The sequence below is a fragment of the Salinisphaera aquimarina genome (assembly GCF_042643355.1).
Taxonomy (GTDB): domain Bacteria; phylum Pseudomonadota; class Gammaproteobacteria; order Nevskiales; family Salinisphaeraceae; genus Salinisphaera; species Salinisphaera aquimarina.
The window spans coordinates 519,044-576,205 of record NZ_JBHRSS010000008.1; the positions used below are offsets into that span (position 1 = coordinate 519,044).

Here is a 57,162-nt window from a genome sequence, read left to right on the forward strand (position 1 = left end):
AAGCGGGCTTCGACGTCGGCACCTTCGGACAACGCGGTACGCGCGTCCTCGACCCGGTCGCGAGAGATATCCGATGCACGGATGTACCCGACCACGTCGTTGCCGAGATCGACGTTGGCGCCCCGGGCGTCGACGCTGGCGATCTTGCCGGTGACGATGCTGCCCTTCGGATGATCGGCGACGAAATTGCCCATCGGATCCTGCGCGAGCTGCTTGATGCCCAGCGAAATACGCTCGCGGTCGGCGTCGATCGACAGCACCACGGCCTCGACCTCGTCGCCCTTGGCGTAATTGCGCACGACGTCGTCGCCGGTCTCGTTCCAGGACAGATCGGACAGATGCACGAGGCCGTCGATGTTGCCCGGCAGGCCCACGAAGATACCGAAGTCGGTGATCGACTTGATCTGGCCGACGACCTGATCGTTGCGCTGATGCTGGGCAGCGAAGTCTTCCCAGGGATTGGACTTGCACTGCTTCATGCCCAGCGAGATACGACGGCGTTCCTCGTCGATCTCGAGCACCATGACCTCGACCTCGTCGCCGACATCGACGATCTGGTTCGGGTTGATGTTCTTGTTGGTCCAGTCCATTTCGGAGACGTGAACCAGACCCTCGACACCGGATTCGATCTCGACGAAGGCGCCGTAGTCGGTGATGTTGGTGACGTTGCCGAACAGACGGGTGTGCTCGGGATAACGACGCGCAATATCGACCCACGGATCGTCGCCCAGCTGCTTGAGGCCGAGCGAGACGCGGGTGCGCTCGCGATCGAACTTGAGCACCTTGACCTCGATCTCTTCACCGACGTTGACCACGTCGGTCGGATCCTTGATGCGCTTCCATGACATGTCGGTGATATGCAGCAGGCCGTCGATGCCGCCGAGGTCCACGAACGCGCCGTAATCCACGAGGTTTTTGACGATGCCCTTGAGCACGATGCCTTCCTGGAGCGTGTCGAGCAGCTGCTTGCGCTCTTCGCTGTACTCTTCCTTGAGCACGTCGCGACGCGAGACGACCACGTTGTTGCGCAGACGATCCAGCTTGATGACGCGGAACTCGAGCGGCTTGCCTTCGAGGTAGGTCGTGTCGCGCACGGGGCGCACGTCGACCAGCGAACCGGGAAGGAAGGCGCGAATATTGCCAACGTCGACGGTGTAACCGCCCTTGACCTTGCCGCTGATCTGACCAACCACGGATTCGCTGTTCTCGTAGGCTTCGGTGAGGAAGTCCCAGGTACGGATACGCTGAGCTTTTTCCTTGGACAGACGGGTCGCGCCGAAACCGTCTTCGACGGCCTCCAGGGCTACTTCAACCTTGTCGCCCGCAACAACGGAGATTTCACCGTTGTCGTCGTAGAATTCGTCGATCGGGATCACGCCTTCGGACTTGAGTCCGGCATCGACGATGACCACATCGGATTTGACTTCCAGGATCTCTGCGTTGATCAGGGATCCGGGCTGCATGGTACGACCCTGCAGACTTTGCTCGAATAGCTCAGCGAAACTTTCAGACATGGGTGGGGCTTGATCCTGCGGCGCAAAGCGAACGCGCCATCGGTGGTTGATTAGACAATCCGACGAAGGCATTGCGCCGCCGCCGGTCCAGTGGGTGTAGGCCGGACATGAGAGACTCAGATCCAGCCGTTTTCTCGTACCAGGCCGCGCACTCGCTCAAGCGACGCGGACACTGTCTCGCCGGTGGTGTCGATCACATGCGCGTCCACCGCCGGCTTCAAAGGGGCGACCACACGCGATGCATCGCGCGCGTCCCGCTCCAATATCTCTCGATATATCCGTTCAAGATTAGCATCAACACCGGAGCCCGACAACTGTGCATGTCGTCGCGACGCGCGCTCCTCCGCCGAGGCGGTGACATAGATCTTCAGATCGGCATCCGGAAACACGATCGTGCCCATATCGCGACCGTCTGCAATCAGTCCCGGCGGGGACGCGAAATCGCGCTGACGGGACAGCAGCGCCTGTCGAATCGCGGACTGCACGGCCCATTTCGACGCCGCATCCGAAATCGCATCGCTGCGGATGACCTCGGTCACGTCCTCGCCGGCCAGCAGCACCCGCTGGCCCTCGCCGGCATCCGGCTCGAACACCAGATCGAGGCCGCGCGCGGCCTCGGCCGCCTCGGCACAGTCGGCCGCATTGTCGGCATCCAGATCTTCACGCAGCGCGATCAGTCCGACGAGCCGGTACAGCGCGCCACTATCGAGCAGCCGCCAGCCCAGTTCGCAGGCGAGCGCGGACGCGAGCGTGCCCTTGCCTGCCCCGCCCGGCCCGTCGAGTGTGAGCACTGGCGCCTGTGCGCTCATGACATGCCGCGAGACTGGATATCGAGCCCCGCCGAACGCGCGAGTTCGACGAACCCCGGAAAAGACGTGTCCACGAAATCGCAATCGTCGATCGTGATCGGTGCACTGGCGCGCAGCCCCGCCATCGCGAAGGCCATGGCGATGCGGTGATCCTCGTGACTATGCACATGCCCGCCGCTGAAGCTGTATTCCTCGGGACGACCGATGATCGTGAGTCCGTCGTCGGCCACGCTGACATCGACGCCGAGCGTGGCCAGCCCGTCGGCCATCACCTGGATACGGTCGGATTCCTTGACCCGCAGCTCCGCGGCACCGGTCAGCCGGGTGGTGCCGCTGGCGCAGGCCGCGGCGATGAAGATGGCCGGAAATTCGTCGATAGCCAGCTCGACTTCATCGGCACCGATATCCACGCCGCGCAGTTCGCTGCTGCGAATCTCGATGTCGGCAACGGGCTCGCCTGCCTGCTCGCGCTCGTCGCGCAGGAGGAGGTCCGCGCCCATGCGCTGCAGAATCTCGATAATGCCGCGACGGGTCGGGTTCACGCCCACGCCGCGCAGCGTCAAGGCGCTGTCGCTGGCGATGCAGGCGCCGACCATGAAAAACGCCGCCGACGACAGATCCGCAGGCACCGCCACGTCGAAGGCGTGCAGTTCCTGGCCGCCGGCAAGCGCCAGCTGGCAGCCCTTGCGCTCGATGCCGACCCCGAACGCTCCCAGCATGCGCTCGGTGTGATCGCGGCTCACGCCCGGCTCGTTGACCCGGGTTACCCCGTCGGCGTAAAGCCCGGCCAACAGCACGCAGGACTTGATCTGGGCGCTCGCCACCGGCGGCGTGTAATCGATGCCGGCGAGGGCCCGGCCGCCGCGGATCTGCAGCGGCGCGCGCCCGCCTTCACTGCCCTGGATATCCGCATTCATCAGGGTCAGCGGCTCGATCACACGCGCCATGGGTCGACGCGACAGTCCGGCGTCGCCGCTGAGCACGCTGTCGAATGCCTGGCCGGCCATCAGCCCCGACAACAGCCGCATGGACGTGCCCGAGTTGCCCAGATCGAGCGCGCCGTCGGGCTTTTGCAGGCCATGACGACCGACGCCGTCGACGATCAGATCGCCCTGGTCCTCGCTGTGGCTCACGCCCATCGCCGCGAACGCACGCAGGGTCGCAAGACAGTCCGCGCTCTCCAGAAAGCCGCTGATCCGCGAGCGGCCGTCTGCAATCGCGGCAAACATGATCGCCCGGTGCGATATGGACTTGTCGCCCGGCACGCTCAGATGTCCGCTCAGACGACCGCCCGGCGCAATCTCGAATTGGCGCATGGTCAGCCCTGGTCCTGTATGTATTGACTGGCGAAGCGGTCGCGCGCCTGCTTGGCACGGCCGAAGGCACTGGTAAGCATGGCACCATCGCGCCCGGCGATCGCGCCGCGCAGGGCTTCGAGGTCGCCGATATAACGATCGAGCACGGGCAGCACCGCATCCCGGTTGGCGCTCACGATATCGCTCCACAGCGCCGGATCGCTGGAGGCGATACGGGTGAAATCCGCGAAACCGCCGGCCGCATATTCAAAGATCTCGGTGCGCTCGGCCATGCGCGCCAGCGTATCCACGAGCGCAAAGGCGAGCACATGCGGCAGGTGGCTGGTGGCGGCAAGCACTTCGTCGTGATGGGCCGCGTCCATTTCGGTGACGCGCGCGCCCAGCGCACGCCAGAGTGCTTCGACCGCCGCGAAGGCGTCGCGGTCGGTCTCCGGCGTTGGTGTGAGAATGACGCGGCGATCCTCGTACAGCGCGCCAAAACCCGCCTCCAGACCGCTGTGCTCGGTACCCGCGATCGGATGACCGGGCACGAAGCGGCCGATCCGGGCACCCAGTTGCTCCCGCGCCGCCGTGATCACAGCCATCTTCACGCTGCCGACATCCGTGATCACCGCAGCGGCCGGCATGGCCCGCGCCAGATCGGCGAACACATCGGCCATGGCGCCGACCGGCACCGCAACCACGACCAAGTCCGCCCCGGCGACCGCCTTGCCGAGGTCGGTGGTGGCCTCGTCGACAATGCCCAGTTCCACGGCGCGTTTCGCGTCCTCCGTCGTCGCCACGCAGCCGACGATGGACGCCGCACCACCGGCGACACGCAGGCCGCGTGCGATCGAACCGCCGATCAGACCCAGGCCGATGATCGCAACATGCTGTCCATAGCCGGTCTCGGGCGCCGCATTCATAGCGCGGCCAGCACCTTGTCCAGCGCTTCGAGAAAGCGCAGGTTTTCTTCGCGGGTTCCGACAGTTACGCGTAGATGTTCAGGCATTTCATAACTGGCCAGAGGACGCACGATCACGCCCTCGCGCAGCAACGCTTCGTATAGCGGGCCGGATTCGCGACCACAATCGAAGGTGATGAAATTCGCCTCCGACGGCAGGCAGTCCATGCCGCGCGCGGTGAGTTCGCGCCCCAGCGAACTGCGTTCCGCGTTATTGCTGGCGATCGAGCGCTCGATGAAATCGGTATCGTCCATCGCCGCCGCCGCGCAGTGCATGGCGACCATGTTCACGTTGAACGGCTGGCGAATACGATTGAGATAGTCCGCAACTTCGGCGCTCGACAACCCGTAACCGAACCGCAGCGCCGCCATGCCGAATATCTTGGAGAAAGTGCGGGTGACGATCAGGTTGGGAAACCGGTCCAGCCAGCTCCGGATATCCGGCTGCGCGGCCGTGGTCTGGTATTCGATATAGGCCTGATCGAGCAACACCACCGTCTGCGCCGGCACCTGCTCGAGAAAGGCTTCCAGCGCACTCGCGCTAAGCCAGGTGCCGGTCGGGTTGTTCGGACTGGCGATGAACACCACCCCGGTGTGGTCGTCGATGCGCGCCAGCATCCCGTCCAGGTCGTGCCCGAGCGGCATATCGGCGGCGGTGCCCAGCGCGGGGACGATGCGCACCTCGGCGTTGACCGCACGCGCCACGATCGGATACACGGCAAACGAATACTGCGACACGATCGCGTTCTTGCCCGGGCCGAGAAATACCCGCGCCGTGAGTTCGAGAATATCGTTGGACCCATTGCCCAGGGTGATCCGCGCCGCTTCGATAGCATGCCGGGCGGCGATCCTGGCCTTGAGATCGAAGCCGCTACCGTCCGGATAGCGATACAGATCGCCGTTGAAGCTCGCCAGCGCCGCGAGCGCGGCGGGTGACGTACCCAGCGGATTCTCGTTCGATGCCAGCTTGATGATCGACGACAGACCCAGCTCGCGCTTGAGGTCCTCGATCGGCTTGCCCGGCACGTAGGTGTGCAGGCTACGAATCCCGTCGTGCGCCTGATCGGTGAGCGTAATACTCATGACATCAATCACTTGAAAGAATTATTGAAAGTCCGTTCTCAGACTGGCTCGGGGCCTATGGCGCGCGGATACGATCCCAGTATCTTGAGCATGACGGCCTGGCTTTCGATAGCCGCGATCACGTCGCGCACGCGACTCTCGTCGGCATGGCCTTCGATATCGATGAAGAAATTATAGTCCCACGCCTGGCGCCGCGACGGGCGCGATTCGATACGCGTAAGGTCCACCCCGGCTTCAGCACCCGGTGTCAGCAGACGATGAAGCATGCCCGGCTGATTGCGGATGGCCACCAGAATCGAGGTCATGTCGTTGCCGGTCGCCGGCACATGCTGCTTGCCGAGGACCAGAAACCGCGTCGTGTTGTTGGGCTCGTCCTCGATGTTGGAGGCCAGCATCGCCAGCTCGTAGAACTCGGACGCGGCCCGTCCGGCGATCGCGGCGGCCTGGGTTTCGCCGGCCACCATGCGCGCCGCTTCGCCGTTGCTGGCGACCGCTTCGCGGACCACGCCCGGCAGGTGGCTGTCCAGCCATTTGCGACACTGCGCCAGCGACTGGGCATGAGCGACCACGCGTTTCACGCCGGCCAGATCCTCGGCCCGCGAGAGCAGATGATGATGCACCGCCAGCGCCACCTCGCCGCAGATCGACAACGAGCTGCCGACCAGCTGATCGAGGGTGTGGCTAACCACCCCTTCGGTGGAATTCTCCACCGGCACCACGCCGAAATCGGCATTGCCGGCCTCGACCTCCCGGAAGATCTCGTCGATCGCGGCCAGCGGTATAGCTTTCACCGAATGGCCGAAGTGCTTGTAGACGGCCGCCTGGGTGTAGGTCCCCTCGGGGCCGAGGTACGCCACCTTCAACGGCGATTCCAGCGCCAGGCACGCGGACATCACTTCCCGCATGATGCGCGTGATGGTGGCATCATCCAGCGGGCCGTCGTTGCGCTCGGCCACGCGTCGTAGCACGTCGGCCTCGCGCTCGGGCCGATAGAAATCGCTGCGACCCTGGGCCTGCTTGATACGGGCCACATCCAGGGCAACCCCCGCGCGCTCGGCGATCAGACGCTGGATCTGCTGATCCAGCGTATCGATACGCTCGCGCGCCTGGGACAGCGCCTGATCGTCGGATTGCGTACTCATCTACAAATCGCGCCCTATGCCGCTTCGCTGCCCACCGCGCCCAGATAGCGTACGCAGAGCACGCCTTCGATGGCCTTGAGCTCATCGAGCACCGCCTCGGGCGCCTCGGAATCCACGTCCACCAGGGTATAGGCGATTTCGCCTTTCGACTTGTTGAGCAGGTCCGCGATATTGAGCTCGTGCCGTGCCAGCGTCGAGGATATCTGGCCGACCATGTTGGGCACGTTGTGGTTGACCACCACGATCCGGTGCGCATTGGCGGTCGGCGGCATGATCGCTTCGGGGAAATTCACCGAGTTGCGGATATTGCCCACTTCCAGGTAATCGCGCAGCTGGTCGGCGATCATCATCGCGCTGTTGTCCTCGGCCTCGTCGGTGGAAGCGCCCAGATGCGGCAGCGTGATCACGCTGGGGTGCCCACGCAGCTTCTCGGACGGGAAATCGCACACGTAATAATGCAGGCGGCCGGATTCGAGCGCACCCAGCACCGCATCCTCGTCCACGATCTCGGCGCGCGAGAAATTGAGCAGCACGGCGTTCTTGCGCATCAGCTTGAGGCGCTTGGCGTCGATCAGGCCGCGGGTGTCGTCGACCAGCGGCACATGCAGGCTCACGAAATCCGAGCGCGACAGCAGTTCGTCCACCGACAGCGCCTGGGAGACGTTGGCGTGCAGGCGCCAGGCGTTGTTGACGGTGATGCCGGGATCGAAACCGAGCACGCTCATGCCCAGATCACGCGCGGCGTTGGCCACCTGCACGCCGATCGCGCCCAGACCGGCCACGCCCAGCGTACGGCCCGGCAGTTCCACGCCCTTGAACCGCTTCTTGCCGGCCTCGACCTCTTTCTTGAGCTCCTCGCCGGTCGAGGTCAGTTCCTCGACATAGCGCCAGGCGCTCATCAGATTGCGCGATGACAACAGCAGACCCGACAACACCAGTTCCTTGACCGCGTTGGCGTTGGCACCGGGCGCGTTGAACACGGCCACGCCGCGCTTGGTCATGTCGGGCACGGGGATGTTGTTCACCCCGGCGCCGGCGCGGCCGATCGCGCGCACGGTGTCCGGGATCGCCATGTCGTGCATGTTGTGCGAGCGCAGGATGATCGCGTCCGGCGTCGACAGCTCCGAGGCGATCTCGTACTTGTCGCGCGGCAGGCGATCGAGGCCCTTCGAAGAAATGCTGTTGAGGGTTTGTACCTTGAATGTCATAGGAAACTTATCCGCAAATTCAGTAAGCAGTTGATCCGCAGATGACGCAGATGACGCAGATTGTTAAAAGAAGATGCGGTCGCTTTCTTTTCTGAATCCGTGAAATCCGCGCAATCTGCGGATAAGTGTCTTTGTCTTAACCGTTGTCCTTCTCGAAGGCGCGCATGAAATCAACCAGTGCATCGACGCCTTCCTGCGGCATCGCGTTGTAGATCGAAGCGCGCATGCCGCCCACCGAGCGGTGGCCCTTGAGCGTGGACAGGCCCGCTTCCTCGGCCTTGGCCAGAAAGCTCTTGTTGAGGCTGTCGTCGGCGAGCAGGAACGGCACGTTCATGCGCGAACGCGCGCCCGGCGCCACCGGATTGCTGTAGAAGTCCGAACCGTCGATGGCGTCATAAAGCGTTTTCGCCTTCTTCGCGTTGCGCTCGGCCATGCCTTCCAGACCGCCATTGTTCAGGATCCACTCGAAGGTCAATCCGCACATGTACCAGGCGAAGCAGGACGGCGTATTGAGCATGGAATCGGCGTCGGCCTGCTGCTTGTAATCCAGCACCATCGGCACGCCCGACTGCGGCTTGCCCATGAGATCGTCGCGCACGATGACCATCGTCATGCCGGCCGGACCCGCATTCTTCTGCGCGCCAGCGTAGATGACGCCGTATCTGGAGACGTCGATCGGCTTGGACAGGAACGCCGACGACCAGTCCGCCACCAGCGGCACGCTGCCGGTATCGGGCACATCCGGATATTCGATGCCTTCGATGGTTTCGTTGGGCGTGTAATGGACATAGGCCGCATCGTCGCGAAGCTGCCAGTCGGCGCGCGGGGCGATATCGGTGAACTTGCCGTCGACGGCCGAACTGGCCGCGACCTGTGCGTCGCCGAATTTGCCGGCTTCCTTGACCGCTTTTTTGCCCCAACTGCCGGTGATGACGTAGTCGGCTTTCTGCGACTCGCCCATCAGATTCAGCGGTACGCCCGCGAACTGGCCGGCGGCGCCGCCCTGCAGGAACAGCACGCTGTAGCCGTCGGGTACGTTCAGCAGTGTGCGCAGGTCCTGGGTCGCTTTTTCGGCGATGGAGACGAATTCATCGCCGCGATGGCTCATCTCCATCACCGACATGCCGCAGCCCTGCCAGTCGAGAAGATCGGCCTGGGCTTTCTTGAGCACTTCCACCGGCAACGTCGCCGGACCTGCACTGAAGTTGTAAACGCGTGCCATATGCAGTCTGTCTCCGATTAATGTAGTAGCGCCGCGCGCTTATTCAGTGGTGTCGTCGGTGCCGCTATCGTCGTCGCCGTCGTCCGATGCCGCGTCGCGGTCATCGTCATCGGTCGAATCCGAATCCGCCGAATCGACGGCGAGATCGCCTTCGCTTTCGCCGTCGTCATCGGTCTCGTCCTCATCGACCGCGATACGATCGACACCCACCAGATGCTGGTCGGCGCCGACGCGGATGATACGCACACCCTGGGTGTTGCGCCCGAGCACCGAGATTTCCGCCACCGCGGTACGAATGAGCGTACCCAGGTTGGATATCAGCATTATTTCATCGTCTTCGAGCACCTGGGTCGCACCCACGACGGCGCCGGTCTTGTCCGACTGCTTGAGCGCGAGCACGCCCTGGCCGCCGCGACCGCGCAGCGGGTAGTCGTCGACCGGTGTGCGCTTGCCGTAGCCCTGTTCGGTGACGGTGAGAATCTCGCCCTCGCGGATGACGATCAACGCGATCACGGCCGCGTTCTTTTCGCCTTCCGGCAGACGGATACCGCGCACGCCGGCGGCGGTCCGGCCCATCGAGCGCACGTCGTTCTCGCCGAAGCGAATCACCTTGCCGCCGGAGGAGAACAGCATCACCTCGTCGTTCTTGCCGGCCGTGAGATCGACGCCTACCAGCGCGTCGTCCTCGCGCAGATCGATGGCGATGATGCCGTTGGCACGCGGACGCGAGAACTGCTCGAGCTCGGTCTTCTTGACCGTGCCGTTGCGGGTCGCGAAGAACACGTTTTCGCCGGTGTCGAAATCCTTGATCGGCAGAACCTGCGAGATGCGCTCGTCCGACTCCAGCGGCAGCAGATTGACGATCGGCTTGCCGCGCGCGCCGCGACCGGCGCTGGGCAGCTCGTAGACCTTGAGCCAGTACGCCTTGCCCGCCGACGAGAAGCACAGCAGCGTGTCGTGAGTGTGGGTCACCCACAGCTTGTCGATAAAATCGGCGTCCTTGGTGGCGGTCGCCGACTTGCCGCGCCCGCCGCGGCGCTGGGCGCGATAGGCATCCAGCGGCTGGCTCTTCACATAGCCTTCGTGAGTGAGCGTGACCACCACGTCTTCCGGCGTGATCAGATCGGCAGTGGTCAGATCCAGGTGGTTGTAGAGGATCTCGGTCTTGCGTTCGTCGCCGTAGTCGGCGCGTACCGATTCCAGCTCCTCACGAATGACTTCGAACAGACGCGCCATGCTCGAGAGAATCTCGATATAGTCGGCGATCGCGTCGAGCAGCTTTTCGAATTCCTCGACGATCTTGCTCTGCTCGAGGCCGGTCAGACGATGCAGACGCAGATCCAGGATCGCCTGGGCCTGGGTCTCGGTCAGGCGGTAGCCACCGCCTTCCTGCAAGCCATAGGCAGCGGCCAGGTCGGCCGGACGCGAGGCGGTGGCACCGGCGCGTTCGAGCATGTCCACGACCTGCCCCGGCGGCCATTCGCGGCTGATCAGCGCCTCACGGGCCTCGGAAGGCCCGGAGGACGCCTTGATCAGGGCGATCACCTCGTCGATGTTGGCCAGCGCGATGGTCAGGCCTTCCAGCACATGGGCACGGGCCCGCGCCTTGGCCAGTTCGAACTGGGTGCGGCGGGTGACCACTTCGCGCCGGTGGCGGATGAACGCCTCCAGCATCTGCTTCAGGTTGAGCGTGCGCGGCTGGCCGTCGTCGAGGGCGACCATGTTGATGCCGAACACGGTCTGCATCTGGCTGTGGCGATAGAGATTGTTGAGCACGACCTCGGGCGTCTCGCCCCGGCGCAGCTCTACCACCATGCGCATGCCGTCCTTGTCGGACTCGTCACGCAGCTCGGTGATGCCTTCGATGCGTTTTTCCTTGACCAGTTCGGCGATCTTTTCCAGCAAGCGCGCCTTGTTGACCTGGTACGGCAGCTCGGTGACCACGATCGACTGCTTGCCGCGCTCGTCGACTTCCTCGAAGTGCGCCCGTGCGCGCATGTAGATGCGCCCGCGCCCGGTCTCGTAGGCTTCGCGGATACCATCGGCGCCGTTGATCATGGCCGCGGTCGGGAAATCCGGGCCCGGCACGTATTCCATCAGCCCGAGAATATCGATCTCGGGGTTGTCCATCACCGCGAGCACGGCGTTGACGATCTCAACCAGGTTGTGCGGCGGGATATTGGTGGCCATACCCACGGCAATACCGGTGCCGCCGTTGACCAGCAGGTTTGGCAGCCGGGTCGGCAATACCGCCGGCTCGGATTCGGATTCGTCGTAGTTGGGGATGAAATCGACGGTATCCTTTTCGATATCCGCCATGATTTCGTGCGCAAGCTTGGACATGCGCACTTCGGTATAGCGCATGGCCGCCGGCGCGTCGCCGTCGACCGAGCCGAAGTTGCCCTGGCCGTCGACCAGCACATAGCGCATGGAGAAATCCTGCGCCATGCGTACGATCGTGTCGTAGACGGCGGAATCCCCGTGCGGGTGATACTTACCGATCACGTCACCGACCACACGGGCCGATTTCTTGTAGGGTTTGTTCCAGTCGTTGCCGAGTTCGCGCATGGCATGGAGCACACGCCGGTGCACGGGCTTGAGCCCGTCGCGCACATCGGGCAATGCGCGCCCCACGATGACGCTCATGGCGTAGTCGAGATACGACTTGCGCATCTCGTCTTCGAGGTTGATCGACAGGATCTCTTTTGCGACGTCGGCCATAGGCTTGTTCTGGTAGTGCGGTTGCGTACCCGGGCGCGTCATTCGGCGACCGGAAAACGACATCCCAAGGACTGGCATTCGGTGCACGAACCGGCAGGAGCTGAGCGCTCCGACACAGGGCCGCACACCGTCGCGTAAAGCCGGTCATGTTAGCACAGGCGGTATGCCAAAAGAGCCCGACTACGCTAGAGTGGCAGCCATTCAGGCCTCCCACCGACTGCCCCCGGCAACGCTGCGCCATGAGCAAAATCGATACCCTCATTTGTGCGCGCTGGATCGTGCCCGTCACCGGCACCCAGCGCCTGCTCGAAAATCACGCCGTGGCCGTGCATCGCGGCGCCATCGAGGCGGTGCTGCCGATCGCACAAGCGCGGGAAAGATATACCCCCAACGAGACCATCGAGCTCGAATCGCACGTGCTGCTGCCGGGGCTGATCAATACCCACACGCATGCAGCGATGAATCTGATGCGCGGCATCGCCAACGACATGCCGCTCATGCCGTGGCTGACCGAGCACATCTGGCCGATCGAGGGCGAGTTCATGTCGCCCGAGTTCGTCGCCGACGGCACCGATCTCGCGATGGCCGAGATGCTGCGCTGCGGCACCACGTGCTTCAACGACATGTATTTCTTTCCGGACGTCGTCGCCGACCGGGTCGACCGGACCGGCATGCGCGCCGCCGTGGGCATGATCGTGATCGACTTCCCCACCGTGTGGGCGGCCAACGCCGCCGAGTATCTGGAAAAAGGGCTGGCCCTGCGCGATGCCTGGCGCGGCCATTCCCGCATAACCACGGTGTTCGCGCCGCATGCGCCCTATACCGTCTCCGACGAACCGCTGGCCAAGATTCGCACCTACGCAGACGAGATGGATCTGCGCGTGCACATGCATGTCCACGAGACCGCCTTCGAAGTCGCGGATGCGCTGGAAAAGAACGGCGAACGCCCGCTGGCGCGGCTCAAACGAATGGGCCTGCTCACGCCGAACTTCCTGGCCGTGCACATGACCCAGCTCAACGACGACGAAATTGCTACCTGTGCGGCGAACGGCGTGCACGTGCTGCATTCGCCGGAGTCGAACCTCAAGCTCGCCAGCGGCCTGTGCCCGGTACAGAAACTCATCGACGCCGGCATCAACGTCACCCTGGGCACCGACGGCGCGGCCTCCAACAACGATCTCGACATGATCGGCGAGATGCGTACCGCCGCCTTCATCGGCAAGGTCGCCGCCAACGACGCGGCGGCCGTGAGCGCCGACACCATACTCGCCATGGCCACCATCAACGGCGCCAAGGCGCTGGGACTGGACGACATTACCGGATCGATCACCCCCGGCAAGGCCGCGGACCTGTGCGCGGTTGATCTCGATGCGATCGAAACGCGGCCCACCTTCGACCCGGTTGCGGCGGTCGTCTACAACGCCTCGCGCGAGCAGGTCAGCGATACCTGGGTCGCCGGCCGCCGACTGCTCGCCGACCGTAAACTGACCACGCTCGACGAAGCCGACATACTGGCGCGCGCCGCGCGCTGGCAGACCACACTCTCGGGCCACGCCCGCGACAGGAACAATTCATGAGCTCCGATCAAGACGCCGAACTCGCGAAGTTCGGCCGCATGGCCGAACGCTGGTGGGACCCGACCGGCGACATGCGCCCGCTGCACGACATCAACCCGCTGCGCACCGACTTCATCGATACGCGCGCGCCCCTGAAAGGCAAGCGCGTACTCGACGTCGGCTGCGGCGCCGGCCTGCTCGCGGAAGCGATGGCCCGGCGCGGCGCTACCGTCACCGGCCTCGACCTCGCGCCCGAGCTGATCGAGGCCGCCAGGGTCCATGCCCGGGACAGCGAACTGGACATCGACTATCGCTGCCAGTCCAGCCGCGACCTGGCGATCGAGATGCCGGGCGCCTTCGATATCGTGGTCTGCTATGAAATGCTCGAGCACGTCGATGAGCCCGACCATGTCGTCGACGATTGCGCCCTGTTGAGCAGAGCCGGTGGCCAGCTGTTCTTCTCCACCATCAATCGCAACACCAAATCCTGGCTGTTGGCGATCGGGGCCGCCGAATATCTGCTCAACCTGCTGCCGCGCGGCACCCATGACTACGACAAGCTGATTCGCCCCGGCGAACTCGCCCGCTGGTGCCGGCACGCCGGACTCGAGGTGGCCGAGGTGGCCGGCATGCACTACAACCCGCTGACCCGCAGCGCATCGCTAGCGCAATCGCCGGACGTGAACTACTTCCTGCACGCCAGGCGCCCGGAGGCCGGCCAGTGAAGCGGGCGGTTCTGTTCGATCTCGACGGCACCCTGCTCGATACCGCACCGGATCTGGCCGGCGCGATCAACGACATGCGCGTCGAGCGCGGTCTGGAACCGCTGCCGCTGGCCGAACTGGCGCCGCTGTGTTCGTTCGGTGGCCGCGGCATGCTCGGCAAGGGCCTGGATCTCACCCCCGAGCACGACAGCTACAGCGCCACCTACGACGCCTTCATCGAGGCCTATCGCAGCCGTATGACGCGTGACTCGCGGCCCTACCCCGGCATGCGCGAGCTGCTGCGTGACGTCGCCGTCGCCGACACGCTCTGGGGTGTGATCACCAACAAGACCGAAGCCCTCGCCCTGCCCCTGATGGCACACATGGCTTTCGATCCGGCCCCGGCCTGCGTGATCGGCGGCGATACCGCTGGTGTGGCCAAGCCCGATCCCGCGCCCATGTATCTGGCCTGCGAGCGTATTGGCGTTGAGCCGACGCGCTGTATCTATATCGGCGACTCGGACCGCGACATCGCCGCCGGACGGGCCGCCGGCATGGCCACCATCGGCGTGGCCTACGGCTATATTCCGCCGGGCGACGATATCCACGGCTGGCGCGCCGACTGCGTGGTCGAATCCGTGGCCGAACTCCCGGCTGCCATTCAGCAATTGCAACAAAGAATCTCATGACCCAGAGCAAACCCCTCGCCGAACGCGTCGTATTGATCACGGGCGCCGGTGGCGGCATCGGCGCGGTCGTGGCGCGCGGCGTGGCCGCCGCCGGCGCTGAATGCGTGCTGGTCGGCCGGCGCGAACGCACGCTCAGCCCGGTCTTCGATGCGATCGTCGCCGACGGCAGTCCGGAACCGGCGCTGTTTCCACTCGACGTGACCAAGGCGGGCGAGGACGACTACCAGCGACTGGTCGACGGCATCCGCGCCGACTGCGGCCGCCTCGACGGGCTGGTGCATCTGGCCGCGCGTTTCGACGGCCTGATGCCGCTGGCCACGCACCCGATCGACGGCTGGCAGCGCATCATGCACGTCAATCTGACCGCCGCGTTCACGCTCACCCAGCTGTGCCTGCCGCTGCTGCAGGACGCCGGCGATGCTTCGGTGGTCTTCACCCTCGATCAGGCCGCGGCCCAGCCCAAGGCCTTCTGGGGCGCCTATGCCGCCAGCAAGGCGGGCCTGGCCGCGCTCGTGCAGATGTTCGCCATCGAGCATGCCCAGAGCGACCACCTGCGCTTCAACGCGGTCGAACCCGGCCCGCGCAAGACCGAGTTACGCAAGAAAGCGTTTCCGGCGGCCACCCATCTGGGCGAGCCGGTCGACAGCCTCGTCGATACCTATGTGCATCTGCTGTCCGGTGCCGCGCGCGGCACCACGGGTCAGATCATCGATACACAGGGCGCGGCGGCGCCCGCCTAGCCACCGGTAGCGGCGTCCGGCGCCGCCTTCAGCGCGCAGGCGCAGCGCGACGCCAGCACGCATTGGCCACAGTCCGGCGCGCGCTTGTGGCAGCGCTGTTTGGCGTGCGCCACGATCAACGCGTGCAGTTCGTCGTAGAACGCGGCGTCGGCGGTGGGCCCGGCGTGCTCGACCTGTTGCCGCAGGCGCTCGTAATTGCGTCGCCCGCGCCACCAGCCGTAACGCTCGAGGATACGAAACGCATAGGCATCGGCCACGAATGCAGGCCGCTCGAAGGCATAGAGCAGAATCACGTCCGCGGTCTCGAAGCCGATGCCATGCAGGGCGAGCAGTTCGCGTCGCAGCGCCGCGCTAGGCCACGCGGCCAGCGTCTCGAAGCCGCCGTTGTCGACAAACCACTGGCACAGCGCGCGCAGCCGCCGCGCCTTGACGTTATGCGGGCCGGCGCGCCGGATCAGTACGGGTAGATCCGCGTGCGCGAGCAGCGCCTCGGCGGTGAGCGGGCCGGCCTCGCGCAGCGCGGCGATGGCGATATCCACATTGGTCCACGCGGTGTGCTGGGTCAGCACCGCCCCGACGAGAATCTCGAAGCGCGGATTGTCGGCGTCCTGGGTCGGCCACCAGCGCTGCGGGCCGTAGGCGGTGGACAGATCATCATGGAACGCGCGCAGCGCTTGCGGCGTGGGGTCGCCGGCCGCCATTACCGGTCAGCGTTTGAGATCGACCAGCGCGGCCAGTTCGCGGATCTGCTTGCGATCGAGTTCGCGCCAGCCGCCGGCCTTGACGCCGCCGGGCAGTGCCACCGTGCCGAAGCCGGTGCGCATCAGGCGGGATACGGTCACGCCCTGTGAATCCCACAGCCGGCGCACCACGCGGTTGCGACCCTGGCGCACGGTGACCTCGAACCAGCGATTGCCGCGATGGGCATCGTCGGCCACCCGGATGGTGTCGAACCGCGCCATGCCATCGTCGAGCTCGACGCCGGCCAGCAGTCGATCGAGCATGGCCTCGTCCACTACCCCATGCACCCGCACCGCGTAGCTGCGCACGACTTCGTGGCTGGGATGTTCGAGCCGGCGCTTGAGTTCGCCGTCGGTGGTCACCAGCAGCAGCCCGGAGGTGTTGACGTCGAGCCGACCCACGGCCAGCCACCGGCCCGCACGCAGCTTGGGCAAGCTCTGGAAGATGGTCGGGCGCCCGCCCGGGTCGTTGCGCGACACGATCTGGTCGACGTGCTTCTTGTAGGCCAGCACGCGGCAGCGGATATCCAGGCGTTCGCCCAGATTGAGCAGTTTGCCGTCCATACGGATCTTGTCGTAGGGCTCGGCCTTGTCGCCGAGCGTCGCGACTTTCTCGTTGATGCGGATCCGCCCCGCCTCGATGACATTTTCGAGCTGGCGGCGCGAGCCGTAACCGGCCCGGGCCAGCATTTTCTGAAGACGTTCGGTCATGCGGTTTTCCGGCGCGTTTGCGCTATTTGGCCACGAAGGCGCGTTCGATCACGTAGTCGCCCGGCGCGCCGATATGCGGCGAAACCTCGAAACCGCGGGCATCGAGCAGGGCCGACGTATCGTCGAGCATGGCGGGCGATCCGCAGATCATCGCACGATCCTGCTTCGGGTCGAGCGCCTCCAGCCCCAGATCCTCACACAGCCGACCATTATCGAGCAGTGTGGTGAGACGGCCTTCGTTGCGAAACGACTCACGGCTGACCACGGGATAGTAGAGCAGTTGCCGCTGCACCAGGTCACCGAATATCTCGTCGTTGGGCAGATGTTCTTCGAACAGTTGCCGATAGGCGAGATCGTTCGCGTAACGCACGCCGTGGACGACGATCACGCGCTGGAAACGCTCGTAGGTCTCGGGATCGCGCACGATCGACAGATACGGCGCCAGGCCGGTGCCGGTGGCCAGCAGGAACAGATTGCGGCCCGGATGCAGGTCGGTGATCAGCAGCGTGCCCGTGGGCTTGCGGCTGACCAGCACCTCGTCACCTGCCTGCAGATGCTGCAGACGCGAGGTCAGCGGCCCGTCCGGCACCTTGATGCTGAAAAACTCGAGGTGCTCTTCGTAGTTCGCGGAGACGACGCTGTAGGCGCGCAACAACGGCTTGCGCTCGCCGGCGAGGCCGATCATCACGAACTGACCGTTCTCGAAGCGCAGGCTCCGGTCGCGCGTGGTCGTGAAACTGAAAAGCGAATCGTTCCAGTGGCGCACACTCAGTACGGACTCGGTGTTCAAGGCTGCCATCCAATCCCCATCGTTCGCCGCGTCGTGCGCGGCCTGTCTTTGCACTCACATGATGGGTGTGGACCGTCAAAATCCAACCCCGGCCAGGCGATCAGTGCAGTGGTCGCTCGGGGTCAGGCGAGTCTTCATCGGCCGCGTCGTCTTCCGGCGGCGCGCCGCGTTCGTCGGGCGCCGCGGCCTGTGCCGGGTCGGCGGCATCCACGTCGTCCGACGAGTTCTGGTCATCGGCCGCGTCGGCAGCGCCGGTCTGGAACCGCGCCATGGCTGCCTCCAGCGCGTCCAGATCCTTGATCTCGGGCAGGCTCGGCAGATCGGCCAGCCGCTTGACGCCGAAATCGTCGAGAAACTTGGGGGTGGTGCCGAACAGCGCCGGCCGGCCGGGCACCTCGCGATAGCCGACGACCTTGATCCAGTCGAACTCCTGCAGTGTCTTGACGATATTCGAGGACACCGACACCCCGCGCACGGCCTCGATATCCGAACGCGCGATGGGCTGGCGATAGCAGATCAGGGCGAGTGTCTCGAGCATGGCGCGCGAGAGTTTCGGCGGGCGCTCTTCCCAGAGCCTGGAGACCAGACCGGCATAGTCGGCGCCGACCTGAAAACGCCAGCCGCCGGCCACTTCGACCACATCCACCGCGGCTTCGGCGTAGCGTGCGCACAGCGCGTCGAGGGCCAAGCGTACATCCGCGCGCTCGACCGCGTGGGTGGTATCGAGCAGCCGGATCAGCTGGTCGATCGACAGCGGTGCGTCCGCGGCCATGAGCAGCGCCTCGATACAGTGCACCACGGCCTCGGGGACGACCGCTTCGTCGGTATTGTTGGGCCCCGCGACGGCCGGCTGTTCATTCGTGCTGGATTCGGACATCGGCGTCATCCGGGGTCGTCGACGGGTGGACCGGCCAGGCGCAGGCCCAGCGGTGCATAGGGCGTGTCCTGCTCGATACGGATCAGGGCTTCGCGCGCCAGTTCTAGAATCGCGAGAAAAGACACCACCACGCCAAGCCGACCTTCGCCGACCTCGACCAGCGCCACGAACGCGATATTCGCACCGCTGGACAGCCGCTCGAGGATCCGGCTCATGTGCTCGCGCACGGACAGGGTCTCGCGCTCGATACGATGCTCGGTGAACAGTTCGGCGCGGGTGAGCACGTCGCGCAGGGCCAGCATGAGCGCGCGCAGATCGGTTTCCGGTTCGGGACGATGAATATCCAGGCGCTCCGGGGCGTGCTGTACGAGGGTGAGTTCGCGGCCGACGCGCGGCCAATCCTCCAGTTGTTCGGCGGCCTGCTTGAACTGCTCGTATTCCTGCAGCCGGCGTACCAGTTCGGCCCTGGGGTCGTCGCCCTCGTCTTCTTCCACGCTGGGCTTGGGCAATAGCATGCGCGACTTGATTTCGGCGAGCATGGCGGCCATCAGCAGATATTCGCCGGCCAGTTCGATCGCCAGCTCTTCCATGAGATCGATATAGGCCATGTACTGCTGGGTGATGGCGAACACCGGGATATCGAGAATATCCAGATTCTGCTTACGGATCAGATACAGCAGCAGATCGAGCGGGCCTTCGAAGGTTTCGAGAAACACCCGCAGCGCATCCGGCGGGATATACAGATCGTCTGGCAGGGCGTCGACCGGCTCGCCTGCCACCCGGATCGCGGCCATCGTCTCGGCGGCGTCGGCCACGGCGTCGGCGCTGGCCGCGCTCACCGGCGCGGACCGGCCGGTCGACAGCGCAGGTTGGGCCGGCGCGCTGGCATCAGAGCGCGGGCAGAAAGCCGGTGGCGGCCATCGCCCGGTCGAGCGTGGGCGCGGCGCGCTGACGCGCGGCGGCGGCGCCGTGGGCGAGGATCGCGTCCAAACCCGTCGTATCCTGTCGGAACTCTGCGTAGCGCTGCTGCAGCGGCTCGAGAAAAGCGACCACGGCATCGGCCAGATCACCCTTGAGCGCGCCGTAGCCCTGCCCTGCGTAACGCGCCTCGAGATCGGCGATCGATTCATCGGTGACCGCCGAGTAGATCGACAGCAGATTCGATACGCCCGGTTTTTCGGCCTCGTCGAAGCGCACCTCGCCGTCCGAGTCGGTCACCGAGCGCTTGATCTTCTTGACCACCTTCCTGGGCTCGTCGAGCAGCTTGATCACGTTGGCCTCGACGTCGTCGGACTTGGACATCTTGGCGGTCGGATCGCCCAGGCTCATGATGCGCGCGCCCACCTCGGGGATGAACGGTTCGGGCACCGTGAATATCGCTTCACCGGCGCGCGTGTTGAAGCGCTCGGCCAGATTTCGGGCCAGCTCCAGATGCTGTTTCTGGTCGTTGCCCACCGGCACGGCGTCGGCCTGATAGAGCAGGATATCGGCGGCCATGAGCACCGGATAGTCGAACAGCCCGGCGTTGATGTTCTCGGCGTTCTTGGACGACTTGTCCTTGAACTGGGTCATCCGGTTGAGCTCGCCCATCGCGGTATGACAGTTGAGCAGCCAGGCCAGCTGGGCGTGCGCCGGCACGTGCGACTGCACGAACAGCGTGGCGCGCTCGGGATCGACACCGGCAGCCAGATACAGGCACAGGAACTCATGGCAGCGCTCACGCAGCATGGCCGGGTCCTGACGCACGGTGATCGCGTGCATGTCGACCAGCGCGAACAGGCAATCGTGACTGTCCTGCAGCGCCACCCAATGCTTGAGCGCACCGATATAGTTGCCGAGCGTCAGCTCGCCGGACGGCTGGATGCCGGACAGGACGATGGGCTTGGCAATCTCGGAACTCACGGGCATTGGCCTGGCTGACACATGAACAAGCGCGACAGTATACGAAAGCTCGCCCGGTTATTGGGCGCGGGCGCTCGAATCCGCCAAGAATCAGGCGTCGACCGGTTCCAGCCCGAGTGCTTCGGCGCTGCCCTTGCCCATGCGCAGGATCTGCGGCACGTCGCCGGTGAGATCGACGACCGTGGTCGGCTCGACGCCGGTGGCGCCGGCGTCGACGATCAGATCGAGTTGCCGGTCGAAGGCCTCGCGCACGTCCATGGCCTCGGACAGCGGCAGTTCGTCGTCGGGCCGCTGCGCGGTGACCGACATGAACGGAGAATCCATGGCCTCGGCGATGGCGCGCGCCACCGGATGGCCGGACACGCGGATGCCGATGGTCTTGCGCTTCGGGTGCGCCAGCCAGTTCGGCACCACCTTCGAGGCCGGCAGCACGAACGTATAGGCGCCGGGCGTGGCAGCCTTGAGCAGGCGAAAACTCGCGTTCTCGACCTTGGCGTAGGTCGCGATCTCGGACAGATCGCGACAGACCAGGGTGAAGAAATGCTCGCGCCCGAAGCCGCGCATCTGGCGGATACGATCGATCGCGCTCTTCTCGCCCATGCCACAGGCCAGACCGTAGGAAGAATCCGTGGGATAGGCGATCACGCGGCCCGTGCGCAAGGCATCGGCCGCCTGCGCGATGCGGCGCGGCTGCGGGGTTTCGGCGTGTACGTGGATCAGATCGGCCATGCCCAATCATACCGCGTGCGGCGTATTTCGGCGCGCCTGTGTGCATTCTGCATGGCCGAGCGCCCCGCGGATACGGCACACTACAACCGTCATATCCGTCCTGACCGGGCGCTCGCGGCCGATGCCGCGCATGCCGACGGTTCAACGACCACAGGAACTGCACCATGGATTATTTCGCTATCGTGTCCTTCGACGTCGCCGAGAGCAGCGACGGCCGTGCCAAGGCGGGCAAGGAACATCGCGCGCGGCTCGAGCAACTCAGCGAAGAAGGCCGCCTGCTCACCGCCGGCCCGCTGCCGCGCGAGGACGCCTACGGCAAGGTCATCGATGGCTTCCAGGGCAGCATCATCGTCGCCCAGTTTGACAGCCTCGAGGATGCACGCGCCTGGGCCAAGGTCGACCCCTACAACGCCGAGGGCGTGTACATGGAAACCACGGTCTACCCCTACAAGAAGGTCTTCTGAGCTGCGCGTCCATCGAGCACAGACACACCACGACAGGAACACCAGATGAGCGACCGCATCATGCGTATCCGCGCAGCCCTGCAACAAGGGCTGGATACCGACGACATTGCCATTCGCGACGACAGCCATCTGCACGCCGGCCACGCGGGCGCGCAAACCGGACTCGGCCATTTCCACGTGACCATCCGCTCGCGCTACTTTAGTGGCAAGTCGCCGATCGACCGCCACCGGCTGGTCTACGATGCCCTGGGGCCCCTCATGGAAACCGATATCCATGCCGTATCGATGCGCGCGATGGCACCCGAAGAATGATAGTGACCTGACAATAACGGCCTGACGCCGGCATACTGGGGAGGGGGAACAGTGAAAACAGGGAGCACGAACCGACGGCTGGCTATGGCCGTTGCAGTACTGGCCTGCGGCGGCGCGCACGCCCAGAGTGATACGGACACAGCCGCCGATACGTCGCTCGGCGCGCTGGCACCGATCCGGGTCGAGAGCGTACGCCTGAACAGCGAAGTGCTCACCACCCCGGCTGCTGTGGACGTCACCGATGGCCAGGATATCAAGCAGGGCCGGCGCAAGGCGCAGCTGGATTCCGCGCTCAACCGCACCCCCGGCGTCTATGCCAACAACGGCAGCAACTTCGCCCAGAACCTGCGCGTGTCGATCCGTGGTTTCGGCGCCCGTTCGGCGTTTGGCGTGCGCGGCGTGCGCGTGCTCGTCGACGGCATCCCCGAGACCCTGCCCGACGGCCAGGCCCAGACCGACAGCATCGATCTGGGCGCCATCGAACGCCTGGAAGTGCTGCGCGGGCCGTTCTCCGCGCTGTACGGCAATGCCACCGGCGGCGTGATCGATATCACCACGACCTCGCCCGACGCCGGCCCGGTCGATCGCACCGAACTGACCGCCGGCAGTAACGGCTATCGCCGCGAGGAAGTTTCCTCGGCGCGCCGGCTGGACGGCTGGGGCTATGCCATCACCGCCTCGCAGCTGGATCTGGACGGTTATCGCGAACACGGCGAGGTCAAGAAACAACAGGTCACCGGCAAGCTCGAGAAGGATATCGGCGCCACCGGCACACTGCGCCTGGTCACCCGTATTCTCGACGCGCCCGACACGCTCGACCCCGGCGGTGTCGACCTGGCCACCGCACGCGCCAATCGGCGCGGCGCACGCGATGCCAATATCGATTACGACGCCCGCCAATCGGCGTCACAGCAGACCGTCGGCCTGGTCTACGAGGATCAGCTGTCAGAACAGCAGTCCTACCAGGCGAATCTGTTCTATACCAACCGCGATTTCATCCAGTATCTGCCGTTCGAGGACGGCGGCGTGGTCGCCTACGACCGCGATTTCTTCGGCGGCGGCCTTCAGACCACCCGCTTCGACAGCGTCTTCGGTCACGAGAACCAGCTGGTGGCCGGCGTCGACGTCCAGGTGCAACAGGACGACCGCGAACGCTTCGCCAACGATCTGGGCAGCAAGGGCGAGCGCGGCGTCAACGAAGACCAGACCGCGACCAGCGTCGGCGTGTTCGCCCAGAACGTATTCTCGATCACGCCGGATTTCGATCTGACCACCGGCCTGCGCTACGACTATCTGGATTTCGATATCGACGACAACTTCCCGGTCTCGGCCGGCGATCCGGACGACTCCGGCGGGCGCAGCTATCACGAGCTCTCCGCCAACGCGGGCTTGAGCTACGCCTGGATCGAAGGCCAGCGTGTATACGCCAACGTTGCCAACGCCTTCGAATCACCCACCTTCACCGAATTTGCCAATCCGAGCGGCAACGGCGGCTTCAACGACAGCCTGCAGCCCCAGAAAGCCACCCAGTATGAAATCGGCGCCAAGGGCGCGTTGTTCGATCGCGCCCGCTATCAGATCAGCGCCTTCTGGATCGACGTGCGCGACGAACTGGTGGTGTTCAACAACACCGGCGCGCGCGATTTCTACGAGAATTCCGGCAAATCGCGCCGCAAGGGCATCGAGGCGAAGGTGGACTACCGGTTCACCGACGATCTGTCGGCGACCGTCGCCTATACCCTCGCCGACTTCGAATACCGCGAGTTCGTGGACGTCAACGGCAACGACTACGCCGGTCGGGAGCTGCCCGGACTGCCCGAGGAAACACTATTCGGGGAACTGGCCTGGCGCCGCGACAACGTCGGCTACGCGGTGCTCGACATGCGCTATGCGAGCAGCTTCTATGCGGACAACGCCAATACCGCAAAGATCGACCACGCCTGGATCTTCAACGGCCGCGTCGGCAAGACGGTGCCCGGCAGCGACGACAAGCTGGATGTCTATCTCGGCGTCGACAATATCTTCGACGAAGTCTATTTCGACAATATCCGGATCAATGCCTTCGGCGGTCGCTACTACGAGCCCGCACCGGATCGCAGTTTCTATGCGGGGCTCGCGTACCAGCTGTGAACTCGGCTGGCGCGCCGGCCAGCTCGGTTGCGGGCCCCGGCCGGCGTGCTATGCGTCCTGAATGAAGGCCTCGAGCAGCGCCTGATTCAGCTCATCGAGACTGACGATCCGCGAGGATGGCTGCTCGGCGGCGCCGCGCGCCTTGTGGCGCAGCACCACCAGCGGCTGATAGGCATCGAATTCGGCCATGTAGAAGGCAACGGTCGGATCGCGGTCGAGTTCGCCCGGGCCGTGAATGCCGCAGCGCACGACCGACCACTCGGTGTCGTGCTCTTCGCGGTACTGCCAGTCGCCCTGCGCCGCCGCCTGCTCGAACACCGGCGCCGCCACGTCCCTGACCGCGGCGCGCGCGCGTTCGGCGATCGCCTCACGGCGGTCTGCCAGGCGCTTGTTCGCACCGAGTTTTGACTGCACTTCGTCGGTGGTGACTTCAAGCCAGCTTCGCGCCACGGGGTCGCACCTTCAGGGGAAACAAATCGGCGGCCAAGCGTAAGCGGTGGCGTCGCCCCGCACAAGCCGGATGGCGCCGCTTCAGCCGGCCTTGGGCTGGCGTGCGCGGCGCGTGCCGTCGGTATCGGGCACGTCGTAGCCGCAGCTGGCGCGCGCACGGCCGGCCGCATCGACCATGCGCGACAGCGCGGCCTGGCGCTGCTCGGCGGGCATGCCGCGATCGAGCTCCGACTGCGCGGCGTCCGCCGTGCGCTCAACCGCGTCGAGATCCCGAGCACACTGGCTGTCGTTTGCCTCCACGAGCAGACTGGCACAGCCGCCCAGGCTCAGGACCAGCAACGGCAGGGCCAGCGTAGCGATACGAACAGATGTCATCGGATGGTCAGTGTTGTTGTATTCATGCATCGCCGTGTTCGGCGAGCAAGGCCACGAAGGCCGCCTCGTCGAGCAGCGTGACGCCCAGTTTTTCTGCCTTGTCGCGCTTGCTGCCGGGGCCTTCGCCCACGACCACGTAGTCGGTTTTTTTCGACACGCTGGAGGTCACGCGCGCGCCCAGCGCCTCCAGCCGCGCGCCGGCTTCGTCGCGGGTCAGCGATTCCATGCTGCCGGTGAGCACGAATGTCTGGCCGGCCAGCGGCTGCGGCGACTGGTCGACGTCGACCGTCGGCCAGTGGACACCGGCCTCGACCAGCGCCGCGATCACATCGACGTTGCGCGGCTCGTCGAAGAAATCGGCAATACAGGCGGCGACCCGGCTGCCAACGCCCGGCACCGCCTGCAGACCTTCGGCGGTCATGATCCGTGCGCGCGCTGCGGCGTTGTCCGGCTCCTGTTCCTGCGCGCTCGCGAGGCGTTGCATATAGGCCTGTGCTTCGGCCCGCAGCGCATCCAGCGTGCCGAAATGACGAGCCAGATCGCGGGCCATGGTCTCGCCTACTTCGCGAATACCCAAGGCAAATATGAAACGTTCCAGCGTCGTCTGCTTGCTGGCCTCGATCGAGGCCAGCAGATTGGTCACGGATTTCTCGCCGTAGCCGTCGCGCTCGACCAGCGCCTCGCGGTGCGCCTTGAGCGAGAAGATATCGGCGGGCGACTCAAGCAGCTCCTCGTCGACGAACTGTTCGATCTGCCGATCGCCCAGGCCCTCGATATCCAGCGCTCGGCGCGAGGCGAAATGCTTGAGCGCTTCGCGGCGCTGGGCGGCACAGACCAGACCACCAGTACAACGCGCAACCGCCTCGCCTTCGACGCGTTCGACGTGCGAGCCGCAGACCGGGCACGCCGCGGGCAATTCGATCACCGTGGCCGACTCACCGCGCTCGGCGACCTCCTTGACCTCCGGAATCACGTCGCCGGCACGGCGCACGACCACCCGGTCGCCGATACGAATATCCTTGCGCGCGATCTCGTCCATGTTGTGCAGGGTGGCGTTGGATACCGTCACCCCGCCGACGAAGACCGGTTCCAGCTTGGCCACCGGGGTGAGCGCGCCGGTGCGCCCGACCTGAAACTCGACGCTGTTGAGCCGGGTCGTGGTCTCCTCGGCGGGAAACTTGCGCGCGATCGCCCAGCGCGGCGCGCGGGCAACGAAACCCAGCTCCGAGCGGGTAGCCGCATCGTCCACCTTGAACACGCAGCCGTCGATTTCGATATCCAGTTCGGCGCGGCGCTCGGCCATGGCGGCGTAATAGGCCGTGCAACCTTCAAGACCGTCGACGCGTTGTACGTAGGCGCTGATCGCAAAGCCCCAGTCAGCCAGCTGCGTGAGCTGATCGAGCAGGCTACCGGGCAGTTCCACGCCGTCGACACGGCCGATGCCATAGGCCATGAACGCCAGCGGCCGGGTGGCGGTGATCCGGGAGTCGAGCTGGCGCAGGCTGCCGGCGGCGGCGTTGCGCGGGTTCACGAACGGCTTCTGGCCGTCTTTTTCCAGGCGCGTATTGAGTTCGTTGAAGCGTGATCGCGCCAACACGACTTCGCCGCGGATCTCGATGAAATCGGGCGGCGTGTCGGTGGCCAGGCGCAGTGGCAGGTTGCGGATGGTGCGCGCGTTGGGGGTGATGTTCTCGCCGGTGACGCCGTCGCCGCGCGTGGTGGCCATGCGCAGCACGCCGCGCTCGAAGCGCAGATTGAGCGCGGTGCCGTCGAACTTGGGCTCGGCGCAGTAGGCCAGGGCCTTGCCGTCGACGGCGGCACGAGCGCGCCGATCGAACTCGGCCAGTTCGTCGTCGTCGAACGAGTTGCCCAGCGACAGCATGGGCGTGGCGTGATCGACCGCCTCGAAGCGCTCCGACGGCGGTGCGCCGACGCGCTGGGTCGGCGAATCCGGCGTCACCAGCTCCGGGTTTTCGGCCTCGATCTTCTGCAGTTCGCGCAGCAGGCCGTCGTATTCGGCGTCGCTGACGGTCGGATTGTCGTCGACGTAGTAGGCATGGTTATGTGCGGTGAGCGTTCGCGCCAGCTCTTCGGCGCGCGCGGCCGCCCTCTTCTCCTGTGCGGCCACTACCGCCGCTTCGCGATCTTCGCCCGTCGATCGAAATCGGCGATCTGATCGAGCATGTACTGCGCCGTCTGCGCCTTGAGCAGGGCGCGCTTGTCGTCGAGCACGTCGCCATCGAGCGCCTTGGCAATCACGTTGGCGGTTTCCATCATGTCGCGCATGGCCGGCGCGCCGTCGATGGGCCCCGGCAACACCAGGAAGAACGTCAGGCCCGGAGTGGCCAGATGATCCTGATCCACCGGATCGAGCGTGCCGGGCTTTAGCATGTTGGCAACCGCAAACACCGATTCCGGCAGGCCGTTGGTCTCGGTCACGCGGTGATAGATATCGTTGAGGCCGAACTTGAGTTCCTGGGCCTGCAGCACGGCGTGAATATCCGGGCCGTCGAAGAAACGGCCGTCGGGGCTGGCGACATGCAACAGGAACAACTGCTGGTCGCCGTCGGCCGGCGGGCGCTGCGGACGAATATTGTCGACACGCTCCACGCTGGGCTCGGCCGGCGCCGACCCGGGCGCTGAAGCCGTGGCCGGCGCGGGCGCCGGCTGGGCGGGTGCCGCGGACTCGGGCTGTGCGTAGGCGCCCTGCTTGTACGCACGCCACGAGGCCTCGGCCGCTTCGTCGGACAACTCGTGCTCCGGCGCGGACGCCGCGTCATCACCGCCCTGGGCGTCCGAACCGCTCGCGGGTGCGTCCGGTGACAACGTACGCACACCCACGACGTAGGAGTCGCCGCCCAGTGCTTCGCCGCGATCGAGGGCGGCGTCGTCAGCGGGATCTTCCTCCATGCCTTGCCAGGGATCGCCACCGGACTGCCGGCGCAGATACCAGTAGGCGCCGGCGACGACGGCGATCACGAGAAACAAAAGCAGCCATTGCACGATAGACATAGGCGATCGGTTGTGAGTGTGGATGTACGACCGGGTTCAACCGGCCATGTCGAGAGCCTGTTCGATATCGACACTGACCAGCCGCGAGACGCCAGGTTCCGCCATGGTCACGCCGTGCAGCTGTTCGGCCAGCGACATCGTCAACTTGTTATGCGTGATCACGATGAACTGAACCTGGGACGACATGCGCCGTACCAGCTCGCAGAAGCGTGACACGTTGGCATCGTCCAGCGGTGCATCGATTTCGTCCAGCATACAAAAAGGCGCGGGATTGAGTTCGAACAATGCGAATAATAACGCAACCGCGGTCAGTGCCTTCTCTCCACCCGAGAGCATCTGGATCGAGGCATTGCGCTTGCCCGGCGGGCGCGCCATCACGCGGATGCCGGTAGCCAGCCAGTCGTCTTCGGTGAGTTCGAGTGCCGCTTCGCCGCCGCCGAACAGCTCCGGGAACATTTCCGCGAAGCGCGCGTTGACCTGTTCGTAGGTGGCCTTGAAGCGACTGCGCGTCTCGCGGTCGATCTTGGCGATGGCCTCGTCGAGGGTCGCCAGCGCGTCCGACAGATCGGTGTGCTGGGTCTGCAGATACTGTTCGCGCTCGGCCTCGGCGTCGTATTCCTCGATCGCGGCGAGGTTGATCGCGCCCAAGCGTTGAATCCGGCGTTCGACGGCGTCGATATCCTCGCTCCAGCGCGCCACCTCGGCGTCTTCGGGCAGACGCTCGATCAACGCCTGCGGCGTCTCGCCGAGCTCTTCGAGCTGCTCGGCCACGCCGGCGCGGCGCACGCCGGCGGTCTCGACGTCGATTCGGGCCTGCTGCAGGGATTCACGCACGGCATCGACCTGTTGCTGGGCCTGCATCAGCGTCTGCGCATGGCGCTGCAGCGCGTCTTCGCTGGCTTTCAGGGCATCGCGCGCGGCGCGCAGTTCGCGTTCGGCCCGGTTCTGGGCTTCCACGGCCGCTTCGTGCTCGCCGGCATCCGGCGCCGCGCCGTCGCCCTCTTCCTGTGGCTCCGCGTCGAAGGCGGCCAGCCGTTGCGCCAGTTCGTCGCGGGTGCTCTGCGCGTCGCTCAGGCGCGTAGCAACGCTTTCACGGCGCCCGGCCAGCTGAGTGAGGCGGGCATCGATGTCGCGCAGGGCGCGCTCTGCCTGTTCGAAGCGGGCGCGCGTGCTGTCCCGCGTTTTACGCGCTTGCGCGAGATCGGCCTGGGCCTGCTGGCGGGCGCTGCTGAATTCGTCGGCGGCGACAACCAGGGACTGCACGGTGGCTTCCAGTGCCTCGTTGTCGGCGACGGTCGCCGCGATCTGTTTGTCCAGATCGGCCAGCTCGGTATCGATTTCCGCGCGCCGGCGCTCGACCTGCTGGGCGCGCATGCGTTCGCCCTGCTGGCGGGCACGCGCGGCCTCGAGCGTACGCCGCTGCTCGGCGATCTGCTGATCGAGCTGCTGGCGCTGCTCGCGTGTCTCGCTGCGCTGTTCGTTGCGCTGTTCGAGCGCTTTTTCATCGGCCTCGAAGCGGTCATTTTCCTGCGCGATACGCGCCGACAGATCCTTGATCCGGGCCTCGCGCTCGAGCACGCCTTTCTCGACCGCCTCACTGGCGGGGGTCACGAGCGTCGCGGCGCCCACGCAGCAGCCGTCGAGGGTAACCAGGCGCTGCGCCTCGCCCAGTTCGCCGCGCAGGGCCAGCGCCTGTGCCAGGTCGTCGACCACGAATACCCGCGCCGCCAGCGCACGAATCGCGGCCGGCGCCTCGATACCTTCCGCGAGATTGCGGGCGCCGGCCAGCGCCGGCAACGCCGTGTCGGGACTGGTCTCGTCGGCCGCCGCCTCGACCAGCGTGAGCGGCGTCTCCGGCCAGTCGTTGGCGGTCTGTGGCAGCGCCTCGACCACGAAGCCCCGCAACCAGGCGCCCAATGCGGCTTCAGCGGCCGTCTGCCAGGCGCTGTCGACGCGTACGCGGCGGGCCACACCGGTGGCCCCGCCCAGCCCCTGCGCTTCAAGCCAGCGCCCTACCGAGGCGTCGTCTTCGCGCAGCACGGCCTGCTGGAGTTTCTTCTCGGAGGCGAGGCGTGCGCGATTTTCAGCCAGTCCCGTGCGCAGCGTGGCCAAGGCGTTCTCGGCGTCGGCGATCTCCAGACGCAGGCGCTCGTCGCGCTCGGCGGTCTCCAGCGCGCTGTGTTCGTCGGCGGCCAGCTGCTCGGCGCGCTGGTGGATATCGTCGTCGGCGGCCGCGAGTGCTGCCGTGTCGACGTCGTCGAGCCCTTCGCGCTCGCTTTGACGTGTATCGCGGCGCCGGCTGAGCTGGGCGGCGCGCTCCTGGCCGTAGCGCACACGCGTGCGCTCGGCGTCCAGCTGCTGAACCGGATTGTGTTCGGCGCTGTTGTGCGTGTCCCAGGCCTGTTCGGCGTCGCGCGCGGCCTGGTCCGCGCCGTCGCGCGCCGTCTGTGCGTCCTTGAGCTCGGTTTCCGCCTGGGCACGCTGTGTCCGCGCATCCGCGATCTGCTGCCCGGCGTCCTCATCGGCGCGCCGATCTTCGGCGGCGCGTTGATCGAGCCGCTCGATACGGTCGGTGAGCTCGGCCCGTTCGCGCGCCCGCAGCGTCTGCAGTTCGCGCGCATGGGCCAGTTGCTGGGCGATACGGCCGGCGCGCGCCTGGGCGTCGTAGAACGCGCCCTGCTGGGACTGGACCTCGGCCATCGCGCTCTGCTGGGCGCGGGTGTGCTCGTCGCGCGCGCTCTCGGCAGTGCGCAGCGCGGATACGGCCTCGCGCAGGCTGTCTTCATGGCCGCGCAGCTGTTGTTCCGCGGCCTCGACCTGGCGATTCTGTGCGGCCCAGCGCAGGGCCAGCAGTTCGGCCCGCAGGCGCCGCTCCTCGGTCTTGAACTGCTTGTATTTCTCGGCGTTGGCGGCCTGGCGCTTGAGCACCCCCAGGCGCTGGCTGACTTCGCCGATGAGATCGTTGAGGCGATCCAGGTTCTCGCGCGTGTGACGAATCCGGTTCTCGGTTTCGCGCCGGCGTTCCTTGTATTTGGAAATACCGGCAGCTTCCTCGAGTACCTGACGCATATCCTCCGGCTTGGCCTCGATCAGCCGGTTGACCGCGCCCTGCTCGATCACCGCGTAATTGCTGCGCCCGCCCAGGCCGGTACCGAGGAACAGGTCGATGACATCGCGTCGGCGCGATTTCGTGCCGTTGATGAAATAGCGCGAGCCGCCGTCGCGCGACAATTCGCGCTTGATCGAGATTTCATTGAAGGCGCCGTACTGGCCGGCGAGCTTGCCTTCGCTGTTGTCGAACTTGAGTTCCACCGAGGCACGGCCCACCGGCTTGCGTGCCTTGGAACCGTTGAAGATGACATCTTCGAGGGCTTCGCCGCGCAGCTGACGCGCGCTCGATTCGCCGGTTACCCAGCGCACCGCGTCGATGACGTTGGACTTGCCGCAGCCGTTGGGGCCGACCACGCCGGTGAGGTTGGAAGCCAGCGACAGAACCGTAGGGTCGACGAACGACTTGAAGCCCGCCAGCCGGATCGTGGTCAGCCGCATGACGGGCGGGCTGCAACGATCGGCGCAGGCAAGGACAGCGCAGATGGGGACGACTGGCGTTGTTGACGAACCCGACGCACATCGGCCTCCGCTTTATCGGTCTTGAGTCGATCGGCCGTGACGTCCAGCACGTCACGGCAAGCTAAGCGGGCTAGTGTAACCTACCGCCTTTCAAAGCCTGCAGCCGACGAGGTCCGACTCATGTCGACCCAGCCAAACCGTGATCTCGATACCTTCCCGAACCCCGAACCGCAGCGCGATTACACCATCCGCATGCGCATTCCGGAGTTCACCTGCCTGTGCCCGAAAACCGGTCAGCCGGATTTCGCCACCATCCATCTCGAGTATGTGCCCGAGGCGGCGTGCGTGGAACTGAAATCGCTCAAGCTCTATATCTGGTCGTTTCGCGACGAAGGCGCTTTTCACGAGGCGGTGACCAATCGGATCCTCGCGGATCTGGTGGCGGCCACGAACCCGCGCTTCATGCGTGTGCGCGCGGACTTCTGGATGCGCGGCGGCATCGATACCAGCGTGATCGTCGAACATCGCGCCGACAACTGGCATCCCGGCACCGCGGTTGCGCTGCCCTGAGCCGAACAACAATCGAGCGACCCAGGGCAGCGGCGCAAGCGGCTACTTGATGAGCACGAGATTCTTGCCCTGTACCCGTACCCGCGTGCCGACGCTGACCGAGTCCGCGGTATCGACGTTGACGCTGCGCGAACCGCCGGCGTCCATCGCCACGTTGACCTGGTAGTAGGTTTGCTTGCGCACGCGTTTTTCGACCTCGTTGCCGGCAAAGGCACCGCCCAGGGTGCCGGCGATCTGGGCTATGGTCTTGCCGGTGCCGCTGCCGATCTGGCTACCTACCACCGCGCCAGCCACGCCCCCGGCGACCGCGCCGACGCCGCTGCCGCCCTTGCCGTTGACGGTAACCGGCGTGATCGAGCTGACCGTGCCGCAATCATTGCAGACCGGCTGGTCGTTGCTCTGGGCCTGTTCACGCGCATCGGCGCGCGCCTCGCGGGTGGCGGTGTCGGAGGCCTGCTTGGCCTGAGTCTGCTTCTGCTGTGCCTGCTGCTTCTGCGCGGAGGCGGCTTCGATCTTTTTCTCGGCGGCGAGTTTTTCCTTCTTGGCCTGGGCTTCGGCCTTGGCCTGCTCGGCCTGCTCCAGCTGCGCCTGCGCATCCTGCAGTTCGGCATTGGCCTGCTCGACCCGCGCCTGGGCATCTTCGGCATCGTTTTGCGAACAGCCGGCGAGCGCAAGCGCCAACACGCAGAGCATGACCGCAAGGCCGTGGGGGCGAAGAACTGGCATAACGAAACTCCGGTTTTGTCTTCTGGACTGGTATTGATTCATCGGGCTACATCGGCCATCAAGGCGTCGACTGATGTCTGCGAGCCTGAATTGTATTTTCTCTAACCGAACAGCACATGAACCCCATCACCGAATTCACCCTCGGCCCGACCTATCTGCTGCGTGGCTTCGGCCTGCTGCGAGAACGCTCGCTGCGTCGTTACGTGATCATTCCGATCCTGATCAATATCGCGCTGATCGTGGCGCTGGTGTCGTTGTTCGGCTGGCAGCTGGACAACTGGCTCGACGCCTGGCTATCCGGCCTGCCCGACTGGCTGCACTGGCTCGAAACCGTGCTGTGGTGGATCGCGCTGCTGCTGTCCACGCTCGCGTTCTGCTATGTGTTCACGCTGCTGGCGAATCTCATCGCCAGCCCGTTCAACGGCCTGCTCTCCGCGCAGGTGGAAAAACTGGTCACCGGCACCGCGCCGGAATCGGGCATGAGTCTGGCCGGGGAAATGGCCGACGGCGTACTCGGCGAGCTGCGCCGGCTGCGCTGGTACGGCGGCCGCGCATTGTTGCTCGGCATCCTGAGCCTCGCTCTGCTGTTCATTCCGCTGGCGAACCTGGCGATCGCGCCACTGTGGTTCATATTCGGCGCGTTCATGCTGTCGTTCGAGTATCTGGATCAGCCAATGGCCAATCGTGGCCTCACATTCCAGGCCAAGCTCGTGCGCCTGCGCTCAAGACGCTGGCGGCATCTGGGTTTCGGCAGCCTGGTCACGCTGGCGACGGCGATCCCGCTGGCCAATCTCGTGGTCATGCCGGCCGCCGTGGTGGGCGCCACGCTGCTGTATCTGGATACCGAGCCCGGCGTCATCGTGCGCAGATAGCCGGCGCACGGTTCAACGCCGCTCAACCCATCGCATTGAGGCGGCGCAGCACGTCCAGATCGACGTAGTCGAAGTCGAAGCCGGGCGACTGCAGGATGGTGACCGGCGCGCCGGGCTCGCCCAGCGAATCCACCACCGCGCGCGCCGCTTCGAAGGGGTGGTCACGGGTATCGGCGTTGATCGTCACCAGTGCGGGCACACCGGCTGCGTGCGCCGCGGTCGCGCCGGCGTTTGAATCCTCGATCGCGATACAGTCGGCGGGCGCGATGCTCATGCGCTCGCAGGCCGTGCGATACAGATCCGGGGCCGGCTTCTTGTGGGCCACCTCGTCGCTACAGATCGTGCGTTCTATATACGGCAGCAACTCGTCGCCGATCGCATACGCCAGAAACGGCTCCAGGGTCGCGCGGCTTGCGTTGGTCACGATCGCGATTCGCAGGCCGGCGTCCCCGGCTTCGCGGATCAACCGGGCCACGCCCGGCCGCAGCGGCACCTGACCTTTCTGCAGACGATCACGAAAATGCCGGGTCTTGCTCCGGTGGATCTCGTCGATCCAGCCCTGCCGGTCGCTGCGCACGCTGTCATCGTTGGCTTCGCCGAGCGCCGGGTCGTAGGCATCGAGATAATGGTCGATGCGCTCGCGCCCGCCCGAGATCAGCAGCAGCTTCCGATACAGCGACCGGGTCCAGCGCCAGTCCAGCCCGTGATCGCGAAACGCCTTGTTGTAGGCAGGCAAATGACCTTCGGGCTCCGTGTCGGCGAGAGTGCCATCGACATCGAAAAGCAGAACACCAAGAGGCATGGGCAGGCGGCGTGATCGCCGGGTGGAGTGAAGACGGCGAGAGTCTGCCAGAAGCCTGCGTCGCGCGCATCCCGTGAACCGGGATCGACTCGCTCCGCTGCCCAAGGGTAATTACCAGGGTGCCAAGGTAGCCAACCTAGCCGCCTGGTAGCAGCGCGTCGCGACACATCGGGCGGGCCGCGCCGGAGGGTGCCGGACGCGCCGCTGCGATACCACAAGGACTGCAACGCTGGCGACGCGGGCGTTGCCGCCCCGTCCCTTGGCCGTACGTCACGGTACCGCAGTCGGCTGTTTCGAACGCCCGCACCGGCGGCGCGAGGCGCCCGCGTCCGGCATCGACGCTCGGGGCAGGAACATGCCCATCATTGCGCCGGGCGCATTTATTTGCTAAACGTACGCGCTGTTTTCCGACACGAGGCCCCCATGGCTGCCACATCAAAAGCATCAAAACTTGATGCGCCTCAGCAGTTTACGCCCTATACCCCGAAAGAGGGTGAGGAGTACATGAATGAAGCGCAGCGTGCTCACTTCCGCAACATCCTCATGAACTGGAAGCGAGAGCTCATGGAAGAAGTGGATCGGACCATGCTTCACATGAAAGATGAGGCCGCGAATTTTCCGGACCCGACCGACCGTGCCAGTCAAGAGTCGGAATTCAGTCTCGAACTGCGCACCCGTGATCGCGAGCGCAAGCTGATTAGAAAAATAGACCAAGGGGTTGGGCGCGTCGATCGCGACGAATACGGATTTTGCGACACCTGCGGCACCGAAATCGGAATTCGTCGGCTGGAAGCGCGTCCCACCGCCACGCTGTGCGTCGATTGCAAGAGCCTGGACGAGATCCGGGAGCGCCAGCTCGGACGCTGACCCAGGCGCCGAAAGCCGGTTACAGAAAACGCCCGCATTCTCGCGGGCGTTTTTTATTAACGAAAACACGTACTCGCATACCGCAAACTACGCGCCAATCTGGCACAATCCCGTTATACCGCAATGCAACAAGCGGCGGATTACAACGACGGGGCAGCGAGGATGAGTCAAGAAAAACGGATCATCAAGAAGTATCCGAACAGGCGTTTGTACGACACCGAGGTGAGTCGCTACATCACGCTCGAGAATATTCGCCAGCTGGTAATACGCGGCGAAGACTTTCAGGTCATCGACAAACGCAGCGGTGACGACATCACCCGCACGATTCTGCTCCAGGTCATCAGCGAGCAGGAGGAAGGCGGCGATCCCATCTTCCGCACCGAAGTGCTACGCAACATCATTCGTTTCTACGGTGACTCCATGCAGAGCACCGTGAGTTCATATCTGGAGCTGTCGCTGGAGTTCTTTGGCGAGCAGCAGCAGCAGTTCAAGGATCGAATGCGCCGCCTGATCGGCGCCAACAACCCGCTGGTGACGCTGCGTGAGCTGTCCCAGTACCAGGTGCCGATCTGGCGCACCGTGCGGCGCGAGTTCCTGGCAAACCTGAAACGACGCGAAAAAGCGGAAGACGACGCTACAGAGTCCGCGCAAGCGGTCGATAACAACAACAGTAGCGATAAAACCGATCATAAGAATAGCCAATCGTGACGATGAAAATGATGTTTCATTTTTTTTCAACGGATCATTGACTAAAGTCGTAGACGCTCTTATACTGCAACGCAACATCAGCACAAACGCTGATGCCCGAATCTCCTCCGAAAGGCCTAACGGCCTTTCTCGCACTTAGCCCCCTTACCCTAGGGGGCTTTTTTTGTCTGTAATAAGCGCGCAGGTATTGATAGCGCTTGGTTCCGGGCGGCCTTGATGTTTCTCCACCGCTATCCTGATCAGCCTGACATGGTGCCCAGATCCACGCTTGGCGACGTCTCATGTGGCGACGGGCCGACACAGCCGGCGCCGGCGTTCTCCGTAAAAACCGGGGCCATCCCCCGACAGCTGCGAGACAGTGCCCGTACCGGCGCGACCAATTCGCCGTATCCTGCGCCCGCCATCGTGAGCAGCCCTGACCGGACATAAAAAAAGGCGCCCCAAAAGGCGCCTTTTCCATCATGCCGGTCGTTCAGCCCGGCTGCTCATGCATTCTCATGGCAACCGGCGCATTCGTCCTCAGCCTTCGGCCTGTTCGGACGTCTCGGCCATTTCCTTCATGGACAGACGGACACGGCCCTGGCGATCCACCTCCAGCACCTTGACCTTGACGGTCTGGCCTTCCGACAGCTCGTCGGTGACCTTTTCCACGCGGTGATCGGCGATCTGGGAGATATGCACGAGGCCATCGCGGCCCGGCACGAGATTCACGAAGGCGCCGAAGTCGACGATACGCACGACCTTGCCCTCGTAGACCTGACCCGCTTCGATGTCACGGGTGATGTCTTCGATACGCTTGATCGCCATATCGGCGGCCGACTTGTCGACGGCGGCGACATGGATCGTGCCGTCGTCTTCGATATCGATGCTCGCACCGGTCTCTTCGGTGATGCTGCGAATCGTGGCGCCGCCCTTGCCGATGACGTCGCGAATCTTGTCGGAGTCGATCTTGATCGTGAAGATACGCGGCGCCCATTCGGACACCTCGTCACGCGGCGAGGCGATGGCCTTGCCCATCACATCCAGGATGTGCAGGCGCCCTTCCCGGGCCTGCTCGAGCGCGGCTTCCATGATCTCCCGGGTGATACCGGCGATCTTGATATCCATCTGCAGCGCGGTGATGCCGTCGTTGGAGCCGGCCACCTTGAAGTCCATGTCACCCAGGTGATCCTCGTCGCCGAGAATGTCGGTGAGTACGGCGAACTTGTCGCCTTCCTTGATCAGACCCATGGCCACGCCGGCCACCGGTGCCTTGATCGGCACGCCTGCGTCCATCAGCGCCAGGCTGGTGCCGCAGACCGAGGCCATCGAAGACGAACCATTGGACTCGGTGACTTCCGAGACCACGCGCATCACGTAGGGGAATTCCTTCTCGAGGTCCGGCAGCACGCCCATGATGGCGCGCTTGGCCAGCTTGCCGTGGCCGATCTCGCGACGCTTAGGGCTGCCCATGAAGCCGGTCTCGCCGACGCTGTAGGGGGGGAAGTTGTAGTGCAGCATGAACGGGTCTTCATACTTGCCTTCAACCGCGTCGATCCGCTGTGCGTCACGCGAGGTGCCCAGCGTGGTGACCACCAGCGCCTGGGTCTCGCCGCGGGTGAACAGGGCCGAGCCATGGGTACGCGGCAGCACGCCGGTACGAATGGTCAGACCGCGCACGGTGCGGGTGTCGCGACCGTCGATACGCGGCTCGCCGTCGAGAATACGCGAACGCACGGTCTTCTTCTCGAGTGCGCCGAGCGCGCCCTTGACGTCGTCGCGCGTCCAGCCTTCCTCGCCTTCGGCGGCGGCCAGTTCGGCCACCACGGCTTCCTTGATCTCGGACAGGCGCGTGCCGCGTTCCTGCTTGTCGGCGATCTGGTAGGCGGCGGTGACGTCGTCCTTGGCGACCCGCGCCACGGCCTCGGCCAGCGATTCGTCGGTCGGCGCCGGCTGCCAGTTCCAGGACGGCTTGCCCACTTCGCTGGCCATTTTCTCGATCGCCTGGATCGCGACCTGCAGCTGCTCGTGGCCGAACAGTACCGCGCCCAGCATGATCTCTTCCGACAGCTGCTTGGCTTCGGATTCCACCATCAGCACCGCATCGGCGGTACCGGCGACGACCAGGTTCAGATCGCCTTCCTTGAGCTGTGTCGCACTCGGGTTGAGGATATATTCGCCGTTGGCATAGCCCACGCGCGCACCGCCGATCGGGCCGGCAAACGGCATGCCGGAGATGGCGAGCGCCGCCGAGGCGCCGATCATGGCGGGGATATCGGAATCGATCTCGGGATCGACCGACATCACCGTGGCCACGATCTGGACTTCGTTATAGAAACCCTTCGGGAACAGCGGGCGGATGGGTCGGTCGATCAGACGACAGGTCAGCGTCTCTTTCTCGCCGGGGCGCCCTTCACGCTTGAAGAAGCCGCCCGGGATCTTGCCGCCGGCGTAGGTGCGTTCCTGATAATTGACGGTCAGCGGGAAGAACGCTGCGTTGGGCGCGGCCTCCTTCTTGCCTACCGCGGTCACGAACACCGTGGTATCCCCCATGCTCACCTTGACGGCGCCATCGGCCTGGCGGGCGATCTCGCCCGTCTCGAGGGTCACGGCATGCTCGCCGAACTGAAATGTCTGCGTGCTGGTTACGGTAACGTTGCTCACGTGTATGTCCTATGTATTCTTTTCAAACAAAAAAGCGCCCGGCTCGGCATACCGAGGGGCGCTTTCGCAATGGGCGCTCGAACCGTCGCGCTTAGCGGCGCAGGCCCAGGTCGCTGATCAAGGCCTTGTACCGCGAGGCATCGTGGCGCTTGATGTAGTCAAGCAGCTTGCGGCGCTGATTGACCATCTTGAGCAGACCACGGCGCGAATGGTGATCGGCCTTGTGCGCATCAAAATGGGCACCGAGCTGACTGATACGAGTCGTCAGCAGGGCAACCTGCACTTCCGGGGAACCGGTATCACCGGTGCCACGACTATGCTTGGTAATAACTTCGGATTTTTCTTCGGTCGACAGGGCCATATTTACTCCTGACTGGAAAGACAACCACTGCAACCCCCGGACCTGCGAAAAGCAAGCCGGCTTTTTCCAAATCGCGGGGCTGGGAAGCACGATACGTATCGTGCGTTTCCCTGCGGCGCGTTTTGGAAAAAGCCCGTGCGCTCTCGGCGTCGGTGGGCGGCCGCAGTGCTCAACAAGGCGCGTATTCTAGCGGCTCACGCGCCTCAAGTACAACAATATTCAACGTCCGGGCACCACCGGCGCCAAAGCGGCAACCATAATGCCCTGCCCTCATCGCTGCGGGCGCGCAAACAGCCGCTTGGGCGCCAGCAATCCGTGGTCGTCCACGCAGCCCAGACCCAGCAACCGTTCCTGTTCATCGACGATACACAGCAACTCGTCCGGCGCCGATGCCGGCACCGCGCAGCGAACCTGCTGGCCGTAACTGATGGCGCGCGCGCCGTTGGCATCCAACTGCACGCTCGGCCAGTCGCCGATGATCGTGGACAGCGGCAACAACAGCTGCGCCAGCGCGTCGTCGTCGCCGCGGCGGGCTTCGATGTCGTCGAGCGCGGTCATGGGGTGCTGGGTACCGAGCGCGCCGACCCCCACCCTGCGCAAACGACCGACGTGGGCGCGCGCGCCCCAGGAACGTGCGATGTCCTCGACCAGGGTACGGATATAGGTGCCGCTGGATACGCGCACATCGAGGCTGAAGCTCGCCGCATCGCAGTCCAGCAGTTCGAGCGAATGCACGATGATATCGCGCGGCTCGCGCTCGACGGTCACCCCGGCGCGCGCGTGCTCGTAGAGGCGTTTTCCGTCTTTCTTGAGGGCCGAATACATCGGCGGTATCTGCTGTTGCGCACCGACGAACGCCGTGAGCCGTGTTTCCAGCTCGCCCCGCTCCGGCGCGCCGACCTCGCTGCGCGCGGTCAATTCGCCTTCGAGATCGCCGGTCGCGGTCTCGGCACCGACTATGGCGGTCACGCGATAATGTTTCTGTGCCGACAGAAGATAACCGGATACCTTGGTGGCCTCGCCCAGACAGACCGGCAGAAGCCCGCTTGCGAGCGGATCCAGGCTGCCGGTATGGCCGGCCTTGCGTGCATCGAAAGCGCGCCTGACGCGCTGCAGGGCGGTGTTCGAGGAACACCCCAGCGGCTTGTCCAGTAGCACCACGCCGTCGATATCGCGACCGCGCTTACGCCGTGCCATCGTCCTCGCGCGGGGCCTCGTCGATACTATCGCCGTCGTCGGCATCGCTGTAGAGACGATCCTCGGCCACGGCCGATTTGATCACGCCCGCGAGACGCTGCGCCTCGCGTTCCGTTGCATCCTCGAAGAATCGCAACTCCGGCACCGTGCGCAGACGCAGGCGCTTGCTGAGTTCGCGTTTGAGATAACCGCTGGCGGCGCGCAGCCCTTCCAGCACCTCGGGTGCCTTCTCGTTTGCCGCGGTCACATCGAAACTGCCGAAGAAGACCTTGGCGTGTTTGAAATCGGCCGAGACGTTCACATCTGTGATCGCAACCAGTCGCACACGCGGGTCCTTGACCTCGGTGGTCAACAGAACGCCAAGCTCGCGCTTGATCTGATCGGCGACCCGGTCCTTGCGCTTGAATTCGCGTGGCATGACTGAAGAACCGCCGCGCCCGCGTTAAGCGGGTTCGGCCGTCTTGACCGCGCGATTGACCTCGGTGCGCTCATACACCTCGATCTGGTCGCCCGGCTTGATGTCGTTGTAGTTCTTCACGCCGATACCGCATTCGGTACCCGCCGGAACCCGGTTGACGTCGTCCTTGTGCCGGCGCAGCGATTCCAGTTCGCCTTCGTAGACGACCACGTTGTCTCGCAGCACGCGAATGGGCTGACCGCGCACGACGTTGCCGTCGGCCACCAGACAGCCGGCAATGGCGCCGAGCTTGGAGGAACGGAACACATCGCGCACCTCGGCCAGACCGATGATCTCTTCACGCAGTTCGGTACCGAGCAGACCGCTGACCGCGTCGGTGACATCCTGGATCGCTTCGTAGATGACGCTGTAATAACGCACATCCACGCCCGATTCCTGGATCGTCTTGCGGGCCTTGGCGTCCGCACGCACGTTGAAGCCGAGAATAATCGCCTGCGAGGCCAGCGCCAGTTCCACGTCGGACTCGCTGATACCGCCAACACCGCTCGAAATGATGCGGATCTTGACCTCTTCGGCCGGAATCTTGCCCAGCGACTCGACCAGCGCTTCCACGCTGCCCTGCACGTCGCCCTTGATGACGAGATTGAGGCTTTTGGTCTTGGCCGCCCCGCCCTCGTCGCCGATGGTGGAGAAGACTTCTTCCAGGCGCGCGGCCTGCTGCTGGGCGAGCTTGTTCTCGCGGCGATGTTCTTCACGCTGCGCCGCAATCTCGCGGGCGCGTTTTTCATCGGCCACCACGAACGCGTCGTCGCCCGCTTCCGGCGTGCCCGAAAGACCCAGCACCTCGACCGGCATCGAGGGGCCGGCGGTTTTAACCTGCTCGCCGAGTTCATTGAACATGGCACGCACGCGCCCGAAATGCGGACCGGCCAGAATACTGTCGCCACGCTTGAGCGTGCCGGCCTTGACCAGAATCGTCGCCACCGGGCCACGCCCCTTTTCGAGACTGGATTCGATCACGGTACCGCGGGCCGGCACATCGACCGGCGCCTTGAATTCCGACAGCTCGGCCTGCAACAGGATGGCGTCCAGCAGATCGTCGACACCGTCACCGGTATGCGAGGACACCGGCACGACCTGGATATCGCCGCCCCAGTCTTCCGGGATGATGTCTTCAGCCGACAGGCCGCTCTTGACCTTGTCGAGATCGGCGCCGGAGACGTCCATCTTGGTTACCGCGACCACGATTGGCACGCCGGCCGCCCGTGCGTGCTGGATCGATTCCTTGGTCTGCGGCATGACGCCGTCGTCGGCCGCGACGATCAGAATCGCGATGTCGGTGATCTTGGCGCCACGGGCACGCATGCGTGTGAACGCGGCGTGTCCGGGCGTATCGATGAAGGTGATCGCGCCCTTGGCGTGTTTCACATGATAGGCGCCGATATGCTGGGTGATGCCACCGGCTTCGCCCGCCTGCACCTTGGTGCGGCGGATGTAATCGAGCAACGAGGTCTTGCCGTGATCGACATGGCCCATGATGGTGACCACCGGGGCCCGCGACACGCCTTCGACTTCCTCTTCCTCGGCGCGCACTTCCTCGACCAGCGCCTCCTCGGCGCTTTCGGTCTTGACCATCTTCGGGTTGTGGCCCATTTCCTCGACCAGAATCGTCGCCGTATCCTGGTCGACGGTCTGGTTGATGGTGGCCATCACGCCCAGCTTCATCATCCGCTTGAGCAGATCGCCGCCCTTGACGGCCATGCGCTGGGCCAGATCGGCCACGGTGATGAGCTCGGGAATCTCGATGTCGCGCACGACCGGCGCGGTCGGGCGTTCGAAGCCGTGATCGGTGCCCACGGCCACATTGCGACCGCGAGTGACGCGCTTCTTCTTGCTCTTGCGGCGACCCTGCTTGCCCTCGGCGACATGCAGCTCGGAGCGTTTGCCACGATTGCGTTCACGCTTGGCGTCTTCTTCGGTGCGGCCATGACTCTCGGCGGCACGGCGCAGATTTTCCTGGGCACGCGAACGCGCGTCGTCGACGTTGACCGTGCGCTTGGCACGTTCCTTGTCCAGCGCCTCGCGGTCGGCGGCTTCCTGAGCCGCGCGCTGGGCGGAGACTTCGGCTTCGCGACGGGCCTTCTCTTCCGTCTCGAGACGCTCGGCTTCCTCGCGTTCGAGTTTGGCCTGCTCCTCGGCGCGCTGGGCTTCCTCGGCGCGCGTGCGTTCGGCCTGCTCGGCCTCGGCGCGCGCCTGCTCCTCGGCGGCGTTGTTCTGCTCGACCGCCTCGGGGCTTTCCTGGGTTTCCTCTTCCTGCTGGCCCTTGTTCACGTAGGTGCGCCGCTTGCGCACTTCCACGCTCACGGTTCGCCCGGAGGTGGCACCGCGGCCGGTGTTGACCTTGAGCTCGGAGGTCGAGCGTCGCCGCAGCGATACCTTGCCACGGCCACTCGTGCCCAGCTTGCCGCCGCTCTTGCCCGCACCACCGGCGTCACGCATGTGACGCAGCAGTTTGAGCTTGTCGTCGTCGTTGATGCTGTCGCTTTCGGTCGACGCGGTAATACCGGCTTCGGCCAAGCGCGTGATCAGTCGCTCCACCGGAATACCGACTTCCGATGCCAGCTGTTTGACTGTCGTTTGCGCCATATTCTACTTACTCCATGGGCGGGCCACCGGCGGTTCGCCGCGGGCCCTTCCCGTTAATTCGGGACAATTATTCGGCGCCGGCCTGCTCGTCGGCAAACCAGTGTGCGCGGGCCGCCATGATCAGCTTGCCCGCATCGGCTTCGTCCATTTCAACCAGCTCGACCAGTTCGTCCGCGCCGAGTTCGGCGAGATCGTCGCGTGACACCACGCCCTTCTGGGCCAGTGCGGCGGCGAGCTCTGCGTCGACACCGTCGACCTCGAGCAGATCGTCCTCGGGCGCGGCATCGCCGCCCTCGGCGCTCGAAATCGCCTTGGTCAGCAGATAATCGCGCGCACGACCGCGCAACTCTTCCACGATATCCTCGTCGAACTCCTCGATCTCGAGCAGTTCCTCCATCGGGATGTAGGCGATCTCTTCGGTCGTCGTGAAACCTTCCTGCACCAGGATGACGGCGACTTCGTCGTCGACATCCAGCTGTTCGCGGAACATCGCCTGCAACGCTTCGCCCTCGGCCTCGCTCTTGGCGTCGGCATCCTCGAGCGTCATCACGTTCAGATGCCAGCCGGTGAGTTCGGACGCCAGCCGGATGTTCTGGCCGCCACGGCCGATCGCCTTGGCCAGGATATCCTCGGCCACCGCGAGATCCATGCTGCCCGAATCCTCGTCAAGCACGATGGACTCGACTTCCGCCGGGGCCATCGCGTTGATCACGAACTGGGCCGGGTTCTCGTTCCACATGATGATGTCGATGCGTTCGCCGGCCAGCTCGTTGGATACGCTTTGTACGCGCGAGCCGCGCATGCCGACGCAGGCGCCGACCGGATCGATACGTCGATCCTTGGCCAGAACCGAAATCTTGGCGCGCAGACCGGGGTCGCGCGCCGCGCCGCGCAGCTCGATCAGACCCTGGCCGACTTCCGGCACCTCGAGCTTGAACAGCTCGATCAGGAACTCGGGCCGGGTGCGCGATACGAACAACTGAGGGCCACGCTGCTCGGGCCGCACGTCGTAGAGGAAACCGCGCACGCGATCACCCGGACGCATCGGCTCGCGCGGAATCATCTGATCGCGCGGAATGATGGCTTCGGCGTTGCCGCCCAGGTCGAGAATCACGGCGCCGCGCTCCATGCGCTTGACCAGACCGGTGATCAACTCGCCGACGCGGTGCTTGTACTGATCGACGATCTGGGCGCGTTCGGCTTCACGCACCTTCTGCACGATGACCTGCTTGGCGGCCTGTGCCGCGATGCGGCCGAACTCAACCGACTCCATCGGCTCTTCGATGACGTCGCCGGGCTGCAGATCGGGATTCTTTTCCTGGGCCGACTCAAGCGAGATTTCGCGATCCGGCGCCTCGATGAACACCGGCTCGCCATCTTCGCCTTCGGCGCCCGGCTCGATCACGTCCCAGCGACGGAACGTTTCGTAGTTGCCGGTCTTGCGGTCGACGGTCACGCGCACAGCGATCTCGCCGCCGTGCTTCTTGCGCGTTGCCGAGGCTAGTGCAGCCTCGATCGCCTCGAAGATGATTTCCTTGTCGACACCTTTCTCGTTGGAAACCGCTTCGGCGACCAAAAGGACATTCTTGTTCATCGCTGCCACCCGAAATCGTTCGTGTTGCGTTTGACCGGTGCGCCTGTCTGTCTGGCGGCTCTACGCTTCAAATACCGGCTCCAATCGTGCCTTGGCCATATCGCCCGTCGAGAGGCTATATGTCTGGTCATCACAGCCCAAATCAACCGTGTCGCCGTTGACCGCCAGGATCGTGCCGCGCAGCTTCCGCTTGCCATCGACCGGCGCGAACATGTTGACTCGCGCCCGCTCGCCGACGAACCGCGCAAAGTGCGCGCCCGTGACCAGTGGACGATCAAGACCCGGCGAAGAGACTTCAAGCTGGTATTCACTACCCCCTGCGTCTTCCACGTCGAGCGTGGCGCTGACTTCGCGACTGACCTTCTCGCAGTCTTCCAGTGCGATTCCGTCGGGCGAGTCTATGTACAGGCGCAACACGCTGCTGCGACCGGCCCCCGTGGATTCCAGGTGCCAGAGCTCATAACCGAGATCGGTTACGATCGGTTCCAGCAATTGAAGAAGCCGTTGCGACATAGAGCGCCAAGAATTGCGACGTAAATAAACCGCCAATAAAAAAGCCCCGCATCGGGGGCTTTTATCCAACCAAGATGTGGTAGCGGGGGCAGGATTCGAACCTGCGACCTTCGGGTTATGAGCCCGACGAGCTGCCAGACTGCTCCACCCCGCACCCGATGGCGCGAAACTATAATGATTTGCTGCCCGTTTTGCAAGGGGCCAGCAGTGCTTCATCACAGTTCGTCAAAAAACGGTCAGTCTCTTGCCTTGCGGCGATAACCGAGACTAACGCTGGCGCTCGAATGCCCTGAGGACGTCCCTTCTGGTGATCATGCCAACGAGGCGATTTTCGAGCATCACCGGCAATGTCTTCAAGGACGAGTCCCGGAATATCCGAGCTGCGGCTACTATACTGTCTTCGGCGTCGACTGTCACTACTTTTCTCGACATCAAGGGCTCGATCGTGCCGGCGGCATCGTCGTAATAGCCCGCATCGAGCGCAACGCCCATGACATCCTTCTCGGAGAGAAAACCGGTGATGTTGCCGAGCCGGTCGAGCACGGGTGCGCCCGACACGTTCTGCTCGAGCAGCAGATGCACGGCGCGCATCACGTCGGTATCCGGCGTGAAGGTTACCAGCACCTCGTGCATGTAATCCTTGATGATGAGCGTCGACCCGATCATTACAGGCTCTTGCTCGCGTCGGGCGGCGGACAGCTGCCGCCCTTGCTGCAGGCGCAGTCACCGCCGCCCACGCCACCGCAACTGCCCTTGATCTCGCGTCCGGTGACCATGACACCAATGGCCATGGCGCCGACGACGAGCGCCATCACGCCGAATACAACGAACATGAGTGCAAGAAACTGTGTCATTTCGCCTCCTTCAGATAAGGCTTGAAGGCATTGGAACCTTCTTCAGTATACGCGCCCTCGTGACCACTCACGAAAAGCGCGGCAATCTCGTGCTTGTCAGCGTAGCGCATTCCCACCTGTGGCCCCATGACCAGCAGCGCGGTGGCCATGGCATCGGCCGTGAGGGCATCCGCCGCGATCACGGTCACGGCCCGTAGATCATGGGCCACCGGCCGGCCCGTCCGCGGGTCGATCGTATGCGAGAAACGATGCCCGTCGAGCTCGATGTAATCACGATAATCGCCGGACGTGGTCATGCCTGCGTTCTTCAGCCCGACAACTCTTTCAATCGCGCGTACACCGGATTCGGGCTTTTCCACACCGATCCGCCACGGTCGCTGATCACTTTTGCTGCCGTGCGCATAGAGCTCACCGCCCAGTTCGACCAGAAAATGCGACAGACCCAGCTTTTCCAGCGCCGCGGCGATGCGATCGACCGTGAACCCCTGGGCAAGCCCCGCGAGGTCGAGCGTGGCATCTGCGCTCTTCTTGCGCAGCGCCGGCGGATCGCTGCGCACCTCGATCAGGCCGATCCCGGTTTTCTCGCGTGCCGCATCGAGCTCGGCCCGGGTCGGCAGGTGCTGGGGTGCGTCCGCCTCCGCGCCGAAGCCCCATATTCGCAGAATGGGCCCGAGCGTGACATCGAAGGCCCCGCCTGTGTCACGACCGATGGCCAGCGCGCGCTGCGTGACCTGCGCCAGCGCCGGTGACACCGGAATCCAGGTGTCGGCCTTGGCCGCGTTGAATTTCGACACTTCGGAATCGTCACGCCACGTCGACATCTGCCGATCAATGTCGTCGATGACGCGCCGGGCCGCCGCGCGCACCGCATCGGCGTCCACCCGACCCGGCTCCATCACCGTGATCTTGTAGGTCGTGCCCTGCGCCGGGCCACCGATCTGAATCGGCTCTGCCGGCTTGCCACAGGCCGCGACCAGCACGGCCGTACCGCAGATCAGTGCCAGCATGAACGCTGTACGACCCGATTTGCGCTTGGCGACGATCTCGAACATCCGGTTCACGTCAGTTTCCTTTCGATTCGACCTTCGCATCGCCGCGCCTCGATATTTTTCGCGAGGACTGCGGCGCTATAAAAAAACCCCGCGCAGCGGCGGCTCGCGCGGGGTCTGGCTCCATGACGGGTGGCCGGCGGACCGATCAACCGCCGAAATCGTCGAGCATGATGTTTTCGGGCTCGACGCCGAGATCCTCAAGCATGTTGATCACCGAAGCATTCATGATCGGCGGGCCACACAGATAGTATTCGCAATCCTCGGGCGCCGGATGGTCCTTCAGATAGCGCTCGAACAGAACGTTATGGATGAAGCCGGTTTCGCCGTCCCATTCATCCTCTTCCTTGGCATCGGACAGGGCAACGGTCCACTGGAAGTTGTCGTTCTTGGCGGCCAGCTGATCGAAGTCGTCGACGTAGAACATCTCGCGCCGCGAGCGCGCGCCGTACCAGAACGTCATCTTGCGGTCGGTGCCGATCCGACCCAGCTGGTCGAAGATATGCGAGCGCATGGGCGCCATGCCAGCGCCACCACCCACGAACACCATTTCCGCGGCCGTTTCCTTGGCAAAGAACTCGCCGAAGGGGCCCGAAATCGTCACTTCGTCGCCGGCCTTGAGGCCGAAGATATAGGAACTCATCTCGCCCGGCTTGACGTCGGGGTTGCGCGGCGGCGGCGTCGCGATCCGGACATTGAGCATGATGATGCCCGCTTCTTCCGGATAATTGGCCATCGAATAGGCACGGGTGACGGTGTCATCGACCTTCGAGACATAGCGCCAGAGGTTGTGGGTGTCCCAGTCCTCGTGGAAGCGCTCGTCGATGATGTAATCCTTGTACGCCACCTCGTGCGGCGGGCAGCTGATCTGGATATAACCGCCGGCCCGGAAATTGACATGTTCGCCTTCGGGCAACTCCAGCACCAGTTCCTTGATGAAGGTGGCGACATTGTCGTTGGAGCGGACCTTGCACTTCCACTGCTTGACGCCGAAGACCTCCTCCGGCACCTGGATCTTCATGTCCTGTTTGACGGTCACCTGACACGACAGGCGCTCGCCTTCGCGCGCCTCGCGCTTGTTGATGTGCGATTCCTCGGTCGGCAGGATCGCACCGCCGCCCTCGAGCACCTTGACCCGACACTGGGCACAGGTACCACCGCCACCACAGGCCGAGGACACATAGAGCTTGGAGTCGGCCAGCGCACCGAGCAACTTGCTGCCGACCGGCGCCTTGATGGTCTTCTCGCCGTTGATTTCGATGTTGACGTTGCCGGTGGCCACCAGGCGCGACTTGGCCAGCAGAATCACGGCGACGAGGAACAGCACAACGCCGGTAAACACGCTGACGCCGAGACTGATTTGCGCTATTTCACCCATGGGATCCTACGTTCCTGAAAGGCAGACGACGCGGCCGAGCTAGAGCTGGATGCCGGAGAAGGCCATGAAGCCCAGCGACATCAACCCAACCGTGATGAAAGTGATGCCCAGCCCCTGCAAACCGTCCGGCACGTCGGAGTACTTGAGCTTCTCGCGCACGCCGGCCAGCGCTGCGATCGCGAGCGCCCAGCCGATACCGCTGCCGAAACCGTAGGTCAGGCTCTCGCCGAAGTTGTAGTCGCGTTCGACCATGAACAGCGAGCCGCCCATGATCGCGCAGTTGACCGTGATCAGCGGCAGGAAGATGCCGAGGGCGCTGTGCAGCGCCGGCACGAAACGGTCCAGAAACATTTCCAGAATCTGCACGATCGCCGCGATCACGCCGATGTAACTGATCAGGCCGAGAAAACTCAGATCCACATTCGGCATGCCGGCCCAGGCCAGCGCACCGCCCTTGAGCAGATGCTGATAGATCAGGTTGTTGACCGGTACGGTCAGCCCCTGGACCACGATCACGGCGATACCGAGACCGATGGCCGTGGAGATCTTTTTCGACAGTGCGAGGAAGGTGCACATGCCGAGAAAGAACGCCAACGCCAGATTCTCGATGAAAACCGACTTGATCAGAATGCTGAGATAGTCTTCCACGTGCTGTTCTCCTGTCGCCCGCCGTCGTGCTTAAACGACTTCGGTGCGATGCACCTGATGAATCTGATATTCGGCTTCTTCGATCTGTTCGGATTTCCAGCTGCGCAGGCCCCAGATCAGAAAGCCGATGATGAAGAACGCGCTCGGCGGCAACAGCATGATGCCGATCGGCACGTACCAGCCGCCGGCGCTGGCAAGCGAAAAGATCTGGAAGCCGAGAATCGAACCCGAGCCGAGCAGCTCACGGATGGTGCCCACCACGATAAGGATCAGGCTGTAGCCCAGCCCGTTGCCGATGCCGTCGAGGAATGCCAGCCCCGGCGGCTCCTTCATGGCAAAGGCTTCCGCACGGCCCATGACGATGCAGTTGGTGATGATCAGACCGACGAACACCGACATCGACTTGGCCAGCTCGAAGGCAAACGCCTTCATGAGCTGATCGACCACGATCACGAGCGACGCAATGATGGTCATCTGCACGATGATGCGGATGCTCGACGGGATGAAGTTGCGAATCAGACTGATCGAGAAGTTCGAACAGGCCGTCACCGCGGTCAGCGCCACGCTCATGAGCAGCGCGGTCGCGACCTGGTTGGTCACCGCCAGCGCGCTGCAAATACCGAGAATCTGAAGCGCGATCGGGTTGTTGTTGACCAACGGCTCGGTCAACACCTTCATTGCCTGACTCTGTGCCATGTCGACTACCCCTCGGCGGCGACTTTGCCGCTACGGATGTTTTTGAGGAAAGGCTCGAAACCGCTCTCGCCCAACCAGTAATGAATCATGTTCGAGACGCCGCGACTGGTGAGCGTGGCGCCCGACAGGCCGTCTACCTTGTAGTCCGCGTTGGGCGTGTTGGAACCCACGCTGCCCTTGATCACGCTCAGGCGCACATCGCCGTCCTCACCATAAACCTTCTTGCCGTCCCATTTGGCACGCCAGCGGGGGTTTTCGACCTCGCCACCGAGACCGGGCGTTTCGCCCTGCTCGTAGTACTTGATGCCGTCGACCGTATTCGCGTCCGGCTCGAGCGCAAGAAAACCGTACATCGTCGACCACAGGCCGTAGCCGTGAATCGGCAACACGATACGGGACAGTTTGCCCTGCTCGTCGCGCACCAGATACACCTCGGCGTATTTGGCGCGGCGCTTGATATCCGCGATGTCCTGTCGCGGCGGAATCTTGATGCTCTTCTTGGGATCAGAGGCCGCGGCGCGCTGATCGTAGTTCGCCACATCCACGCCCTGAGCATAACCACCGGTGGACAGATCGACCACCTTGGTTTCGATACGATCCTTGAACACCTGATTCACATCCACGTCCGGGCCGGTGGGCAGACCGGCGACGTCCAGAATATTACTGCGCCGGTCGGCCTTGGCGTTGACCGTCTGCAGCGGCTTGAGGAACGTCGCCGCCGATGCCACCAGCACCGAGCAGACCAGGCATACCGCCAGCGCCACGACCACGATGTAGCCGACGCCGTCTCGTGAAAATCCGACTATTCCGACCATGGTCTACTCCGCCGCTACCGTATCGTGATCCGCACTGCCGGACGTGCCCGGATTCGCGGCCGCCAGGCGCTTCTGGCGCCGGCGCACGTTCGCCTGGACCACGAAGTAATCGATTAGCGGCGCGAAGATGTTGCCGAACAGAATCGCCAGCATGATGCCTTCCGGGAAGGCCGGATTGACGACGCGCACGAGCGCGGTCATCACGCCGATCAGCCCGCCATAGACCAGCCGGCCGGTGTTGGTCATGGCCGCACTGACCGGATCGGTGGCCATGAACACGGCGCCGAACGCGAACCCGCCGATCACCAGATGCCAGTACCAGGGCATGGCGAACATGAGATTGCTTTCGCTGCCGATCAGGTTGAACAGCAGCGTGGTCGCGACCAGTCCGCCCACGCAGCCGGCCATGATCCGCCAGGATGCAACCCGGGTGTAGAGCAAAAACGCCGCGCCGAGCAGAATCGCGAGCGTCGATGTCGAGCCGAGCGAGCCCTGGATATCGCCGGCAAAGGCGTCCCACCAGGTGATCTGACTGGTGATCGCGCTCATGCCGTCGGTGGCGCCCAGACCAAGCGGCGTTGCCGCGGACCAACCGTCGACCGCCGTCCACACGCTGTCGCCCGACATATACGCCGGGAAGGCGAAGAACAGAAACGCACGGCCGGTGAGCGCCGGGTTGAGAAAGTTCTTGCCGGTGCCGCCGAACACTTCCTTGCCCACCACAATGCCGAAGCTGATGCCGAGTGCCGCCTGCCAGAGCGGAATCGCCGGCGGCAGCGTCAGGGTGTAGAGAATGGACGTAGCGAAAAAGCCTTCGTTGATCTCGTGGTTGCGAACCGCGGCAAACAGCGCTTCCCATAGCCCGCCGACGATGAACGTGACGAAATAGACCGGGGCGAAATACCAGAAGCCGAAGACGAAGTTGTCCCAGAAGCTCTGCGGATCGTGGGCCACGCCCAGCAGCTGCAACGGCAGCCGGCGCCAGTTGTCGACGCTGTCCAGATTCATCTGCGCCATCGCCAGATTGGCCTGGAAGCCGGTATTCCAGCAGGCCATGAAGATACAGGGGAACGTGGCCAGCCACACGTAGATCATGACCCGCTTGAGATCGATGCCGTCGCGCACATGCGGTGCGGTACGGGTGGTATCGCCCGGAGAATACAGGAATGTATCCACCATCTCGTAGAGCGCATAGAAGCGCTCATACCGTCCGCCCTTGGCGAACAGCGGATGCATGCGATCCAGCGTTTGTCTCAGACCGGCCATATCAACCTTCGCGTTCGATGAGTTCGAGATTCGCACGCAGGTGCGGCCCGAAATCGTATTTCGCCACATCGACGAACGACAGCAGCGCCAGATCCTCTTCGTCGAGTTCCGCGGCGCCCAGCGCCAGCGCGGTGTCGGTGTCGCGCACCAGCAACGCTCGCAGCAACTGGGTCGGCAGGATATCCAGCGGCATCACTTCCTCGTAATTGCCGATCGGAACCATTGCGCGCGCGCTTCCGTTCTGTGATGTATTGAACGTGTAGCGCGCCGGCTTCAACAAACTCGACAAAAACACGTTGACCTTGGAAAACCGGTCCCGCCCCGGCATCAGCCAGCCCATGAACGGCCGCGACCGGCTTTCCGGCAGCAGCGTGATCTGGGTGTGGTAACGCCCCAGATAGGACGCCCATTCCGCGGCCCGACGTCCGGATAGAACCGAACCCGAAATCGCGCGCACTTCGGCACCGTCGACCTCGTCATGCAGCAACTCGTCCGTACTGGCACCCATACGCGTGCGCAGCAGACGTGGATTCGCCGCCGACGGACCACAGAGAGCGACCACGCGCGAGATGTCTATATGCCCGGTCGTGAACAGCGCGCCGAACGCCATCACATCCTGGTAGCCGATATGCCAGATGGGTGACGCCACGCTCACCGGATGCAGATGATGAATGTGGGTGCCGACGAGGCCGGCCGGATGCTTGCCACCGAATTCAGCGACAACGAACTGCTCGCCCGCGGGCTTGGGAATATCGGCGCCGGGCGCCTTGCAGATATAGACCGGGCCGTCGGTGAGCCGCGCCAGCACGTTCAGACCATCGACGAATGCTTCGCGGCGGTCATTGATGACGACCGTCGGATCGGCCGCCAGCGGATTGGTATCGATGGCAGTGACGAAAATCGCGGTCGGGCGTGTGCCCGGCGCCGGCACCTTGGAAAACGGCCGCGTACGCAGCGCTGCCCACTGACCGGAATCGACGAGTGTCTTCTCGACAACCGCCGGTTCCAGCCGGGCCAGGTCGTCGGCGGCATGGGCATCGAAAGTAATCTCTTCGAGGTCGCCGGTGGCCACGCGAATCACGATCGACTGCAGCACGCGCTTGGCGCCGCGGTTGATCGCCGCGATTTCGCCGTTCGCCGGCGCGGTATAGAGCACGCCGGGGGTTTTCTTGTCTTCGAACAACGGCTGGCCCAGCTTCACCTGGTCGCCTTCCGCCACCAGCATGGTGGGCTTCATGCCGTGATGATCCAGGCCGATCAACGCCACCCGGCTCACCGGCGCGGCGTCGTGGATAACCTGGCTCGGAGCGCCCTCGATGGGCAGATCAAGCCCTTTCTTTATCGTGACTTGCATGTCGCCGCTTACAGGCCTCTTACCCCGATTTGTATGGTGCCGACGGCCGGACTCGAACCGGCACAGCTTTCGCCACTACCCCCTCAAGATAGCGTGTCTACCAATTCCACCACGTCGGCATGACTTTTTTCCTACCCGCGTGCGCCCTATTCGGGCACCTTGACGCCGGTATCGGCATCGCCGGCATCAGAGCCCGCGTTGCCATTCGACTGTTGCGTGCCCGCGGCGGAATTGTCGCCGCCGGCATCACGCTGGTTGTTGTCCTGGCCCGCCGCATTCGACTGCGCCGCACCGGATTGGGCGTTGCCATCGCCCGCGGGCGCCGATTGCTCACCGGTGACGACTTCGTCACCCGGCACGCCGTTGTTGTTGCTGTCCGAGAGCAGCGAGGCGCCCGGCGCCTGCTGCTGGACCTGATCGGTCACGCTGCCCGTCGGCGCGCTCGCGCCGTTGATCAGGTACGCAAGCGTCAGGCTGATGGCAAAAAAGACCGTCGCCAGCGCACCGGTTGCCCGGGTCATGAAATTGGCCGAGCCTTTCGCGCCAAAAACAGTGCCGGACGCACCGCTACCGAACGCGGCGCCCGCGTCTGCACCCTTACCGTGCTGTACGAGAATCAGCCCGATCAGCACGAGTGCGATCACGACCTGGACGATGACCAGAATTGTATAAACCATGCTAGGGCCTGTTAACGCTCGCGGGACTATACAGCCGCGCGGGCGATGTCCAAGAATGAATCGGCCGTAAGCGATGCGCCGCCAACCAGCGCGCCGTCGACATCTGCTCCGGCGAAAAGTGCCGCGGCATTGTCCGGCTTTACACTGCCGCCGTAAAGCAGCTGTACCGATTGCGCTAGTGTAGCATTCCTATTCGCGATTTGTGCACGAAGAAATGCATGCACATCCTGTGCCTGCTCCGGCGTGGCCGAGCGACCGGTGCCGATCGCCCATATCGGCTCGTAGGCCACGATCATGGATTCGAGGGTCGCCGCGCGGCACTGGCTCAATATCGCATCGATCTGCGCCGCCAGCACGGCTTCGGTCTGCTCTGCCTCGCGCTGCTCCAGCGTTTCGCCGACACACACGATCGGCACCAGACCGGCCGCCGCGGCAGCGTCCGCCTTGGTTGCCACAATGGCATCCGCCTCACCGTAGAGCGCGCGCCGCTCCGAATGACCGACGATGACGTGACTGGCCCGGCAATCGGCGAGCATGGCGCCGTTGACCTCGCCGGTGAACGCGCCCGGCTCGACTTCGGCAGCAATATTCTGTGCCCCGACCGCAACCGGCTGACCGGACAGCGCGCGCGCCATGCGTTCGATATAGACCATCGGCGGGCACACGAGCAGATCGGCCGCCAGCCCGGCGCCGTCCAGCGCATCGCCCACGGCCTTGACGAACACGTCTACCTGCGCGGCGTCCGCGTTCATTTTCCAGTTTCCGGCAATCAGCATATTGCGGCTCATCGGCTGCTATCCCTCTCTGTCACTGTCTGTCGTTATCGTTCGCGCCCGGCTCAGCTGGCGTTCGCGGTCTGCTGCGCCACATCGCGCACGATCTCGGCGATGCGGTTCGCGGACTCTTCCACCGCCAGGCCGTCGATGCCTTCGACCATCACCCGGAGCAGCGGCTCGGTCCCGGAGGGACGCAATAGTACGCGACCGGCGTCGCCAAGCGAGGATTCGACGTCGCGCACGGCCGCATTGACGCGCTCGTCTTCCATCAATGCGGCGGCACTGCCGCGCCCGATGGGTACGTTGACCAGGATCTGCGGACATTTGTCCACCGGCGCGATCAGCGTCTGCAGGCTTTCGCCACTGTCCACCATCGCCGCCAGCACCTGGAGCGCCGACACGATGCCGTCGCCGGTGGTGGCGCGATCCAGGCACAGGATATGCCCCGAGGATTCGCCACCGATGAGGCCCTTCATGGCCTTTAGACGCTCGAATACATAGCGATCGCCCACCTGGGCGCGCTCGAAGGCGACACCGTCGTTCTTGAGCGCGAGTTCCAGGCCGAGATTGCTCATCAGCGTGCCGACCACTGGCCCCTCCAGCTTGTCGTCGCGCCGCCTGGCGCTGGCGATCACGTACAGAATCTGATCGCCGTCGATGATCGCGCCGTCGTGATCGACCATGATGCAGCGATCGCCGTCGCCGTCGAGGGCCACGCCCACGTCCGCGCCGGCGGCGCGCACCGCTTCGACCAGCCCCTTGGGGTGGGTCGAGCCACAGTCGCGGTTGATGTTGAGACCGTCGGGACGATCACCGATCACCTCCACCGAGGCGCCGAGTTCGCGAAAGACGTCGGGGGCGACGTGATAGGTCGCACCGTGAGCGCAGTCGAGCACCACCTTCATGCCCGACAGCCCGCCGTTCTCGAACCGCGCGGTGGACTTGCAGAATTCGATATATCGGCCTGGCGCGCTTTCGACACGCCGGGCGCGACCGAGCCGATCGGAGGCAACGCATTTGAGCGGCAGATCGAGTTCGGCCTCGATCTCCTGCTCGAGCGCGTCGTCGAGCTTCTGACCGAAATGCGAGAAGAACTTCACGCCGTTGTCGTGATAAGGATTGTGCGAAGCGCTGATCACCACGCCCGCGGCCGCGCGAAAGGTGCGCGCCAGATAGGCGATGGCCGGCGTGGGCATCGGCCCGACCAGCAGCACATCGACGCCGGCGGACGAAAAACCGGCCTCCAGCGCGGACTCGAACATGTAGCCGGACAGGCGCGTGTCCTTGCCGATCAGCACCTGCGGGCGCTCGCGCGCATTCTCCGGCACGCCGCGCTCGCCGAGTCGCCGCACCAGCACGCGCCCGGCCGCCCAGCCGAGTTTGAGCGCGAACTCCGGGGTCATCGGCGACTGGCCGACCTCCCCACGAATACCGTCGGTTCCGAAATAGCGTTGTGCCAAAGCCTTCACCTTTATCTACGGCGCCGAATGCGCCTCAAGCGAGCGCGCCAGATGCAGTACCTGGCACGTATCCCGAATATCGTGGCAGCGGATAATACGCGCTCCGCGGCCGACTGCCCAAAACGCCGCGGCAACACTGCCGTTCACACGTGAACGCAGATCGTCGCGACCGAAAAGACGAGCAAACATCGTCTTGCGCGATACGCCGACCAGCAACGGCAGATCGGCGTCCGCGAACTGTCCGAGTTCGCGCATCAGCTCGAGGTTGTGCTCGAGGCTCTTGCCGAACCCGAAGCCCGGATCCACGCAGATCCGCTCACGCGCAATGCCGGCCTGCTCGCAGACGGAGACGCGCTGCGCCAGGAATGACTTGATATCGGCCACCACATCGTCGTACTGAGGGGCGGCCTGCATCGTGCGCGGCTCGCCCTGCATATGCATCAGACAGACGGCCGCGCCGGCCTCGACGGCGACATCGAGCGCGCCCGGCGCTTGCAGCGCGTTGACATCGTTGATCATGTCGGCGCCGGCCGCGCAGGCCGCGCGCATGACATCCGGCTTGA

General features: G+C 64.4%; 54 protein-coding genes and 2 tRNA genes (2 of these 56 only partly in view). 11 read left to right on the forward strand and 45 right to left on the reverse strand.

The annotated features are described in order from the left end of the window. The 9 genes from rpsA to gyrA form a co-directional block, all read right to left on the reverse strand. A protein-coding gene (gene rpsA, locus ACFOSU_RS17810; protein ID WP_380691265.1) for a 30S ribosomal protein S1 crosses the window boundary here: on the reverse strand, nt 1-1,514 show its 5' portion. Its footprint begins 172 nt before the window's first position; the window shows 1,514 of its 1,686 coding nt (coding positions 1-1,514); it begins with the start codon at nt 1,512-1,514; the stop codon falls past the left edge of the window. A 116-nt stretch (nt 1,515-1,630) separates the two neighbouring features. Further along, complete coding sequence (cmk, locus tag ACFOSU_RS17815; protein WP_380691266.1) at nt 1,631-2,323, reverse strand: (d)CMP kinase; 693 nt, start codon at nt 2,321-2,323, stop codon at nt 1,631-1,633. Beyond that, nucleotides 2,320-3,639, reverse strand: a complete 1,320-nt coding sequence (gene aroA, locus ACFOSU_RS17820) for a 3-phosphoshikimate 1-carboxyvinyltransferase (protein ID WP_380691267.1) — start codon at nt 3,637-3,639, stop codon at nt 2,320-2,322. The genes cmk and aroA overlap by 4 nt, the downstream gene beginning before the upstream one ends. A gap of 2 nt (nt 3,640-3,641) precedes the next feature. Next, nucleotides 3,642-4,544 carry a prephenate dehydrogenase gene (locus ACFOSU_RS17825; RefSeq protein WP_380691268.1) on the reverse strand — a complete coding sequence of 301 codons (903 nt, stop codon included), beginning with the start codon at nt 4,542-4,544 and terminating at the stop codon, nt 3,642-3,644. Next, on the reverse strand, nt 4,541-5,665 hold the full coding sequence (gene hisC / locus ACFOSU_RS17830; protein WP_380691269.1) for a histidinol-phosphate transaminase: 1,125 nt from the start codon (nt 5,663-5,665) through the stop codon (nt 4,541-4,543). The genes ACFOSU_RS17825 and hisC overlap by 4 nt, the downstream gene beginning before the upstream one ends. A 38-nt stretch (nt 5,666-5,703) precedes the next feature. Beyond that, nucleotides 5,704-6,807, reverse strand: a complete 1,104-nt coding sequence (gene pheA, locus ACFOSU_RS17835; RefSeq protein ID WP_380691270.1) for a prephenate dehydratase — start codon at nt 6,805-6,807, stop codon at nt 5,704-5,706. Between the two features lie 14 nt (nt 6,808-6,821). Then, a complete protein-coding gene (locus ACFOSU_RS17840; protein ID WP_380691271.1) occupies nt 6,822-8,015 on the reverse strand; it encodes a phosphoglycerate dehydrogenase in 1,194 nt (397 codons plus the stop codon). Nucleotides 8,016-8,151: 136 nt separating this feature from the next. Beyond that, a complete protein-coding gene (gene serC / locus ACFOSU_RS17845; protein ID WP_380691272.1) occupies nt 8,152-9,237 on the reverse strand; it encodes a 3-phosphoserine/phosphohydroxythreonine transaminase in 1,086 nt (361 codons plus the stop codon). 39 nt (nt 9,238-9,276) lie between these two features. Beyond that, nucleotides 9,277-11,958, reverse strand: a complete 2,682-nt coding sequence (gene gyrA / locus ACFOSU_RS17850) for a DNA gyrase subunit A (protein WP_380691273.1) — start codon at nt 11,956-11,958, stop codon at nt 9,277-9,279. A gap of 239 nt (nt 11,959-12,197) precedes the next feature. On the opposite strand from gyrA, the gene ACFOSU_RS17855 reads away from it, so the two are divergent. From ACFOSU_RS17855 to ACFOSU_RS17870, 4 genes are read left to right on the forward strand one after another with little or no spacing between them, the layout of a single operon-like run. After that, nucleotides 12,198-13,535 (forward strand): TRZ/ATZ family hydrolase, encoded by a 1,338-nt coding sequence (locus tag ACFOSU_RS17855; RefSeq protein WP_380691274.1) that lies wholly within the window; start codon nt 12,198-12,200, stop codon nt 13,533-13,535. After that, nucleotides 13,532-14,239 (forward strand): bifunctional 2-polyprenyl-6-hydroxyphenol methylase/3-demethylubiquinol 3-O-methyltransferase UbiG, encoded by a 708-nt coding sequence (gene ubiG, locus ACFOSU_RS17860; protein WP_380691275.1) that lies wholly within the window; start codon nt 13,532-13,534, stop codon nt 14,237-14,239. The genes ACFOSU_RS17855 and ubiG overlap by 4 nt, the downstream gene beginning before the upstream one ends. Next, nucleotides 14,236-14,907 carry an HAD family hydrolase gene (locus tag ACFOSU_RS17865; RefSeq protein WP_380691276.1) on the forward strand — a complete coding sequence of 224 codons (672 nt, stop codon included), beginning with the start codon at nt 14,236-14,238 and terminating at the stop codon, nt 14,905-14,907. Before ubiG ends, ACFOSU_RS17865 begins: the two co-directional genes overlap by 4 nt. Then, complete coding sequence (locus ACFOSU_RS17870; protein ID WP_380691277.1) at nt 14,904-15,647, forward strand: SDR family NAD(P)-dependent oxidoreductase; 744 nt, start codon at nt 14,904-14,906, stop codon at nt 15,645-15,647. Before ACFOSU_RS17865 ends, ACFOSU_RS17870 begins: the two co-directional genes overlap by 4 nt. On the opposite strand, the gene ACFOSU_RS17875 is transcribed toward ACFOSU_RS17870, so the two are convergent. From ACFOSU_RS17875 to ACFOSU_RS17905, 7 genes are all read right to left on the reverse strand, one after another. Then, nucleotides 15,644-16,348 (reverse strand): endonuclease III domain-containing protein, encoded by a 705-nt coding sequence (locus ACFOSU_RS17875; protein ID WP_380691278.1) that lies wholly within the window; start codon nt 16,346-16,348, stop codon nt 15,644-15,646. The two genes, ACFOSU_RS17870 and ACFOSU_RS17875, sit on opposite strands and share 4 nt — an antisense overlap. A gap of 6 nt (nt 16,349-16,354) precedes the next feature. After that, complete coding sequence (gene rluB, locus ACFOSU_RS17880) at nt 16,355-17,098, reverse strand: 23S rRNA pseudouridine(2605) synthase RluB (protein WP_380691279.1); 744 nt, start codon at nt 17,096-17,098, stop codon at nt 16,355-16,357. 22 nt (nt 17,099-17,120) lie between these two features. Beyond that, complete coding sequence (locus tag ACFOSU_RS17885) at nt 17,121-17,897, reverse strand: ferredoxin--NADP reductase (protein ID WP_380691280.1); 777 nt, start codon at nt 17,895-17,897, stop codon at nt 17,121-17,123. Nucleotides 17,898-17,988: 91 nt separating this feature from the next. Beyond that, the gene (gene scpB / locus ACFOSU_RS17890) at nt 17,989-18,765 is read right to left on the reverse strand and encodes an SMC-Scp complex subunit ScpB (RefSeq protein WP_380691281.1); all 777 of its coding nucleotides are present in this window, start codon (nt 18,763-18,765) and stop codon (nt 17,989-17,991) included. A 5-nt stretch (nt 18,766-18,770) separates the two neighbouring features. Next, entirely contained in the window at nt 18,771-19,559 is a 789-nt protein-coding gene (locus ACFOSU_RS17895) for a segregation and condensation protein A (protein ID WP_380691380.1), read from the reverse strand. A 94-nt stretch (nt 19,560-19,653) separates the two neighbouring features. Then, on the reverse strand, nt 19,654-20,673 hold the full coding sequence (gene trpS, locus ACFOSU_RS17900) for a tryptophan--tRNA ligase (RefSeq protein ID WP_380691282.1): 1,020 nt from the start codon (nt 20,671-20,673) through the stop codon (nt 19,654-19,656). A gap of 84 nt (nt 20,674-20,757) precedes the next feature. Beyond that, the gene (locus ACFOSU_RS17905; protein ID WP_380691283.1) at nt 20,758-21,396 is read right to left on the reverse strand and encodes an L-threonylcarbamoyladenylate synthase; all 639 of its coding nucleotides are present in this window, start codon (nt 21,394-21,396) and stop codon (nt 20,758-20,760) included. 164 nt (nt 21,397-21,560) lie between these two features. Here ACFOSU_RS17905 and ACFOSU_RS17910 point away from each other — a divergent pair, with 164 nt between their 5' ends. The 3 genes from ACFOSU_RS17910 (at nt 21,561) to ACFOSU_RS17920 (ending at nt 24,302) form a co-directional block, all read left to right on the forward strand. Next, complete coding sequence (locus ACFOSU_RS17910; protein ID WP_380691284.1) at nt 21,561-21,860, forward strand: YciI family protein; 300 nt, start codon at nt 21,561-21,563, stop codon at nt 21,858-21,860. Between the two features lie 45 nt (nt 21,861-21,905). After that, entirely contained in the window at nt 21,906-22,172 is a 267-nt protein-coding gene (locus tag ACFOSU_RS17915) for a BolA family protein (protein ID WP_380691285.1), read from the forward strand. A gap of 84 nt (nt 22,173-22,256) precedes the next feature. Continuing rightward, on the forward strand, nt 22,257-24,302 hold the full coding sequence (locus tag ACFOSU_RS17920; RefSeq protein ID WP_380691286.1) for a TonB-dependent receptor family protein: 2,046 nt from the start codon (nt 22,257-22,259) through the stop codon (nt 24,300-24,302). 48 nt (nt 24,303-24,350) lie between these two features. Here ACFOSU_RS17920 and ACFOSU_RS17925 read toward each other — a convergent pair whose 3' ends face one another. The 5 genes from ACFOSU_RS17925 to smc form a co-directional block, all read right to left on the reverse strand. Further along, on the reverse strand, nt 24,351-24,752 hold the full coding sequence (locus ACFOSU_RS17925) for a hypothetical protein (RefSeq protein WP_380691287.1): 402 nt from the start codon (nt 24,750-24,752) through the stop codon (nt 24,351-24,353). A gap of 81 nt (nt 24,753-24,833) precedes the next feature. Continuing rightward, complete coding sequence (locus ACFOSU_RS17930) at nt 24,834-25,127, reverse strand: hypothetical protein (protein ID WP_380691288.1); 294 nt, start codon at nt 25,125-25,127, stop codon at nt 24,834-24,836. A gap of 22 nt (nt 25,128-25,149) precedes the next feature. Continuing rightward, on the reverse strand, nt 25,150-27,255 hold the full coding sequence (ligA, locus tag ACFOSU_RS17935) for an NAD-dependent DNA ligase LigA (protein WP_380691289.1): 2,106 nt from the start codon (nt 27,253-27,255) through the stop codon (nt 25,150-25,152). Next, on the reverse strand, nt 27,255-28,139 hold the full coding sequence (gene zipA, locus ACFOSU_RS17940) for a cell division protein ZipA (protein WP_380691290.1): 885 nt from the start codon (nt 28,137-28,139) through the stop codon (nt 27,255-27,257). Before zipA ends, ligA begins: the two co-directional genes overlap by 1 nt. Before the next feature lie 36 nt (nt 28,140-28,175). Beyond that, complete coding sequence (gene smc, locus ACFOSU_RS17945) at nt 28,176-31,688, reverse strand: chromosome segregation protein SMC (protein WP_380691291.1); 3,513 nt, start codon at nt 31,686-31,688, stop codon at nt 28,176-28,178. Nucleotides 31,689-31,889: 201 nt separating this feature from the next. On the opposite strand from smc, the gene queF reads away from it, so the two are divergent. Beyond that, nucleotides 31,890-32,279: a preQ(1) synthase gene (queF, locus tag ACFOSU_RS17950; protein ID WP_380691292.1), complete on the forward strand. Its 390-nt coding sequence runs from the start codon at nt 31,890-31,892 to the stop codon at nt 32,277-32,279. A 42-nt stretch (nt 32,280-32,321) separates the two neighbouring features. Here queF and ACFOSU_RS17955 read toward each other — a convergent pair whose 3' ends face one another. Then, complete coding sequence (locus ACFOSU_RS17955) at nt 32,322-33,005, reverse strand: glycine zipper 2TM domain-containing protein (RefSeq protein ID WP_380691293.1); 684 nt, start codon at nt 33,003-33,005, stop codon at nt 32,322-32,324. A gap of 116 nt (nt 33,006-33,121) precedes the next feature. Here ACFOSU_RS17955 and cysZ point away from each other — a divergent pair, with 116 nt between their 5' ends. Continuing rightward, complete coding sequence (cysZ, locus tag ACFOSU_RS17960; RefSeq protein ID WP_380691294.1) at nt 33,122-33,877, forward strand: sulfate transporter CysZ; 756 nt, start codon at nt 33,122-33,124, stop codon at nt 33,875-33,877. A gap of 22 nt (nt 33,878-33,899) precedes the next feature. Here cysZ and ACFOSU_RS17965 read toward each other — a convergent pair whose 3' ends face one another. Further along, a complete protein-coding gene (locus tag ACFOSU_RS17965) occupies nt 33,900-34,679 on the reverse strand; it encodes an HAD-IA family hydrolase (RefSeq protein WP_380691295.1) in 780 nt (259 codons plus the stop codon). A gap of 423 nt (nt 34,680-35,102) precedes the next feature. Here ACFOSU_RS17965 and dksA point away from each other — a divergent pair, with 423 nt between their 5' ends. Next, nucleotides 35,103-35,546: an RNA polymerase-binding protein DksA gene (gene dksA / locus ACFOSU_RS17970; RefSeq protein WP_380691296.1), complete on the forward strand. Its 444-nt coding sequence runs from the start codon at nt 35,103-35,105 to the stop codon at nt 35,544-35,546. Nucleotides 35,547-35,669: 123 nt separating this feature from the next. After that, entirely contained in the window at nt 35,670-36,254 is a 585-nt protein-coding gene (gene phaR / locus ACFOSU_RS17975; protein ID WP_380691297.1) for a polyhydroxyalkanoate synthesis repressor PhaR, read from the forward strand. A 519-nt stretch (nt 36,255-36,773) separates the two neighbouring features. Here phaR and pnp read toward each other — a convergent pair. The 22 genes from pnp to folP form a co-directional block, all read right to left on the reverse strand. Next, entirely contained in the window at nt 36,774-38,897 is a 2,124-nt protein-coding gene (gene pnp / locus ACFOSU_RS17980) for a polyribonucleotide nucleotidyltransferase (protein ID WP_380691298.1), read from the reverse strand. 91 nt (nt 38,898-38,988) lie between these two features. Continuing rightward, the gene (rpsO, locus tag ACFOSU_RS17985; protein ID WP_380691299.1) at nt 38,989-39,258 is read right to left on the reverse strand and encodes a 30S ribosomal protein S15; all 270 of its coding nucleotides are present in this window, start codon (nt 39,256-39,258) and stop codon (nt 38,989-38,991) included. A 270-nt stretch (nt 39,259-39,528) separates the two neighbouring features. Then, on the reverse strand, nt 39,529-40,455 hold the full coding sequence (gene truB / locus ACFOSU_RS17990; RefSeq protein ID WP_380691300.1) for a tRNA pseudouridine(55) synthase TruB: 927 nt from the start codon (nt 40,453-40,455) through the stop codon (nt 39,529-39,531). Next, nucleotides 40,442-40,873 carry a 30S ribosome-binding factor RbfA gene (gene rbfA / locus ACFOSU_RS17995; RefSeq protein WP_380691301.1) on the reverse strand — a complete coding sequence of 144 codons (432 nt, stop codon included), beginning with the start codon at nt 40,871-40,873 and terminating at the stop codon, nt 40,442-40,444. The genes truB and rbfA overlap by 14 nt, the downstream gene beginning before the upstream one ends. 24 nt (nt 40,874-40,897) lie before the next feature. Then, the gene (infB, locus tag ACFOSU_RS18000; RefSeq protein WP_380691302.1) at nt 40,898-43,519 is read right to left on the reverse strand and encodes a translation initiation factor IF-2; all 2,622 of its coding nucleotides are present in this window, start codon (nt 43,517-43,519) and stop codon (nt 40,898-40,900) included. A 67-nt stretch (nt 43,520-43,586) separates the two neighbouring features. After that, on the reverse strand, nt 43,587-45,113 hold the full coding sequence (nusA, locus tag ACFOSU_RS18005; protein ID WP_380691303.1) for a transcription termination factor NusA: 1,527 nt from the start codon (nt 45,111-45,113) through the stop codon (nt 43,587-43,589). Between the two features lie 60 nt (nt 45,114-45,173). Continuing rightward, nucleotides 45,174-45,626, reverse strand: coding sequence for a ribosome maturation factor RimP (rimP, locus tag ACFOSU_RS18010; protein ID WP_380691304.1), 453 nt, complete (start codon nt 45,624-45,626; stop codon nt 45,174-45,176). Nucleotides 45,627-45,703: 77 nt separating this feature from the next. Then, a tRNA-Met gene (locus ACFOSU_RS18015) sits at nt 45,704-45,780 on the reverse strand. A 113-nt stretch (nt 45,781-45,893) separates the two neighbouring features. Further along, entirely contained in the window at nt 45,894-46,292 is a 399-nt protein-coding gene (locus ACFOSU_RS18020; RefSeq protein ID WP_380691305.1) for a CBS domain-containing protein, read from the reverse strand. Beyond that, nucleotides 46,292-46,480 (reverse strand): DUF539 domain-containing protein, encoded by a 189-nt coding sequence (locus ACFOSU_RS18025; protein WP_380691306.1) that lies wholly within the window; start codon nt 46,478-46,480, stop codon nt 46,292-46,294. Before ACFOSU_RS18025 ends, ACFOSU_RS18020 begins: the two co-directional genes overlap by 1 nt. Continuing rightward, nucleotides 46,477-47,532 carry an FAD:protein FMN transferase gene (locus ACFOSU_RS18030; RefSeq protein ID WP_380691381.1) on the reverse strand — a complete coding sequence of 352 codons (1,056 nt, stop codon included), beginning with the start codon at nt 47,530-47,532 and terminating at the stop codon, nt 46,477-46,479. Before ACFOSU_RS18030 ends, ACFOSU_RS18025 begins: the two co-directional genes overlap by 4 nt. Nucleotides 47,533-47,677: 145 nt before the next feature. Further along, nucleotides 47,678-48,907 (reverse strand): NADH:ubiquinone reductase (Na(+)-transporting) subunit F, encoded by a 1,230-nt coding sequence (gene nqrF, locus ACFOSU_RS18035; protein ID WP_380691307.1) that lies wholly within the window; start codon nt 48,905-48,907, stop codon nt 47,678-47,680. Between the two features lie 39 nt (nt 48,908-48,946). Beyond that, nucleotides 48,947-49,555 (reverse strand): NADH:ubiquinone reductase (Na(+)-transporting) subunit E, encoded by a 609-nt coding sequence (gene nqrE / locus ACFOSU_RS18040; protein ID WP_380691308.1) that lies wholly within the window; start codon nt 49,553-49,555, stop codon nt 48,947-48,949. Nucleotides 49,556-49,585: 30 nt separating this feature from the next. Further along, on the reverse strand, nt 49,586-50,251 hold the full coding sequence (locus tag ACFOSU_RS18045; RefSeq protein ID WP_380691309.1) for an NADH:ubiquinone reductase (Na(+)-transporting) subunit D: 666 nt from the start codon (nt 50,249-50,251) through the stop codon (nt 49,586-49,588). Between the two features lie 5 nt (nt 50,252-50,256). Beyond that, on the reverse strand, nt 50,257-51,066 hold the full coding sequence (locus ACFOSU_RS18050; RefSeq protein WP_380691311.1) for a Na(+)-translocating NADH-quinone reductase subunit C: 810 nt from the start codon (nt 51,064-51,066) through the stop codon (nt 50,257-50,259). Between the two features lie 3 nt (nt 51,067-51,069). Continuing rightward, on the reverse strand, nt 51,070-52,332 hold the full coding sequence (locus tag ACFOSU_RS18055; protein WP_380691312.1) for an NADH:ubiquinone reductase (Na(+)-transporting) subunit B: 1,263 nt from the start codon (nt 52,330-52,332) through the stop codon (nt 51,070-51,072). A gap of 1 nt (nt 52,333) precedes the next feature. Then, nucleotides 52,334-53,686, reverse strand: a complete 1,353-nt coding sequence (locus ACFOSU_RS18060) for a Na(+)-translocating NADH-quinone reductase subunit A (RefSeq protein WP_380691313.1) — start codon at nt 53,684-53,686, stop codon at nt 52,334-52,336. 34 nt (nt 53,687-53,720) lie between these two features. After that, nucleotides 53,721-53,805, reverse strand: a tRNA-Leu gene (locus ACFOSU_RS18065). 27 nt (nt 53,806-53,832) lie between these two features. Further along, a complete protein-coding gene (secG, locus tag ACFOSU_RS18070; RefSeq protein ID WP_380691314.1) occupies nt 53,833-54,363 on the reverse strand; it encodes a preprotein translocase subunit SecG in 531 nt (176 codons plus the stop codon). Nucleotides 54,364-54,389: 26 nt separating this feature from the next. After that, the gene (gene tpiA / locus ACFOSU_RS18075) at nt 54,390-55,151 is read right to left on the reverse strand and encodes a triose-phosphate isomerase (RefSeq protein WP_380691315.1); all 762 of its coding nucleotides are present in this window, start codon (nt 55,149-55,151) and stop codon (nt 54,390-54,392) included. Nucleotides 55,152-55,201: 50 nt separating this feature from the next. Then, nucleotides 55,202-56,599, reverse strand: coding sequence for a phosphoglucosamine mutase (glmM, locus tag ACFOSU_RS18080; protein ID WP_380691316.1), 1,398 nt, complete (start codon nt 56,597-56,599; stop codon nt 55,202-55,204). 15 nt (nt 56,600-56,614) lie between these two features. Next, nucleotides 56,615-57,162 carry the 3' portion of a dihydropteroate synthase gene (gene folP, locus ACFOSU_RS18085; protein WP_380691382.1) on the reverse strand. The gene runs 292 nt beyond the window's last position, so 548 of the gene's 840 nt are visible here — the last part of the coding sequence; its start codon lies off the right edge, out of view; its stop codon occupies nt 56,615-56,617.

Coding starts and splice junctions, on each gene's coding strand:
- cmk (WP_380691266.1), bottom strand. CDS start 2,323: ATGAGCGCACAGGCGCCAGTGCTCACACTCGACGGGCCGGGCGGGGCA.
- aroA (WP_380691267.1), bottom strand. CDS start 3,639: ATGCGCCAATTCGAGATTGCGCCGGGCGGTCGTCTGAGCGGACATCTG.
- ACFOSU_RS17825 (WP_380691268.1), bottom strand. CDS start 4,544: ATGAATGCGGCGCCCGAGACCGGCTATGGACAGCATGTTGCGATCATC.
- hisC (WP_380691269.1), bottom strand. CDS start 5,665: ATGAGTATTACGCTCACCGATCAGGCGCACGACGGGATTCGTAGCCTG.
- pheA (WP_380691270.1), bottom strand. CDS start 6,807: ATGAGTACGCAATCCGACGATCAGGCGCTGTCCCAGGCGCGCGAGCGT.
- ACFOSU_RS17840 (WP_380691271.1), bottom strand. CDS start 8,015: ATGACATTCAAGGTACAAACCCTCAACAGCATTTCTTCGAAGGGCCTC.
- serC (WP_380691272.1), bottom strand. CDS start 9,237: ATGGCACGCGTTTACAACTTCAGTGCAGGTCCGGCGACGTTGCCGGTG.
- gyrA (WP_380691273.1), bottom strand. CDS start 11,958: ATGGCCGACGTCGCAAAAGAGATCCTGTCGATCAACCTCGAAGACGAG.
- ACFOSU_RS17855 (WP_380691274.1), top strand. CDS start 12,198: ATGAGCAAAATCGATACCCTCATTTGTGCGCGCTGGATCGTGCCCGTC.
- ubiG (WP_380691275.1), top strand. CDS start 13,532: ATGAGCTCCGATCAAGACGCCGAACTCGCGAAGTTCGGCCGCATGGCC.
- ACFOSU_RS17870 (WP_380691277.1), top strand. CDS start 14,904: ATGACCCAGAGCAAACCCCTCGCCGAACGCGTCGTATTGATCACGGGC.
- ACFOSU_RS17875 (WP_380691278.1), bottom strand. CDS start 16,348: ATGGCGGCCGGCGACCCCACGCCGCAAGCGCTGCGCGCGTTCCATGAT.
- rluB (WP_380691279.1), bottom strand. CDS start 17,098: ATGACCGAACGTCTTCAGAAAATGCTGGCCCGGGCCGGTTACGGCTCG.
- ACFOSU_RS17885 (WP_380691280.1), bottom strand. CDS start 17,897: ATGGCAGCCTTGAACACCGAGTCCGTACTGAGTGTGCGCCACTGGAAC.
- scpB (WP_380691281.1), bottom strand. CDS start 18,765: ATGTCCGAATCCAGCACGAATGAACAGCCGGCCGTCGCGGGGCCCAAC.
- ACFOSU_RS17895 (WP_380691380.1), bottom strand. CDS start 19,559: ATGGCCGCGATCCGGGTGGCAGGCGAGCCGGTCGACGCCCTGCCAGAC.
- trpS (WP_380691282.1), bottom strand. CDS start 20,673: ATGCCCGTGAGTTCCGAGATTGCCAAGCCCATCGTCCTGTCCGGCATC.
- ACFOSU_RS17905 (WP_380691283.1), bottom strand. CDS start 21,396: ATGGCCGATCTGATCCACGTACACGCCGAAACCCCGCAGCCGCGCCGC.
- ACFOSU_RS17910 (WP_380691284.1), top strand. CDS start 21,561: ATGGATTATTTCGCTATCGTGTCCTTCGACGTCGCCGAGAGCAGCGAC.
- ACFOSU_RS17915 (WP_380691285.1), top strand. CDS start 21,906: ATGAGCGACCGCATCATGCGTATCCGCGCAGCCCTGCAACAAGGGCTG.
- ACFOSU_RS17920 (WP_380691286.1), top strand. CDS start 22,257: ATGGCCGTTGCAGTACTGGCCTGCGGCGGCGCGCACGCCCAGAGTGAT.
- ACFOSU_RS17930 (WP_380691288.1), bottom strand. CDS start 25,127: ATGACATCTGTTCGTATCGCTACGCTGGCCCTGCCGTTGCTGGTCCTG.
- zipA (WP_380691290.1), bottom strand. CDS start 28,139: ATGTCTATCGTGCAATGGCTGCTTTTGTTTCTCGTGATCGCCGTCGTC.
- smc (WP_380691291.1), bottom strand. CDS start 31,688: ATGCGGCTGACCACGATCCGGCTGGCGGGCTTCAAGTCGTTCGTCGAC.
- queF (WP_380691292.1), top strand. CDS start 31,890: ATGTCGACCCAGCCAAACCGTGATCTCGATACCTTCCCGAACCCCGAA.
- ACFOSU_RS17955 (WP_380691293.1), bottom strand. CDS start 33,005: ATGCCAGTTCTTCGCCCCCACGGCCTTGCGGTCATGCTCTGCGTGTTG.
- cysZ (WP_380691294.1), top strand. CDS start 33,122: ATGAACCCCATCACCGAATTCACCCTCGGCCCGACCTATCTGCTGCGT.
- ACFOSU_RS17965 (WP_380691295.1), bottom strand. CDS start 34,679: ATGCCTCTTGGTGTTCTGCTTTTCGATGTCGATGGCACTCTCGCCGAC.
- dksA (WP_380691296.1), top strand. CDS start 35,103: ATGGCTGCCACATCAAAAGCATCAAAACTTGATGCGCCTCAGCAGTTT.
- phaR (WP_380691297.1), top strand. CDS start 35,670: ATGCAACAAGCGGCGGATTACAACGACGGGGCAGCGAGGATGAGTCAA.
- rpsO (WP_380691299.1), bottom strand. CDS start 39,258: ATGGCCCTGTCGACCGAAGAAAAATCCGAAGTTATTACCAAGCATAGT.
- truB (WP_380691300.1), bottom strand. CDS start 40,455: ATGGCACGGCGTAAGCGCGGTCGCGATATCGACGGCGTGGTGCTACTG.
- rbfA (WP_380691301.1), bottom strand. CDS start 40,873: ATGCCACGCGAATTCAAGCGCAAGGACCGGGTCGCCGATCAGATCAAG.
- infB (WP_380691302.1), bottom strand. CDS start 43,519: ATGGCGCAAACGACAGTCAAACAGCTGGCATCGGAAGTCGGTATTCCG.
- nusA (WP_380691303.1), bottom strand. CDS start 45,113: ATGAACAAGAATGTCCTTTTGGTCGCCGAAGCGGTTTCCAACGAGAAA.
- rimP (WP_380691304.1), bottom strand. CDS start 45,626: ATGTCGCAACGGCTTCTTCAATTGCTGGAACCGATCGTAACCGATCTC.
- ACFOSU_RS18020 (WP_380691305.1), bottom strand. CDS start 46,292: ATGATCGGGTCGACGCTCATCATCAAGGATTACATGCACGAGGTGCTG.
- ACFOSU_RS18025 (WP_380691306.1), bottom strand. CDS start 46,480: ATGACACAGTTTCTTGCACTCATGTTCGTTGTATTCGGCGTGATGGCG.
- ACFOSU_RS18030 (WP_380691381.1), bottom strand. CDS start 47,532: ATGTTCGAGATCGTCGCCAAGCGCAAATCGGGTCGTACAGCGTTCATG.
- nqrF (WP_380691307.1), bottom strand. CDS start 48,907: ATGGGTGAAATAGCGCAAATCAGTCTCGGCGTCAGCGTGTTTACCGGC.
- ACFOSU_RS18045 (WP_380691309.1), bottom strand. CDS start 50,251: ATGGCACAGAGTCAGGCAATGAAGGTGTTGACCGAGCCGTTGGTCAAC.
- ACFOSU_RS18050 (WP_380691311.1), bottom strand. CDS start 51,066: ATGGTCGGAATAGTCGGATTTTCACGAGACGGCGTCGGCTACATCGTG.
- ACFOSU_RS18055 (WP_380691312.1), bottom strand. CDS start 52,332: ATGGCCGGTCTGAGACAAACGCTGGATCGCATGCATCCGCTGTTCGCC.
- ACFOSU_RS18060 (WP_380691313.1), bottom strand. CDS start 53,686: ATGCAAGTCACGATAAAGAAAGGGCTTGATCTGCCCATCGAGGGCGCT.
- secG (WP_380691314.1), bottom strand. CDS start 54,363: ATGGTTTATACAATTCTGGTCATCGTCCAGGTCGTGATCGCACTCGTG.
- tpiA (WP_380691315.1), bottom strand. CDS start 55,151: ATGAGCCGCAATATGCTGATTGCCGGAAACTGGAAAATGAACGCGGAC.